This window comes from Streptomyces sp. A012304, assembly GCF_026008495.1.
Taxonomy (GTDB): Bacteria; Actinomycetota; Actinomycetes; order Streptomycetales; family Streptomycetaceae; genus Streptomyces.
Genome location: NZ_BQUN01000128.1, coordinates 3,474 through 59,184, shown reverse-complemented (window position 1 = coordinate 59,184; position 55,711 = coordinate 3,474). Strand labels below are relative to the sequence as shown.

Here is a 55,711-nt window from a genome sequence, read left to right as displayed (position 1 = left end):
GCCGGTACGGCGCGGAACGGACGGTGGCCCGCTATCGGGAGCGTTTCGCGGACGTCACCTCGCTGTCGGAACTCCTCGCGATGGGCCGGGAGATCCATGAGCAGGAGCTGGCCGGGGGCTATGTCACGCTCCTCGGCCAGCTCCTGGCGGGCGCGCAGACCCACGCCACCCTCGGCCCGGCCACGGCGGCGGGGCTGGAGCTGTGGATCGTGGAGATCGAGAAGGTGCTCCGCCGGGTGCTCGCGGACACGCCGTTCGGCGAGTTCACCGACCCGGCGGGGCTGGCCCGGGCGGTGGCGGCCTCGTTCGTGGGGATCGAGCTGTACGAGGGGGTCGACGGGGCGGGGGCAGCGGCGGCGCTGGACGCGCTGGAGCAGCTGGGTCTGCTGGTGAGCGCGCTGGAGGAGCTGGGGCCGGTGGCGCAGCGGGCGGTGCGGCAGTACCTGCGGCGGGCGTCCGGGCGGCGGTGAGGCACCCCGCCGGGCTTGGGCCCGCCGAGGTGCCTCACCGCGGCCGGGCCCAAGCCCGCCGGGCCGAGGCCCTGCCGACCGGGTCGGTCCCGGCCGGCTCCGTGCGGAACGGGACACTCCCGGCCGGGTCGCTCGCGGGCGCGGATGACCCCCGCGCGCGGGTCACCTCCCGCGCGGGCCGCTCCCGGGCGCGGCTCACTCCCCCGACGGCTGTGCCAGATACCTCTCGACGGTCTCCACCTTGGACGTCAGTCCGTCCGTCACTCCGGGCCGGATGTCCGCCTTGAGGACCAGGGACACGCGCGGCGCCCGGGCCTCGACGGCGGCGACGGCACGGCGGACGACGTCCATCACCTCGTCCCACTCGCCCTCGATGGACGTGAACATGGCGTCGGTGCGGTGGGGCAGTCCGGAGTCGCGGACCACCCGGACGGCGTCGGCGACGTACTCCCCGACCTCTTCGCCCACGCCGAGCGGGGTGACGGAGAAGGCGACGATCACGAGGCCTTCACCACGCCCTCGCGGCGGGCGCGGGAGGCGATGACCGCGTCCTCGGCCTCCCGGCGCAGCTTGCGGTCGGCGAAGAAGCCGCCGGCCGGCAGGACGGAGAGGACGAAGTAGAGGGCCGCGGTCTTCAGGGGCCACTTCGCGCGGTTCCAGGCGTCCGCCCAGAAGATCACATACAGGATGAACAGCACTCCGTGGACCATGCCCATCACGGGCACCGCGTTGAAGTCCGTGGTCCGCTTCAGCACCGAGCAGACGAGGAGCAGCAGGAAGGAGATGGCCTCGGGGGCGGAGACCAGGCGGAGGCGGCGGAGGGCGGAGGCTGTCTTGAGGTCCACGGGTCACCTTCGGGTGGGATCGGTCGAGGACCGGTCGGGGTTCCGGTCTTTGTGAACGCACGCACAAGCGTTTGTCCATTGTGACAAACGCCGGGCGGGGCCAGGGCAGGGGGTCCGGCTGCGGCCACAAGAGTGGGCCGACACCCCCTAGGGGCGCGATCAGGGGTGATCTCCACCCACGGGCTCTGTCCGTACGGCCTGCCGGAGGCTACCTTCGCAGCGTGGCGATGTTCCGACTGCAAGGCAGCAAGGTGCTCGCCGTCGACATGACCGGGGACGCCGTGAAGGCGAAGAACGGCTCGATGGTCGCGTACGACGGGCAGATGGCCTTCAAGAAGCTCAGTGGTGGTGGCGAGGGGCTGCGGGGGATGGTGACCCGGCGGCTCACCGGCGAGCAGATGACCGTGATGGAGGTGAAGGGCCAGGGCACGTGCTGGTTCGCCGACCGGGCCTCCGAGATCAGCCTCGTGCGGCTCCAGGGGGACAAGCTGTTCGTGGAGTCGAGCAATCTGCTGGCGGCGGACGCCGGCTTGCGGACGGGGACGAGTTTCACCGGGCTGCGCGGCGCCTCGCAGGGCAACGGTCTGTTCACCACGACCGTCGAGGGGACCGGTCAGGCGGCGATCACCTCGGACGGGCCGGCGGTGGTGCTCCGGGTCAGCCCGCAGTACCCGCTGACGGTCGACCCGGGCGCGTACATCGCGCACCAGGGCAACGTACGCCAGTCCTTCCAGTCCGGTGTGACGTTCCGCACGCTGCTCGGGGAGGGCGGCGGCGAGGCCTTCCAGATCCGCTTCGAGGGGGACGGCCTGGTGTACGTCCAGCCGAGTGAACGGAACACGATCGCGGGGGAGGTGTGACATGGCCTTCCGCGAGATCAACTCCCGGATCGTCGAGGCGACGGTGCTGCCCGGGCAGCGGCTGTTCAGTCAGCGCGGCGCGATGCTCGCCTACCGGGGCGAGGTGTCCTTCACCCCGAACATGCAGGGCGGCCAGGGCGGCGTCATGTCGATGATCGGCCGTCGGCTGGCCGACGAGGACACCCCGCTGATGACGGTCGAGGGCAGCGGCACGGTCCTCTTCGGGCACGGCGGCCACCATGTGCAGGTCATCCACCTCACCGGCGACACGCTGTACGTCGAGGCCGACCGCCTCCTGGCCTTCGAGGGCACCCTCCAGCAGGGGACGATGTTCATGGGCTCCCAGGGCGGTGTGATGGGCATGGTCCGCGGCCAGATCAGCGGCCAGGGCCTGTTCACCACGACCCTGAAGGGCCACGGCGCGGTGGCCGTGATGGCGCACGGCGGCGTCTTCGAGATCCCCGTCACCCCGCAGCGCCCGGTCCACGTCGACCCCCAGGCCTACGTCGCCCACCACGGTGACGTCCGCAACAAGCTGTCGACCGCTCTCGGCTGGCGGGACATGGTGGGCCGCGGCTCGGGCGAGGCCTTCCAGCTGGAGCTGAGCGGCAACGGCACGGTGTACGTCCAGGCGTCGGAGGAGAAGCTGTGACCACCTACCCGGGCGCGGGGCCCACGGTCTTCGACCCCATGACGCTCCCCGTCGACGACAACGTGAACGCGTACACCTTCTGCGTGGAGCTCAAGGGGAGCCAGTGGTTCCTGCAGAAGGGGAAGATGATCGCCTACTACGGCTCGATCGAGTTCAACGGCGTCGGGCACGGCCGGCTGGACCGTCTGGTGCGCACATCGTTCCATTCGCCTCTGCACGCGAGCGACTGGGTCGTGGCCGAGGGCCAGGGCAAGATGCTCCTCGCCGACCGGGCCTTCGATGTGAACTCGTACGACCTGGAGGACGGCAATCTGACCATTCGCTCCGGCAATCTGCTCGCTTTTCAGCCAAGTCTGTCGCTGAAGCAGTCGATCGTTCCGGGTTTTCTGACGCTGATCGGAACCGGGAAGTTCGTCGCGGCCTCCAACGGTCCGGTGGTGTTCATGGAGCCCCCGATCCGGGTGGACCCGCAGGCGCTCGTCGGCTGGGCCGACTGCCCGTCCCCGTGCCACCACTACGATCATGGGTACATGACGGGCCTGATGGGCGGTCTACGTGCGCTGACGGGCCTGGGCGGGGCCTCCGGGGAGGAGCACCAGTTCGAGTTCGTCGGCGCCGGTACGGTCCTGCTCCAGTCGTCCGAGACCCTCATGGCCGAGCACGCCACGGGGGCGGTCCCGCACGAGCCGGGGGTTCCCGGAGGCGGGCATCCGGGTGCTCACGGCGGGGCGGGCGGCACACCGCGCCTTCCCGGACAGCTCGGAGACCTCCAGCGGCGCTTCGGGCTGTGAGCGGTAGTCTGCGGAGTGTGACGTCGAACGCGTGCGCACCGTCACAGCACTCTCACTAGTTCACCTTTCAACATTTTAGGTAGACTTCATTCATGGAGACCGAAACGGCCACGCGCTGGCTGACCGATGCGGAGCAGTGCGCCTGGCGCACCCACCTGGAGGTCAACAGGCTGTTGACGTACCAGCTCGAAAAGGACCTGCAGCCGTTCGGCCTGACGATGAACGACTACGAGATCCTGGTGAATCTCTCCGAGTCGGACGGCGTCCGGATGCGGATGAGCGACCTGGCCTCCGCCACCCTCCAGTCCAAGAGCCGCCTCTCGCACCAGATCACCCGCATGGAGAACGCGGACCTGGTGCGCCGGGAGAACTGCGAGTCGGACCGCCGCGGCCTGTACGCGGTGCTGACCGAGCACGGCATGGAGACGATGAAGAAGGTGGCGCCCCATCATGTGGCGTCCGTGCGGCGGCACTTCATCGACCTGCTCTCCCCCGAGGCCCTGGCGGAACTCGACCAGGCCCTGAAGCCCGTCGCGGACCACCTCCGCGGGCAGCGGGGACGCCCGTAGCGCTCACCGTGCGACCGGCAGGCGGAGCTCGAACAGGGCTCCGCCCGCCGCCGTCCCGCGCGCCGGGCGGACCGTGAGCGTCCCACCGTGCCGCACGGCCACATCGCGGGCGATCGCCAGGCCGAGGCCCGCCCCGCCCTCGTCGCGACTGCGCGCGTCGTCGAGCCGGACGAACCGTTCGAAGATCCGCTCCCGGTCCGCCTCCGGCACCCCGTCCCCGTCGTCCGTGACCTCGACGACGGCCCACTCCCCCTCCCGCCGCACGGCCACGCCGACCGCCGAACGGGCGTGCCGCTCCGCGTTGTCCAGCAGGTTGGCGAGCACCCGCCGCAATTGCCCCCGCGATCCGGCCACTTCCACCGCCCCGGCGCCCACGGTGACCCCCGCCCTGTGCGCGCTCTCCTCCCGCGCCAGCGCCGCCAGCTCCACCCGCGCGTCCGCCGGCACCTCCCCCGCGTCCAGCCGCGCCAGCAACAGCAGGTCGGCGGCGAGATTCTGCAGCCGTACGGTGTCCTCGACCGCCCCCGCCACGTCCAGCAGCCCGGGATGCGCGGCCCCCACCTCCAGCTGGGTGCGCAGCGAGGCGATGGGGCTGCGCAGCTCGTGCGAGGCGTCGGCGACGAACCGGCGCTGCCGCTCCACGGCCGTCTCCAGCGCGGCCAGCGTCTCGTTCGTCGTCCGGGCGAGCCGGGCGATCTCGTCGTGGGTGTCGGGCTCCGGCACCCGGCGCGCCAGGTCCGCGGAGGCGGTGATCGCGGCCATCTCGCCGCGGATCCCCTCCACCGGGCGCAGCGCCCGCCGCGTGACCAGCCAGGTCGTGCCGGCGACGACGGCGAGCAGCAGCGGGAAGCCGATCAGCATGACGGTGAGGGCGCTGCGGACGGCCCCGCGCTCGGCGGCCAGGGGCGCGCCGGCGTACACGGTGAGGGTGCCGCGGTCCCGCGTCTCGACCGACACGGCGGCGAAGCGGTAGTCGGCGGTGTCGCCGTCGACGGTGGCGGAGCCGTCGCTGTAGGAGGTGTCCTCGCCGATCTCGCCGGGCTTGAGCGCGGCGCCGGAGTCCTCGTCGGTGTCGTCGGTGTCCGCGGCGGCGTCGTCGCCGTCCTCCTCGCCGTCCGTCACGGGTGACCCCGTCGGCGCCGTGGCCGGTGCCGTCGTCGGCCGGACCGCGTCCGTCCCGGTGCCGCTGATCCGCTGGAGGTCCTCGCTTGCGGCGACCAGCGTGCCGTCCTCGGTGACGACCTGGACGGGATGGTCGTCGTCGTCCAGGGACAGCCGGGCGTAGGGCTGCCCGGCGGCCAGCTGGACGGCGACCTCCCGGGCGGTGCGCTCCGCCTCCGCGTCGGCCTGGCCGCTCAGATTGGAGCGCAGCGACAGCAGGACGGCCGCCCCGGCGGCGACCAGGGCGACGGCGACGACGAGGGTGGCGCCGAGCGTGGCCCGGGCCCGGACGGAACCGAACAGCCGTCTCACCGCGCCGCCTCCAGCCGGTACCCGGCGCCGCGGACCGTCCGGATGAGCCCCGCGCCCAGCTTGCGGCGCAGCACGCTGACGTACACCTCGACGATGTTGGGGTCGCCGTCGTAGGCGAAGTCCCAGACGTGGTCGAGGATCTCGGCCTTGGAGACGACCTCGCCGGCCCGCACCACCAGCTGTTCCAGGACGGCGAACTCCTTGGCGGTGAGCGTCACCTCGTCGCCGTCCAGCAGCACCCGGCGGGCGGCGGTGTCGACGCTCAGTGCGCCGTGGACGTGCACGGGCGAGGCCCCGGCGCCCGCCCCGCGCCGCCGCAGCAGGGCCTTCACCCGGGCGACGAGGACGACGTACGAGAACGGCTTGGTGAGATAGTCGTCGGCGCCCGTGTCCAGGCCCTCCGCCTCGTCGTACTCGCCGTCCTTGGCGGTGAGCATGAGGATCGGGACGTCGTTCCCGGCGGCGCGCAGTGCGGCGCAGACCCGGTAGCCGTTCATGCCGGGCAGCATGATGTCGAGGACGACCAGGTCGTACGGCGCCTCGCTCGCGCGGTGCAGGCCCTCCAGGCCGTCGTGGACGACGTCCACGGCGTAGCCCTCGGCGGTCAGGCCCTTGGCCAGGGACAGGGCGAGTCGTTTCTCGTCCTCGACGATGAGCAGGCGCATGCGTTCAGGGTCGCAAACCGAAGCTGAAGCGATCTTCAGGTGGCTTCAGGTTCCCCTCAGCGTCGGTGGGTGAGGGTGGGTCATGTCGACAGCGAAACGACATGAAAGACACCAACGTCACGAACGTGACGGACGTCTTGAACAACGCACAGTGACCCACTCGGGAGGAACCTCATGAAGCGCAAGCTCGCCATCGCCGCCGTCGCCGCGTCCGTCGTGATCGGCGCGGGTGCCGCGGTGGCCTTCGCCGACGACGACGCCCGAGGCGGCTCGCCCGAGGCGCGGCCCGCGGCCGCGGCGGCGGGTACGGGCGGCGAGGCGCGGTCCGGGCAGCCGACCGCCGCCGAGGTCATCGCGGCCGCGCTGAAGCACACGCCGGGCACCGCCGTCGCCGCGGACCGGGACGACGACGGCGCGCGCGCCTGGCAGGTGGACATCGTCAAGGCCGACGGCACCGAGTACACCGTCGACGTCTCCGCGACCACCGGCGAGGCCCTCGGCGCGCACCGCGACGCCGACGACGCCGACGACGCCGACGACACCAACGAGGCCGACGACGACAACGGCACCGACGCCGATGGCCGTGCGGACCTCGCCGCGCTGAAGGGCACGAGCGTCGACGCCCGTGAGGCCGCGCTGGCCGCCGCCGCCAAGGGCACGGTCACCGATGTGGACCTGGACGACGACGCCCGCGCCACCGCCTGGAGCGTGGAGACGGCCAAGGGCGGCGAGTGGAAGGTCGACGCGCGGACGGGCAAGGTCACTCAGGACCATGACGACTGACGGACGGTCACCCGGCCGGGGGTACGGGATCACCCGTACCCCCGCGGCCGTGCTCCGACCGTCGGCTCAGCCCTCGGTGAGCCCCGCCACCAGCTCGTCCGCCGCCCGGTACGGATCGAGCTCCCCGGCGACGATCCGCTCGGCCAGCGCGCTCAGACGGCGGTCGCCGTGGAGGTCCCCGATGCGCTCGCGCAGGGCCGTGACCGCGATGGTCTCGACCTCGCGGGCGGCGCGGGCGCGGCGGCGCTCGGCGAGGACGTCGTGCTCCTCCATCCACGCCCGGTGCTTCTCCAGGGCCTCGACGACCTCGTCGACGCCCTCGCCGCGCGCGGCGACCGTCTTGACGATCGGCGGGCGCCAGTCGCCGGGGCCGCGGGCCTCGCCGAGGCCGAGCATGTGGTTGAGTTCGCGTGCCGTGGCGTCGGCGCCGTCGCGGTCGGCCTTGTTGACGACGTACACGTCGCCGATCTCCAGGATCCCGGCCTTGGCGGCCTGGATGCCGTCGCCCATGCCCGGGGCCAGCAGGACCACGCTGGTGTCGGCCTGGGAGGCGATCTCGACCTCCGACTGGCCGACGCCGACCGTCTCGACGAGGATCACCTCGCAGCCCGCCGCGTCGAGGACCCGGATGGCCTGCGGGGCCGCCCAGGCCAGGCCGCCGAGGTGGCCGCGCGTGGCCATGGAGCGGATGTAGACGCCGGGGTCGGAGGCGTGCTCGGACATCCGGACGCGGTCGCCGAGCAGCGCGCCGCCGGAGAACGGCGACGACGGGTCGACGGCGAGGACGCCGACCCGCTTGCCCTGCTTGCGGTAGGCGGTCACCAGCGCCGAGGTGGACGTGGACTTCCCCACGCCCGGGGAACCCGTCAGACCGACCACATACGCGTTTCCGGTGAGCGGAGCCAGGGCCGCCATGACCTCCCTGAGCTGCGGGGACGCCCCCTCCACCAGGGAGATCAGCCGGGCCACGGCCCGTGGCCGGCCTTCCCTGGCCTGGGCGACCAGCGAGGAGACGTCCTGCATCACAGCTCCGTTCGAGAGGGGTTCGGCTAAGAGGGACTCAGGCCTTCGGTACCCGGACGATCAGCGCGTCACCCTGACCGCCGCCACCGCACAGCGCGGCCGCGCCGACCCCGCCGCCGCGCCGCTTCAGCTCCAGCGCCAGGTGCAGCACGAGCCGGGCGCCGGACATGCCGATCGGGTGGCCCAGGGCGATGGCACCGCCGTTGACGTTCACCTTTTCCGTGGACACCCCGAGGTCCTTCATTGACTGGACCGCGACGGCGGCGAAGGCCTCGTTGATCTCGATGAGGTCGAGGTCGGAGACCTCCAGGCCCTCCTTCTTCAGGGCGTGCAGGATGGCGTTGGACGGCTGCGACTGGAGGCTGTTGTCCGGTCCGGCCACATTGCCGTGCGCGCCGATCTCCGCGATCCACTCCAGGCCCAGCTCCTGCGCCTTGGCCTTGCTCATCACGACGACGGCGGCGGCGCCGTCGGAGATCTGCGAGGCCGAGCCCGCGGTGATCGTGCCGTCCTTGGCGAAGGCCGGGCGCAGCTTGCCGAGCGACTCGGCGGTGGTCTCCGGGCGGATGCCCTCGTCCTTGCTGAAGACGACCGGCTCGCCCTTGCGCTGCGGGATCTCCACCGGGGTGATCTCGGCCTCGAACAGGCCGTTCTTCTGCGCGGCGGCGGCCCGCTGGTGGGACAGGGCGGCGATCTCGTCCTGCACCTCGCGCGCGATGCCGAGCCGGGTGTTGTGCTTCTCCGTGGACTCGCCCATGGCGACGCCCTCGAAGGAGTCGGTGAGACCGTCGTACGCCATCGCGTCGAGCATCTCGATCGCCCCGTACTTGAAGCCCTCGCGGGACTTCGGCAGCAGGTGGGGGGCGTTCGTCATGGACTCCTGGCCGCCGGCCACGACCACGTCGAACTCACCCGCGCGGATCAGCTGGTCGGCCAGCGCGATCGCGTCCAGGCCCGACAGGCACACCTTGTTGATGGTGAGCGCCGGGACGTTCATCGGGATGCCGGCCTTGACGGCGGCCTGACGGGCCGGGATCTGGCCCGCGCCGGCCTGGAGCACCTGGCCCATGATCACGTACTGCACCTGGTCGCCGCCGATCCCCGCACGGTCGAGGGCGGCCTTGATCGCGAAGCCGCCGAGGTCGGCTCCGGAGAAGGACTTCAGCGAGCCCAGCAGACGCCCCATGGGCGTGCGCGCGCCCGCGACGATCACCGAGGTCGTGCTGTTCGTTCCAGTCATGAGCTGCGATCCCCTTACCGGCCTGCACGGGCCGAGGAGTGAACGAGGGTTTACTTCGAATGTACTGAGCGGTACTCCGCCCCGTCACCTGGCTGTCGGTGTGATCGCTCGCACGTTGCGTAACCACCTCCGGAGCGCTGCACTGAATCCATGCTGACGCGAATCGACCACATCGGGATCGCCTGCCACGACCTCGACGCGACCGTCGAGTTCTACCGCTCCACGTACGGCTTCGAGGTGTTCCACTCCGAGGTCAACGAGGAACAGGGCGTGCGCGAGGCCATGCTCAAGATCAACGATACGTCCGACGGCGGCGCCTCGTACCTCCAGCTCCTGGAGCCGATCCGGGAGGACTCCACCGTCGCCAAGTGGCTGGCGAAGAACGGGGAGGGCGTGCACCACATCGCCTTCGGTACGGCGGACGTCGACGCGGACGCCGACGACATCCGCGGCAAGGGCGTACGCGTTCTGTACGAAGAGCCGCGACGCGGCTCCATGGGGTCACGGATCACGTTTCTGCACCCCAAGGATTGCCACGGAGTACTGACAGAACTGGTCACATCCGCGCCTGTTGAGTCACCTGAGCACTGACCCTCGTACATAGGGGCCGGTAGGGTTGGGGGCGGTCGCCGCTCAGCCAGGGCGACCGGTGTCCTGCCGCCCGTCGGCAGGACCCAGCCGGGGTCCGGGTTTCGGGGGACGAGCGTCGGGGCAGCAGCCCGTGCTCCGCCGTTGATCTGACACCATTCCCCGGGGGCCCCGTTCGGCGGATGGACGGAGCTCGTTTGGAGAAGCTTGCGACCAGGGGACGGATGGGACCGCGCAGTGCGGGGCTACGAGAGCCAGGAGCGGGAGCCGGCGGCTGACGTCGACCACCTCACTCGGTTCGAAGCCGAGATGAAGCGGCTGAAGACCGAGCGGGAAAAGGCGATCCAGCACGCCGAGGACCTCGGCTACCAGGTCGAGGTGCTGCGCGCCAAGTTGCACGAGGCGCGGCGCACCATCATGTCCCGGCCCGCGTTCGACGGCGGCGACATCGGCTACCAGGCCGAGCAGCTGCTGCGCAACGCGCAGATGCAGGCCGACCAGATCCGCGCCGACGCCGAGCGCGAGCTGAGCCAGGCGCGGGCGCAGACCCAGCGCATCCTCCAGGAGCACGCCGAGCAGGCCGCCCGCCTCCAGGCGGAGCTGCACCAGGAGGCGGTGGCCCGGCGTCAGCAGCTCGACCAGGAACTGGCCGAGCGCCGCCAGACCGTCGAGTCGCACGTCAACGAGAACGTGGCGTGGGCGGAGCAACTGCGCGCCCGCACCGAGGCCCAGGCGCGGCGGCTGCTCGACGAGTCCCGCGCCGAGGCCGAGCAGGCCCTGGCCGCCGCCCGTGCCGAGGCCGAGCGGCTGGCCGCACAGGCCCAGCAGCGGCTCCAGGGCGAGGCCGAGGCGGCCCGCGCGGAGGCCGAACAGCTGCTGCGCCGGGCCCGCGCGGACGCCGAGCGGCTGCTGAACGCCGCCTCCACGCAGGCCCAGGAGGCCACCGACCACGCCGAGGCGCTGCGCACCTCCACGGCCACCGAGTCCGACGCTGCCCGCCGCCAGGCGAGCGAGCTGAGCCGCGCCGCCGAACAGCGCATGGCCGAGGCCGACACCGCGCTGCGCGAGGCCCGCGCGCAGGCCGAGAAGCTCGTCGCCGAGGCCAAGACGGCCGCCGAGAAGGCGCTCGCGAGCGCCGAGTCCGCCAACGAGCAGCGCACCCGTACGGCGAAGGAACAGGTCGCCCGGCTGGTCAGCGAGGCCACCAAGGAGGCCGAGACCACCAAGGCGGACGCCGAGCAGCTCGTCGCCGACGCCCGCGCCGAGGCCGAGAAGATCGTCGCGGAGGCCGCCGAGAAGGCCCGTACGATCACCGCCGAGGAGAGCGCGACCCAGCTGTCGAAGGCGGCCAAGACCGCCGAGGACGTCCTCAACAAGGCGCAGGAGGACGCGCGGCGCACCACCAAGGCCGCCGCCGAGGAGGCCGAGCGCATCCGCCGGGAGGCCGAGGCCGAGGCGGACCGGCTGCGCGGCGAGGCGCACGACATCGCCGAGCAGCTCAAGGGCGCGGCGAAGGACGACACCAAGGAGTACCGCGCCAAGACGGTCGAGCTCCAGGAGGAGGCGCGCCGGCTGCGCGGCGAGGCCGAGCAGCTGCGCTCGGACGCGGTCGCCGAGGGCGAGAAGATCCGCGCGGAGGCCCGCAAGGAGGCCGTCCAGCAGATCGAGGAGGCGGCCAAGACCGCCGAGGAGCTGCTGTCCAAGGCGAAGGCCGACGCCGACGAGCTGCGCCAGAAGGCGACGGCGGACAGCGAGAAGGTCCGCACCGAGGCCATCGAGCGGGCCACCACGCTGCGCCGGCAGGCCGAGGAGACCCTGGAGCGCACCCGCCAGGAGGCCGAGCAGCAGCGCGACGAGGCGATCGGCCTCGCGGAGACCATCACCTCCAACGCCGAGCAGGCCGCGCGCGAGCTGCGCGAGGAGGCCGAGCGGGCCATCGAGGCCCGGCAGGCCGAGGCCGCCGAGGAGCTGACCCGGCTGCACTCGGAGGCGGAGTCGCGGCTCACCGCCGCCGAGCAGGCGCTGACCGACGCCCGGGAGGAGGCCGCGCGGATCCGCCGCGAGGCCGCCGAGGAGACCGAGCGGCTGCGCGCGGAGTCCGCCGAGCGGATCCGTTCGCTCCAGCAGCAGGCCGACGAGGAGGCGGACCGGCTGCGCACCGAGGCCGCCGCCGACGCGTCCGCCTCGCGCGCCGAGGGCGAGGCCGTCGCCGTACGGCTGCGGTCGGAGGCCGCCGCCGAGGCGGAGCGGCTGAAAACCGAGGCGCAGGACACCGCCGACCGGGTGCGGGCGGAGGCGCAGGCCGCCGCCGAGCGACTGGCCGCCGAGGCGTCCGAGACGCTCGCCGCCGCGCAGGAGGAGGCCGCCCGGCGCCGCCGCGAGGCCGAGGAGCTCCTCGGCGCGGCCCGCCAGGAGGCCGACCAGGAGCGGCAGCGGGCCCGCGAGCAGAGCGAGGAGCTGCTGGCGTCGGCGCGCAAGCGCGTGGAGGACGCGCAGGCCGAGGCCGTACGGCTGGTGGAGGAGGCCGACCGGCGCGCCACCGAGATGGTGTCGGCGGCCGAGCAGCACGCGCAGCAGGTGCGGGACTCCGTGGCCGGACTGCACGAGCAGGCGCAGGAGGAGATCACCGGCCTGCGCTCCGCCGCCGAGCACGCGGCGGACCGTACCCGGCGGGAGGCCGAGGAGGAGGCGGACCGGGTCCGCGCCGACGCCTACGCCGAGCGGGAGCGGGCCAGCGAGGACGCGAGCCGGGTCCGGCGCGAGGCGAACGAGGAGGCGGAGGCCGCCCGCGCGCTGGCCGAGCGGACCGTCGGCGACGCGATCGCGGAGGCGGAGCGGCTGCGCTCGGAGGCGTCCGCGTACTCCCAGCGGGTGCGCACGGAGGCCTCGGACACCCTGGCGGAGGCCGACCAGGCGGCGGCGCGCACCCGGGCCGACGCCCGGGAGGACGCCAACCGCATCCGTTCGGACGCGGCGACCCAGGCCGACACGCTCATCACCGAGGCGCGCGCCGAGGCGGAGCGCCTCCAGACGGAGACGGTCGCCGAGGCCGAGCGGCTGCGGACCGAGACGGCCGCCGAGGCGGAGCGGGTGCGCGTCGAGGCGCTGGAGGAGGCCGAGCGGCTGCGGACCGAGTCGGTCGCCAAGGCGGAGAAGCTGATCGGGGACGCCTCCGGCGACGCCGAGCGGCTGCGGGCCGAGGCCGCCGAGACGGTCGGTTCCGCGCAGCAGCACGCCGAGCGGATCCGTGCCGAGGCCGAACGGGTCAAGGCGGAGGCGGCGGCGGAGGCCGACCGGATGATGAGCGTCGCCCGCGACGAGGCCGACCGCACGCTGGACGAGGCCCGCAACGACGCCAACAAGCGGCGTTCGGAGGCCGCCGAGCAGGTCGACAAGCTCATCACGGAGACCACGGCCGAGGCCGACAAGCTGCTCACCGAGGCGCAGCAGCAGGCGCTGAAGACCACCGCGGAGGCGGAGGCGCAGGCCGACACGATGGTCGGCGCGGCCCGCAACGAGGCCGACCGGCTGGTCTCCGAGGCGACGGTCGAGGGCAACGCGCGGGTCGAGAAGGCCCGCACGGACGCGGACGAGCTGCTCGTCGGCGCCCGTCGGGACGCCACCGCCATAAGGGAGCGGGCGGAGGAGCTGCGCGACCGCATCACCACCGAGATCGAGGAGCTGCACGAGCGGGCCCGCCGCGAGGCCGCCGAGACGATGAAGTCGACCGGCGACCGCTGCGACGCTCTGATCAAGGCCGCCGAGGAACAGCTCGCCAAGGCTCAGGCCAAGGCCAAGGAGCTGGTGTCGGAGGCCAACTCGGAGGCGGGCAAGGTCCGCATCGCCGCGGTGAAGAAGGCCGAGGGGCTGCTCAAGGAGGCCGAGCTGAAGAAGTCCGCGCTGATCAAGGAGGCCGAGGAGCTGAAGGCCGAGGCGATCCGCGAGGCGCGGCGCACGGTCGAGGAGGGCAAGCGCGAGCTGGAGGTGCTGGTACGCCGGCGCGAGGACATCAACGCCGAGATCTCCCGGGTCCAGGACGTGCTGGAGGCGCTGGAGTCCTTCGAGGCGCCGTCGTCGAACAAGGACGGTGGCGTCAAGGCCGGCGCGACGGTCGGATCCCCTCGTTCGGGTGGCAAGTCGCCGGAGGGCTAGCGGAATGTGTGGATTCCGTTAAAGTGTTGGCCCTTTGACCAAGTTTTTGGCAAGGACTCGGCCGATCAGCCACCCAAAAGGGGTGTCATTCCTCAGATCAAACACGCATCCGCTCGATGACAGAGCGCTTCGGCCCCTAGGATTCCACCTATCACCTCACCGGTCTCATTCGACAGGAACCCCATGAGCGACACTTCCCCCTACGGCTTCGAGCTTGTGCGGCGTGGATACGACCGCGCTCAGGTGGACGAACGGATCTCCAAGCTCGTCTCCGACCGTGACAGCGCTCTCGCCCGCATCACCGCTCTGGAAAAGCGCATCGAGGAACTCCACCTCGAGACGCAGAACGCCCAGGCCCAGGTAAGCGACGCCGAGCCGTCGTACGCCGGTCTCGGCGCGCGTGTCGAGAAGATCCTCCGCCTCGCCGAGGAAGAGGCCAAGGATCTGCGCGAGGAGGCCCGCCGCGCGGCCGAGCAGCACCGCGAGCTCGCCGAGTCGGCCGCCCAGCAGGTCCGCAACGACGCAGAATCGTTCGCTGCGGAGCGCAAGGCCAAGGCCGAGGACGAGGGCGTCCGGATCGTCGAGAAGGCCAAGAGTGACGCCTCGCAGCTGCGCGCCGAGGCCCAGAAGGACGCGCAGTCCAAGCGCGAGGAGGCCGACGCCCTCTTCGAGGAGACCCGCGCCAAGGCCGCGCAGGCCGCCGCCGACTTCGAGACGAACCTCGCCAAGCGCCGCGAGCAGTCCGAGCGGGACCTGGCGTCCCGTCAGCAGAAGGCGGAGAAGCGCCTCGCGGAGATCGAGCACCGCGCGGAGCAGCTGCGCCTGGAGGCGGAGAAGCTGCGCACGGACGCCGAGCGCCGCGCCCGCCAGACCGTCGAGACGGCGCAGCGCCAGGCCGAGGACATCGTGGCCGACGCCAACGCCAAGGCCGACCGCATCCGTTCGGAATCGGAGCGCGAGCTGGCGGCTCTCACCAACCGCCGCGACTCGATCAACGCTCAGCTGACGAACGTCCGCGAGATGCTCGCCACCCTCACCGGTGCCGCGGTCGCCGCGGCCAGCACGCCGGCGGACGACGAGCCGATCTCCCGTGGGGTGCCGGCTCAGCAGACCCGGTAACGTCCGGTCGTACAAGGGCTGAAAAACTGTGGAGCCCTCCGTCACTGAGGTGGCGGAGGGCTTTTCCCCGTTCTAGCGTGGCCGCATGATTGAGCTCGAGGGGCTGACCAAGCGGTACGGCGAGAAGGTGGCGGTCAACAACCTCACCTTCACCGTCAGGCCGGGCATCGTCACTGGCTTCCTCGGTCCCAACGGTGCCGGCAAGTCCACCACCATGCGGATGATCCTCGGCCTGGACCGGCCCACCGCCGGCGACGTGCGGATCGACGGCAAGCACTACGACCAGCTGCGGGATCCGCTGACGTACATCGGCGCCCTGCTGGAGGCCAAGGGCGTGCACCCGGGGCGCAGTGCCCACAACCACCTGCTGTGTCTGGCGCAGAGCAACGGCATCCCCCGGCAGCGGGTGCGCGAGGTGCTGGACACGGTGGGGCTGACGGCCGTCGCGAAGAAGAAGGCCAAGGGGTTCTCGCTGGGCATGGGGCAGCGGCTGGGCATCGCCGCCGCGCTGCTGGGCGACCCTCGGATCCTGATGTTCGACGAGCCGGTCAACGGCCTCGACCCCGAGGGCATCCACTGGATCCGCAATCTGATGAAGTCGCTCGCGGCGCAGGGGCGCACGGTGTTCGTCTCGAGTCATCTGATGAGCGAGATGGCGCTGACCGCCGACCACCTCGTCGTCATCGGCCAGGGCCGGCTGCTCGCCGACACCTCCATGGCCGACTTCATCGCCCAGAACTCCCGGGCGTATGTGCGGGTGCGCACCCCGCAGCGGGAACGGCTGCTGGACGTGCTGCGCGGGGCGGGCATCACCGTCGTGGAGAACGGCAACGGCACGCTGGAGGTCGACGGGGGCAAGCCCGAGCGCATCGGGGAGCTGGCCGCTCAGCACCAGATCGTGCTGCATGAGCTGAGCCCGCAGCAGGCCTCGCTGGAGGAGGCGTTCATGCAGCTGACCGCGGAGTCGGTCGAGTACCACGCGCACACCGGGCCGGCGCCCGCCGCGCAGTGGGGCGAGGGCTGGAGGAGGGGCTGACATGGCGGCGACGCAGGTGATCCGGTCGGAGTGGACGAAGATCCGTTCCGTCGCGTCCACGGTCTGGACGCTCTCCCTCGCGGTGGTCGTCACCATCGCCCTCGGCATGCTGATCTCGGCGCTGTCGAGGAACGAGTTCGACAGCATGAGCCGTGACGACCGGCTCTCGTTCGACCCGACGTTCATCAGCTTCGCCGGGATGAGCCTCGGTCAGCTCGCGATGATCGTGTTCGGGGTGCTGGTGGTGTCCAACGAGTACAGCACCGGCATGATCCGCACCTCACTGGCCGCCGTGCCGCAGCGCGGGACCTTCCTGTTCAGCAAGATCGCGGTGGCCACCGCCCTCGCCCTCGTCGTGGGGCTCGCCACCAGCTTCGTGACGTTCTTCCTCGGGCAGGCGATGCTCGGCTCGCACCGGGCGGAGATCGGTGACCCGGGCGTGCTGCGGGCGGTCGTCGGCGGCGGTGTCTACATGACGCTGATCGCGGTGTTCTCCATGGGCGTGGCGGTGATGCTGCGCTCGCCGATGCTGTCGCTGGGCATCCTGATGCCGTTCTTCTTCCTGATCTCCAACATCCTCGGCAACGTCGACGCGACGAAGAAGGTCGGCCGCTACCTGCCCGACCAGGCCGGCAGCAAGATCATGCAGGTGGTCACGCCGGTCGACGACGACACCCCGTACGGGCCCTGGGGCGGCCTGGCGATCATGGCGGCGTGGGTGGTGGCGGCGCTCGTCGGCGGGTATGTCCTGCTGAAGAAACGCGACGCGTGACGCTCTGGTCTTTGCTTCGATTTCGGCGGAACCGTCAGCGCCTGGATATCCTCCTAACCCTTACGGGGGGCGTGCGCCCCGCTGTCCAGAACCTGTCGATGGGTGCGGAGCATGATCGAGGCAGTCGGCCTGACCAAGCGCTACGGCGACAAGACCGCTGTGTACAACCTTTCCTTCCAGGTGCGGCCGGGTGCCGTCACGGGCTTCCTCGGGCCGAACGGCTCGGGCAAGTCGACCACCATGCGGATGATCCTCGGCCTGGACAACCCGACCTCGGGGTCGGTGACGATCGGCGGCTACCCGTACCGCAAACTGCCGAACGCGCCCCGCCAGGTCGGTGCCCTGCTGGACGCCAAGGCCGTGCACGGCGGCCGGCACGCCCGCAACCACCTGCTGAGCCTCGCCCAGCTCTCCGGCATCCCGGCCCGCCGCGTGGACGAGGTGCTGGGCGTGGTCGGGCTCCAGGGCGTGGCGAAGAAGCGGTCCAAGGGCTTCTCCCTCGGTATGGGCCAGCGGCTCGGCATCGCCGCCGCGCTGCTCGGCGACCCCCAGGTGCTGCTGTTCGACGAGCCGGTCAACGGCCTCGACCCGGAGGGCATCCTCTGGGTGCGCAACCTGATGAAGTCGCTCGCGGCGGAGGGGCGCACCGTGTTCGTCTCCTCGCACCTGATGAGCGAGATGGCACTGACCGCCGACCATCTGATCGTCATCGGACGCGGGCAGCTCCTCGCCGACATGAGTGTGAAGGACTTCATTTCGGCCAATTCCGCGGACTTCGCGCGGGTGCGCACCCCGCACACCGAGCCGCAGCTGCGCGAGAAGCTGGCCTCCGCGCTCACCGAGGCGGGCGGGCATGTGCTGCCCGAGCAGGACGGCGCGCTGCGCGTCACGGGCCTCGCCCTGCCCCGGATCAGCGACATCGCCCATGAGGCCGACGTCCGGCTGTGGGAGCTGTCGCCGCACCAGGCCTCGCTGGAGGAGGCGTACATGCGGATGACGCAGGGGGCCGTCGACTACCGGTCGACCATCGACCAGAAGGCCGGGCTCCAGCAGGCGCCGCCGCCCGGCGCGCAGCCGCCGATGCCGGTACCGGGCCAGGGCCAGCCGGGCTGGTACGCCCCGCCGCCGCCCCAGCAGGGCTACGCGCCGCCGCAGCCGGCCGCCGCGGGCCCCTACGGCGCGCCGCCGGCCGCCCCGGCCGACGCCAACCCGTACGCGCAGTCCGCCCCGGCGCAGCCGACGGCCCAGCCCGCACCCACGCAGCCGACGGCCCAGCCCGCCGCCGCACCGGCCCCGGCGGCCGCCGTACCCGCGAGCCCGGCAGCGGCCGCCCCGGCCGTCGAGGCGCCCGCCGCGCCCGCCACCGAGGCCCCCGCCGCACCCTCCGCTCCCGCCGCCGACGCCCCGACCCAGACCGAGGACGCCCGATGAGCACCGCCCAGCCCCCGACCCCGCAGGCCGCGCCCGCCTGGCAGGCGGCGCCCGGGTCCGCGTACCCCGGCTACAACTCGCCGATCCCCGTCGTGCGCACGCACCTCGGACACGCCGTCGCCTCGGAGTGGACCAAGATTCGGTCGGTGCGCTCCACGATGTGGACGCTGGGCGTGTTCGTCCTGCTCGTGGTCGGCATCGGCCTGCTGACCGCCGTGGTGGTCTCCGAGAGCTCCAGCGACGACGGCCTGAGCGGTGAGAACCCGCTGTCGTTCGGCTTCTTCGGACTGCTCCTGGGCAGTATGTGCGTCATCACGCTCGGTGTGCTGACCACCGCCTCCGAGTACGGCACCGGCATGATCCGCACCACGATGACGGCCTGCCCCTCCCGCGGCCGGGTGCTCGCGGCCAAGGCGATCGTGTTCTTCCTCGTCGCCTTCGTGGTGACGCTGGTGTCGGCGGTCGTCGTCGCCATGCTGGACGTGGCCCTGCTGACCGGCGCGGCCGAGCCCAGCGGCGGCGAGTGGCTGAAGGGCACGGTCGGCGTGTCCCTCTACGTCGCGCTGCTCGGGTTGCTGTCGCTGGCCGTCGGCTCGATCATCCGGCACTCGGCGGGCGCCATCACCATCATGATCGGCCTGGTGCTGGCGCCGCTGGTGATCGCGCTGTTCATGTTCTCGGAGTCGCTGGAGGACCTGCGCCAGGCCCTGTTCGAGTACTCCATCCCGAACCAGCTCAGCGTCTTCTACTCCGCGTCCCTGACGGACAGCGGCCCCTCCGGCTGGGACCCGCTGTGGATCGCGCTCGGCGTGACGGCCGCCGCGTTCGCCGCCGCGTTCGCGCTGCTGGAGAAGCGCGACGTGTGAGTGGATGAGGAGGGCCGGAGGGTCCTTCAGAATCTCGGCGCGTTACGGGACCGCCGCACCCCCGGGGTGCGGCGGTCCCGCGCGTTCCAGCAGGCCTTGTGCCAGTGACGGCGGTCGTCGACACCCGCGTGCTCGGGCCAGGCCACGACGTGCGGGACGCCGTCGGGGATCATCTGGTCGCAGCCGGGGCAGCGGTAGCTCTTGCCCTGCGCGCTCGCGCCCGCCACATGCCGTACGCTCCACTCCTCACCCTGCCAGCGGGCGCTGGACTGCCAGCCGCCGTAACGGCTCGCGCGATCGTCCTCGGCGCTCCGGCCGGACGAGCCGTCACCCTTGGGTCGGTTGCGACGCGGGGACACGGGACACCTCACGGGGCTATACAGGGTGCAGGGTTCCTGTCCAGCCTACGCGGCGCGACCGGGGGTATCCGTAGGGCACCGACCGCCACAAGTGCCCCGTACGCGCATGGAGATTCTGCAGACAATCCGCAAATCTCCCCGCCAGGCCGTGTCCTCGGCACATGTCGGACAGTTATGCCGGGTGGGGGAGCTCCGCGTCGGAGCCGAGGAAGCAGGAAAGTCCCATGCGCGTTGGAAGTTTCGTGTTGGCGGCCCAGTTCCCGGGGCAGGGCCAGGGGGAGGCGCTGCACCGAGCGGTCCGCTCCGCCGAGGTCGCCGAGGAGGCGGGCCTGGACTCGGTCTGGCTGGCCGAGCACCACTTCGTGCCTTACGGCACCTGCCCGTCGGCGGTCACGCTCGCCGCCTTACTGCTGGGCCGCACCCGGCGCATCCGGGTCGGTACGGCGGTCAGTGTGCTGCCCACCTCGCACCCCGTCACCCTCGGCGAACAGGCCGCGCTGCTGCACCTGACGAGCGGCGGCCGTTTCTCGCTCGGCGTGGGACGCGGCGGGCCGTGGGTCGACCTGGAGGTGTTCGGCTCGGGCCTGGAGGCGTACGAGAAGGGGTTCCCCGAATCACTCGATCTGCTGGTGCGCTGGCTGCGCGAACCGTCGGTGGGCGCGGACGGCGAGCGCTACCGCTTCCGTGAAGTCCCCGTCGTACCGCGCCCGTCGGAGGAGCTGACGGAGACCGAGGGGCCGGAGGTGGTCGTCGCCTGCACCTCGCCGGCGAGCGTCCGGCTGGCGGCCGAGCGGGGGCTCGCGATGCTACTGGGGATGCACATCGGGGACGAGGAGAAGGCCGAGATGGTCGGCCTGTGGCGGCAGCACGCGCGGGCGGCCGGGCGGTCCGAGGACGAGATCCGGGCGGCGGGGCATGTCTCGGCGGGTGTCTGCCAGATCGCGGACCGGCGCGCCGACGCCGCGGAGACGCTGCTGAAGGCGATGCCGGGCTGGCTGAAGCAGGGGCTTGACGCACATGTGACGGTGGACGGCCGGGTCCGCTCCATGCGGGACCCGGTGGCGTACACCGAACTGCTCTGCGGGCTGCACCCGGTGGGCACCCCGCGGCTGTGCGTCGACCGGCTGGCGGCGACCAGCGAGCGGACCGGCATCGCGCGGTTCGCTCTCCTGGTGGAGGGCTCGGGCGACCTGGCGGCCACGGAGGAGAACGTCCGGCGGCTGGGCGCGGAGGTCCTCCCCCACCTCCCGTGAAGGGCCCAGCCGGCCGGGGAGCTTGCCGCTCCGTAGTCCTGTGTCAACTCCCGCGCCGGGAGCGGCAAGCGACAGCCTCACTGCCTCAGCAGTCCCGGAATTCCGGGGACTGGTTCAGTACCTGACTGCGGACCGAGGTGAAACGGGCCAGCGTTGCGTCGACCGAGGTGTCCAACGGGAACACGGCCACCCGATGGCAGTTCTGGAACGCCAGCCGCACTCCGAAATGCCGTTGCAGGGCGCCGCGTATCGCGTCACTCGCCAGCGCTCGCAGCAGCTGCCCGCGTGCCTGCTCGTCCGGCGGGGGCGTCTGGTTGTCGGCGAACTGGCCGCCGTCCACCTTCAGCTGGGCCACCAGGGAGCTGATCATCTCCCATGCGTAGGGCAGGGAGGTCCGGACGCAGTCGACGAATTCTGCTTCGTCGACCTCGCCTCGCTCGGCCTGTTCGAGTAGGGCCGGTGAGACGTCGAGCGACATGGGTACTCCTCTCGCACCCCCGAAAGCGCAGGGGTTGCCGGACATGGATGGGGAGTTCGCCCAGCACGAACACCGAGCACGCTGAGTACACGGATCGCGACCTCCCGTTCTCTACGGTAGGCAACAGACCGTGACCGCACCAGGAGAATGGCCACATAGCGCAGGACGGTTGGGGGCACAATCGGCCAGTGTCGAACGCATGTTTTCCCGATCAAAAGGTGCGGCCCACGGGGCCTCGCCGGAGGGTGGCGGCGGCCGACAGGTGGGCGAATCGCGCGGGCGGCGGGCCGTCGAGTAGCGTTGCCGACCATGCGTCTCGTCATCGCCCGGTGCTCCGTGGACTACGCGGGCCGGCTCACCGCCCACCTCCCCTCCGCCCCCCGTCTCATCCTGGTGAAGGCGGACGGCAGCGTCTCCATCCACGCGGACGACCGCGCCTACAAGCCCCTCAACTGGATGTCGCCGCCCTGCACGCTCAAGGAGGGCACGGGCGAGGAGGAAGGCGTCTGGACCGTCGTCAACAAGGCGGGGGAAAAGCTGATCATCACAATGGAGGAGATCCTCCACGACTCCTCGCACGAACTGGGCGTCGACCCCGGCCTGATCAAGGACGGCGTGGAAGCGCACCTCCAGGAACTGCTCGCCGACCGCATCGAGACGCTCGGTGAGGGCTACACGCTGATCCGCCGCGAGTACATGACGGCCATCGGGCCGGTCGACATCCTCTGCCGGGACGCGGAGGGGCAGACCGTCGCCGTCGAGATCAAGCGGCGCGGCGAGATCGACGGCGTCGAGCAGCTCACCCGCTACCTGGAGCTGTTGAACCGCGACCCGCATCTGGCGCCGGTGCGGGGCATCTTCGCCGCCCAGGAGATCAAGCCCCAGGCCCGTGTGCTCGCCACGGACCGCGGCATCGGCTGCGCGGTCCTGGACTACGACGCGCTGCGGGGCATCGAGGACGACAAGCTGCGGCTGTTCTGAGCGGTGTACGACGGTGAGGGCCGGGTTCTGGGAACCCGGCCCTCACCGTCGTCAGGGGTCAGATGACCGGGGGCGAGGCGTCCGGTGACTCCGACGTGCTCGAGGAGCTGATCGACGTGGCCGGGGTGCTGGCCGAGGCGGCGTCGCTGGCGGAGTTCGACGAGGAGGGGGACTCGCTGGGAGGCGTGGTCGACGGCTCCGCCGACGCCGACGGCGAGGGGGACTGGGAGCCGGTGCCGCCGCTGGGGGAGGCCGACGGGCTCGGCGACGGCGAGGATCCGCCGCTCGAGGACGGCTTCCCGGTGGGTGAGTCCGAGGGCGAGTTGTCCCCCGGCTCCTGCGAGCTGCTCGGCGAGTCCGAAGGGCGCGCCTCGTCCGTCGACGTCGGGTCGTCCGACGTCCCCATCGTCCCGTCCGGGCCCGGATCCGTCGGCCTGCTGGTCGCCTCCCCGGTGTCCCCGCCGCCGGTGTCCTCGCCCGGGGTCTCCGAGCCCGAGGCGCCGTCGTCGAGGCCGGTGCTGGCGGAGGGGTTGACGCCGACCCGGTCGGCGGGGTCGTTGGCGTCGTTGTTGGAGGTCGCGCCGAGGGTCACCACCGTGCCGAGGACGGCCACCAGCAGGGCGCCCGCGCCCACCGCCACCAGGTTGTACCTGGTCAGGCGGCGGATGCCGGTGCGGCCGCGGTGGGGCGTCACGGCGGAGGGCGGGCCGGTGACGAGGGTGGGGCCGGTGGTCGGGGCCGACGGCAGCGCCGCGGGGACCCCACGCGGCGGTGAGGCCGGTGCCTCGTTGCGGGTGACGGGCGCCTCCTCGGCGGCGGTGATCACCGCGAGGCCGGGGACGTCGCCCGAGCGGTCGGCGACCAGGGCGAGTGCGCGGCGGCCGGCGACGGTGCCGCGCTTGTCGGCGAGGGCGGAGCGCAGACCGAGGGAGGCCTCCAGCTCGGAGCGGGCCCGGTCGAGCTGTCCGGCGCACAGCGCGAGGACGCCCAGTTCGTGGTGGAAGTAGGCGCGGTCGGCGGGCTGCGCGGCGAGGCGGGCGGCCTCGGCGCCCTCGTGCAGCGACTGCTCCCAGGCGGACCAGTGCAGTCCGGCGGCGAACGCGGGCGCCGCGGTGCGGGCCAGCTCGACGGCGACGGCCTGCTCGCCGTCCTCGGGGCGGGTGGTCGCCGGGACGGTCACGGCCAGGGCGGCGAGCACGGCGTCGGCCTCGGCGCAGACCCGCTCGGGGGTGACCGAGGGGTGCCCGGCCCACCAGGCGTAGTGCTGGGCGGCGGTACGGGCCTGGGCGTCGGCGTCGTCGCCGTATCCGGCGGCCTCCAGCTGGGCCTGGACTCCGGCGGCGAGCCGGTAGCGGGGGCCGACCGGGGAGACGAGCCCGCAGGCGGCGAGTTCGCCGAGGGCGGCGTCGGCGTGGGTGTCGCCGACCAGGGCGGGCAGATGGGCCTGGTGGGGGACCTCGCCACCGAGGGCGACGGCGAGGCGCAGGGTGGCGCGGGCCGAGGCGCTGAGGCGGGCGGCGAGCAGCGGGGCGGGCGCGGCGGCCTCGCCCAGCGAGGGCAGGGGTATCTCCTCGGCCTCGCCGGCTCCGGCGCCGACGGGCGCGGTGAGCGGGCGGGCGTCCTCGAAGACACCGAACTCGTCGACGGCGTCGGCGCCGGCGCGCAGCCGGTCGCGCTGGCGCAGCAGGGCGCCGGCCTGGACGAAGCGCAGCGGCAGGCCCTCGGACTCGAACCAGAGGTCACCGGCCCAGTTGGACTCCTCCTCGGTGAGGAGGCGGCCGACGGCCCGCTCGATCACCTCGACGCCGCCCGCGCGGTCGAGGCCGCTGAGGGTGACCTCCTCGACGGTGGAGTCGGCGGAGGGTGCCGGGGTGTCGGGGGTGGCGCCGAGCAGGAAGGCGCACTCGGGGGTGGCGTCGAGCAGCTCGTCGAGGGCGGCGCCGCCGAACTCCAGGTCGTCGACGACGACGACCGCGCCGATCTCGCGGACCAGGGCGCGCAGTTCGTCGTCCTCGGGGCGGTGGAGCGGGGCGTCGTAGACGGCGTGGAAGAGGTCGTGCAGGACGTCGGCCGGGGTGCGGCGGTGGCCGGTGAGACGGACGACACCGTCGGGGGCGAGGTCCGCGCAGTCCTCGGCGACGAGGTCGAGGAGGCTGGTGCGGCCGGAGCCGGCCGGGCCGGTGAGACGGACGGTGCGGCCGCGGGCGAGCAGGCGGACCAGCTGTTCGCGCTCTTCCTGGCGGCCCAGGAGCGGCTGCGCGGGCTGGGCGGATCCGGCCGGGACGGGGGGCCGGGCGGCGCGGTCGGCCTCGGCGCGCTCCTCGGGGCCGCGCTTCGCGGGCCGCCCGGGGCGCTCGGTGGGCGGGCACAGCTCGATCTCGCTGCCGTCGATGGGGTTGACGGTGAGGAGGTGGTCCCCGCTGAAGAGCCGTACGGTGCGGGCGGGAGCCGGGGTGTGCGGCGTGAAGTCGGGTGTCAGGGCGTCCCTGGGCGGGCGCGGGCGCGGCGTGTGGCCGTCGCCGTCGTGGCCGTACTCCTCGGGGCCCCGGGTGTTCGGGTCCATAGCTCCAAGCCCCCCAAAAGCGTCGTGTGGCGGTAGCCCCTCCCGGCCTTGCTGCACACTGCGCTGTCGCTTCTGGTCCGGTGCCCGCCAGAGGGATGCGGGCGGCGGGCAGACGAACCGTAAACCTTCGCACAGTATCTACGACAGCCCGGGGTGCCGTGCCGTCCGAGACGTCACAGTCCGGTGAGGATTGCGCCCGTCGCGCTGTTGCGCCGCAGGCCACCCCCCGTCCACCCCGTCGTCAGACCCGGGGCAGGGACTCCGCCGCGATGCCGCCCTCGATGGCGAGGATCCGGTGCAGGCGGGTGGCCACCAGCAGGCGCTGCATCTGGGGCGGTACGCCGCGCAGGACGAGGCGGCGGCCGCAGCGGCCGGCCCTGCGGTGGACTCCCATGATGACGCCGAGGCCGGTGGCGTCCCAGGAGTCGAGTTCGGACAGGTCGAGCACCAGGTCGCCGACGCCGTCGTCGACGGCCGTGTGCAGGACCGTACGGGCGTCCGCCGCGCTGCGGACGTCGAGGCGGCCCCCGACGACCAGCTCGACGTGGTCGCCCCTGATGTACATAGCGCTCCCCTAAGCGTGCGTCTCGTGCTCCGCGGTGTGCTGTCCGGTGTTGCATCCTCTGACTGCGTGAAGCGGTCGGAGGTTGCCGTCTGTGAGCGAACCGATACCGAATTCACTCGCAGGGGTGAGGCCTGTGGGGCCTGTGCGGATCCGGTGCCTGTAGAGCCCTGCCCGCTCCCGCGTCCGATGTCACCGGTGTCAGCCGTCCGGAGCATCGGTGGCCCTGTCGCCCTCCCGTGCCTCTCGGCCGGACACTAGCGGGCGTGAGGCGCTGTGCGACCGGTTAGTAACGCGTTTCACGTCTCAGCGCGTGAGACACCGGTCACGTCGTCAATTCCTGCCGGATTCGCCCCGATCCGCGCCTCCTGGCCGACCGGTCCGCGCCTCCTGACCGGCCGTGACGAAGGGAACGGAACGGATCCGGGGGAACGGTCTAGATTGGCCGCATGGTCAATCTGACGCGCATCTACACCAGGACCGGCGACCAGGGCACCACGGCCCTCGGCGACATGAGCCGGGTCCCCAAGACCGACCTGCGCATCGCGGCGTACGCCGACGTCAACGAGGCGAACGCGGTGATCGGCACGGCCATCGCGCTGGGCGGGCTCGACGAGGAGATCGTCAAGGTCCTCACCCGCGTGCAGAACGATCTGTTCGACGTGGGCGCCGACCTGTCGACGCCGGTGGAGGAGGAGCCGGAGTTCCCGCCCCTGCGGGTCGAGCAGTTCTACATCGACAAACTGGAGGCCGACTGCGACCGCTTCAACGCGGAGCTGGAGAAGCTCCGGTCGTTCATCCTGCCCGGCGGCACCCCGGGCGCGGCCCTGCTGCACCAGGCCTGCACGGTCGTCCGGCGGGCCGAGCGCTCCACGTGGGCCGCGCTGGAGCCGCTCGGCGAGATGATGAACCCGCTGACCGCGACCTACCTCAACCGGCTGTCGGACCTGCTGTTCATCCTGGCCCGCACCGCCAACAAGGAAGTCGGGGACGTGCTGTGGGTGCCGGGCGGGGAGCGCTGAGCGCTCCCCGGTGGGTGCCGCGACGGGCCGTCGTCCGTCCACCCGCCCGTCGCGGCCGGGCTCAGCGCCGGGCTGCCTCTTTCCCCGCCTCGGCGGCCGGCTGCTCGGCGGTCTCGGGGGCCTTGCGGGGCCAGATCGTGTACGACAGGGCGATCAGGCCGTAGATGCCGACCGTGCGCAGGGCCACCCACTGGAACGAGCGCAGCGAGCTGACGTCGCCGGAGTCGCCGACGTACCAGACGGCGAGCTGGAGCAGGGCCAGGGCGACGGCCGCGCCGTACACGGCCCGCAGCCACAGCTTCGCCTCGTGGCGGGCGCGGGCGCGGCCGTAGCGGGGTGGCTTGGGCGGGGGCGGGGCACCGCCGAGACGGTGCGCGGCGTGGCCGTCGAGCCAGCGGATGGTGTAGTGGCCGAAGGCGACGGTGTAGCCGATGTACAGGGCCGCCAGGCCGTGCTCCCAGCCGGGCTCGGCGCCGTTCCTCAGGTCGACGGCCGTCGCGACGAACAGCACCAGCTCCAGCACCGGCTCGCACAACAGCAGGACCACGCTCGTACGGCGCCACTTCAGCAGGTACCGGACGGCCAGGCCCAGTGCCAGCAGGACCCAGAAGCCGATCTCACAGGCGGCGATCAACCAGACGATCACGGTTCGCTCCTCTCGCTCACCCTTTCAGCCTCCGGTGCCGGGCGCCCGGAATCGTCGTCGCCGGTGACGAACCTCCGGTACATCGAAAGATGCAGTCCGGGACCCTCCCGCGGCATCAGGCGGGTGCGGCGCGGGCCGTGTTGGATGGGGCCATGGCCGTACCGCTCCCCCGTCCGCACCGCTTCGACGTGTACGCCGCCGTCGCCGGGCTGCTCGGCGGGCTGGTCCTGTGGGGCACAGGTCTGGCAACCCGCCCGCGCGGCGAGCCGATCGTGCTCTTCGAGGGCCGCTGGGCGGTTCTGCCGCCACTGCTGGTGATGGCCGGCTGCGAGCTGCTGCGCCGGTCCGCCCCGCGGCTGGCCCTGCTGGCCGGCACGGCCGCGCTGACCATGGACACCGTCACCCAGGGCGATGTGGCCACGCTCCTGATGTACACCGACCTGATGTACGCGGCCGTCCTGTACGGCCCGCTCCCCTCGGCCCGTCGCATCCCGGTGACCACGGGACTGCTGACGCTCGTCTCCACGATCGTGCCGTTCGCGGTGTGGCGGGTGCCCGAGGCGCTGCTGATCGGGGTGGCGGTGGGCGTGGTGACGTTCGCGCCCGCGTCCACGGGGCTGATCGTCCGCAACCACCGGGACGCCGCCGAGGCCGCCCGGCTGCGCGCCGAACAGACCGCGCTGCTCGCCGAGATGGACCGCGTCCAGGCGGTGACCGCCGAGCGGGCGAGGATGGCGCGGGAGTTGCACGACATGGTCGCCAACCATCTGTCGGCGATCGCGATCCACTCCACGGCCGCGCTGTCCATCGACGATCCGGGCACGTCCAAGGAGGCGCTGGTGGTGATCCGGGAGAACAGCGTGGAGGGACTCGCGGAGATGCGGCGGCTCATCCAGATCCTGCGGGACTCCGGCGACGACTCGGAGCCGGCCGCCGCCCCGACGCTCGACGGCATCGGGGCGCTGGTGGCGGGGGCCCGCGTCAACGGGCTCGACGTCACCCTGGACGCCCCGCCCCTCTCGGTGCCCGCCCCGGTGGAGCTCGCCGCCTACCGGATCGTGCAGGAGTCCCTGACCAACGCCCTCAAGCACGCCTGCCCCGGCCGGGTCACCGTCGAGCTGGCCCACCGGGACGGGGTGCTCGACGTGCGGGTGACCAGCCCGTACGGTCACCGGGACGGCCCGCGCGCGCCCGGTTCGGGGGCCGGACTGGTCGGGATGCGGGAGCGGGCCGCCCTGTTGGGGGGCACGTTCACGGCCGGACCGGAGGGCGCCATGTGGGCCGTACGCGCCGCACTCCCCGTCAGTGAAGGAGACTTTGCATGATCCGCGTCCTGGTCGCCGAGGACCAGTCCGCCGTCCGCGCGGGGCTGGTGCTGATCCTGCGCAGCGCGCCCGACATCGAGGTGGTCGCGGAGGCGGCGGACGGGGAGCAGGCGGTGGCGCTGGCCCGGGAGCGGCGGCCGGACCTGGTGCTGATGGACATTCAGATGCCACGCCTGGACGGGGTGTCGGCGACCCGTCAGGTGGTCGAGGAAGGGCTCGCGGACGTTCTCGTCCTGACCACCTTCGACCTCGACGCGTATGTGTTCGGGGCGTTGCGGGCCGGGGCGGCGGGGTTCCTGCTGAAGAACACCGAGGCGAAGGACCTCATCGAGGCGGTCCGCACGGTCGCGCGGGGCGAGGGCGTCGTCGCGCCGGCCGTGACCCGGCGGCTCATCGCCGAGTTCGCGGCCCGTCCGGCGCGGGGGCCGAAGGCCGACCCGGCGGTCCTGGAGACGCTGACCCGGCGGGAGCGCGAGGTGCTGTCCTGCCTGGGTGAGGGACTGTCCAACGCGGGGATCGCGGAGCGCCTGGACATGGCGGAGGCGACGGTGAAGACGCACGTCAGCAGGGTGCTGGCCAAGCTGGAGCTGCGCAGCCGGGTGCAAGCGGCCGTGCTGGCGCAGGAGTTGGGGATCTAGCTCCGCTTCCGGGCGAGTGGTCCAGACCTATTGACCCATGGTCCAGACCTTTCTATTCTCGCGGCACCGTGGGCGTGAAGGCTCAGTTACGCCCCCAACCCCCGAGGAGGCGCAGCATGCGCTTCAGACACCGAGCGGCGGCCGGGTTCGCCACCCTGCTGCTCCCCCTGGCCGGCCTGGTCGGTCTCGCGAGCCCCGCACAGGCCGCGCCATCCGCGACCGCCACCTACAGCAAGCCCCAGGACTGGGGCACCGGCTTCGAGGGCAAGTGGACGGTGAAGAACACCGGCACCACCACCCTCACCTCCTGGACCGTCGAGTGGGACTTCCCCTCCGGCACGTCCGTCACCTCCGCCTGGGACGCGGACGTCACCTCCTCCGGCACCCACTGGACCGCGAAGAACAAGTCCTGGAACGGCACCCTCGCCCCCGGCGCCTCCGTCTCCTTCGGCTTCAACGGCTCCGGCTCCGGCTCGCCCTCGAACTGCAAGCTCAACGGCGGCGGCTGCGACGGCACCTCGGTCCCCGGTGACGCGGCGCCCTCCGCGCCGGGCACCCCCACCACCTCCGCCGTCACCGACCACTCGGTGAAGCTCACCTGGAGCGCCGCCACCGACGACAAGAGCGTCAAGAACTACGACGTGCTGCGCGACGGTGCCAGGGTCGCCACCGTGACGACCACCTCGTACACGGACACCGGGCTGACCGCCGGCACCGACTACTCCTACACCGTCCAGGCCCGCGACACCGCCGACCAGACCGGCCCGGTCAGCGGCTCCGTCGCCGTGCGCACCACCGGCGGCACCACCGAGCCCCCGCCCACCGGCAAGAAGATCAAGCTCGGCTACTTCACCGAGTGGGGCGTCTACGGCCGCAACTACCACGTCAAGAACCTGGTGACCTCCGGCTCCGCGGCGAAGATCACCCACATCAACTACGCGTTCGGCAACGTCAAGAACGGCCAGTGCGTCGTCGACGACACCTACGCCGCCTACGACAAGGCCTACACCGCCGACCAGTCCGTCAGCGGCGTCGCCGACACCTGGGACCAGCCGCTGCGCGGCAACTTCAACCAGCTGCGCCAGCTGAAGGCCAAGTACCCGCACATCAAGGTGCTGTACTCGTTCGGCGGCTGGACCTACTCCGGCGGCTTCGCGCAGGCCGCCGCCAACCCGGCCGCCTTCGCCGCGTCCTGCAAGGCCGTGGTGGAGGACCCGCGCTGGGCGGACGTCTTCGACGGCATCGACATCGACTGGGAGTACCCGAACGCCTGCGGCCTGACCTGCGACACCTCCGGCCCCGCGGCCTTCAGGAACCTGATGCAGGGGCTGCGCTCGGCCTTCGGTCCGAACTACCTCGTCACCGCCGCCATCACCGCCGACGGCTCCTCCGGCGGCAAGATCGACGCGGCCGACTACGGCGGCGCCTCCGCGTACGCCGACTGGTACAACGTGATGACGTACGACTACTTCGGCGCCTGGGCGAACACCGGCCCGACCGCCCCGCACTCGCCGCTCACCTCCTACGCCGGCATCCCGACCGCCGGCTTCAACTCCGCCGACGCGATCGCCAAGCTCAAGGCGAAGGGCGTCCCCTCCGCCAAACTGCTGCTCGGCATCGGCTTCTACGGCCGCGGCTGGACCGGCGTCACCCAGTCCGCCCCCGGTGGCACGGCGACCGGCGCCGCACCCGGCACCTACGAGGCCGGCATCGAGGACTACAAGGTCCTGAAGAACTCCTGCCCGGCCACCGGCACCGTCGCCGGCACGGCATACGCCCACTGCGGCGGCAACTGGTGGTCCTACGACACTCCGTCGACCATCACCGGGAAGATGACCTGGGCCAGGAACCAGGGCCTGGGCGGCGCGTTCTTCTGGGAGTTCAGCGGTGACACCGCGAACGGGGAGCTGGTGAGCGCCATCAACAGCGGGCTGTCGTAACCCTTTTCGAAGGCTCAGGCGACATTGACGCGCTGACCGGGCGGGGCTGCTTCCAGCCACGCGAGGAATCCGGTCAGCGCGTCCTCGCTCATGGCGAGTTCCACCCGCGTACCCCGGTGCAGACAGGCCAGGATCACCGCGTCGGAGAGCAGCGCCAGCTCCTCCTCGCCCTCGGGCAGGCGACGCCCGGCCACCTCGATCGAGGCGCGCTCCAGGATGCGGCGCGGGCGGTAGGCGTAGGAGAAGACGCGGTACCACTCGATGCGGTCGCCGTTGTAGCGGGCGACGCCATAGCTCCAGCCCTTGCCGGAGGTGTCCGGTTTATCCGGGACGTCCCAGCGCAGGGAACAGTCGAAGGTACCGCCGGAGCGCTGGATGAGTCTCCGGCGCAGCCCGAACACGAACAGCCCCAGCACCACCAGGGCCACGACGATTCCGCACACAGTCAGAGCGAGGACCATCGACACCGACCTCCTCGTCTCCTAGGTACCTTCAATTCAGGTAACGGAACGGAAAAAACATCCAAATCTGCCTCAGCCGCGGCCGGCTCCGGATCGCTCCGGTGCCGGCCGCGGCTGAGTGACGTCATCACACGGCGAGCTGGGTCAGCTCGCCGCCGCCGCACGCAGTCGTACGTCCGCACGGCGCTCGGCGGTGGCGTCGCCCTCCGCCTTCGCGCGCTCCAGCTCGCGCTCCGCGCGCTGGACGTCGATCTCGTCCGACAGCTCGGCGACCTCGGCGAGCAACGACAGCTTGTTGTCCGCGAACGAGATGAAACCGCCGTGCACCGCGGCGACGACCGTCCCACCGTCACTCGTACGGATGGTCACCGGGCCCGACTCCAGCACACCGAGCAGCGGCTGGTGACCGGGCATGACGCCGATGTCGCCGGACGTGGTGCGCGCGACGACCAGGGTGGCCTCGCCGGACCAGACCTCTCGGTCGGCCGCGACCAGCGCGACGTGCAGCTCAGCAGCCAAGGTGGCTCCTCGGGTCACCACCCGGCGGGTATGCCGGGTGTTGGTTACAAGTCTAGTAGGCGTGAGAGAGGGGGCGGGACGAACCCCGCCCCCTCACCAAGAGCACAAGGCTCACGAGCAACCGCGTCAGGAGACGCCGAGCTCCTTCGCGTTCTTCTTCAGGTCCTCGAGACCACCGCACATGAAGAACGCCTGCTCCGGGAAGTGGTCGTACTCGCCGTCGCAGATCGCGTTGAAGGCCGCGATCGACTCGTCCAGCGGGACGTCCGACCCGTCGACGCCGGTGAACTGCTTGGCGACGTGGGTGTTCTGGGACAGGAAGCGCTCCACGCGACGGGCACGGTGGACGACGAGCTTGTCCTCCTCGCCCAGCTCGTCGATACCGAGGATCGCGATGATGTCCTGGAGGTCCTTGTACTTCTGCAGGATCGTCTTGACGCGCATGGCGGCGTCGTAGTGGTCCTGCGCGATGTAGCGCGGGTCCAGGATGCGGGACGTGGAGTCCAGCGGGTCCACGGCCGGGTAGATGCCCTTCTCGGAGATCGGACGGGAGAGAACCGTCGTCGCGTCGAGGTGGGCGAAGGTGGTGGCCGGGGCCGGGTCGGTCAGGTCGTCCGCGGGGACGTAGATCGCCTGCATCGAGGTGATCGAGTGACCACGGGTCGAGGTGATGCGCTCCTGGAGGAGACCCATCTCGTCGGCCAGGTTCGGCTGGTAACCCACCGCGGAGGGCATACGGCCGAGCAGGGTCGACACCTCGGAGCCCGCCTGGGTGAAGCGGAAGATGTTGTCGATGAAGAACAGCACGTCCTGCTTCTGGACGTCACGGAAGTACTCGGCCATGGTCAGGCCGGCCAGCGCGACGCGCAGACGGGTGCCCGGGGGCTCGTCCATCTGACCGAAGACCAGGGCGGTCTTGTCGATGACGCCCGAGTCCGACATCTCCTCGATGAGGTCGTTGCCCTCACGGGTGCGCTCACCGACACCGGCGAACACGGAGACACCGTCGTGGTTGTTGGCGACGCGGTAGATCATCTCCTGGATGAGCACCGTCTTGCCGACGCCGGCACCACCGAACAGACCGATCTTGCCGCCCTTGACGTACGGGGTCAGCAGGTCGATGACCTTGACGCCGGTCTCGAACATCTCGGTCTTCGACTCGAGCTCGTCGAAGTTCGGGGCCTTGCGGTGGATGGACCAGCGCTCGCCCTCGTACTGCTCGTCGACGTTCAGCACCTCACCGAGGGTGTTGAACACCTTGCCCTTGGTGAAGTCGCCGACCGGGACGGTGATGCCCGTGCCCGTGTCGGTGACCGCGGCCTGGCGGACCAGACCGTCGGTGGGCTGCATGGAGATGGTGCGGACCAGGCCGTCACCCAGGTGCTGGGCGACCTCCAGGGTCAGGATCTTCTTCTCGCCCGCGTTCGCCGGGTCGGCGACCTCGACGTGGAGGGCGTTGTAGATCTCCGGCATCGCGTCGACGGGGAACTCCACGTCGACGACCGGGCCGATGACCCGGGCGACGCGGCCCGTAGCCGTCGCGGTCTCAACAGTGGTGGTCATTAGCGGTCACTCCCCGCGGTCGCGTCGGCCAGGGCGCTCGCGCCACCGACGATCTCGCTGATTTCCTGGGTGATTTCGGCCTGGCGGGCCGCGTTGGCAAGCCGGGACAGCGTCTCGATGAGCTCTCCGGCGTTGTCGGTGGCCGACTTCATCGCGCGCCGCGTGGCGGCGTGCTTGGAGGCGGCCGACTGGAGGAGCGCGTTGTAGACGCGGCTCTCCACATAGCGGGGCAGCAGGGCGTCGAGGACGTCCTCCGCCGACGGCTCGAAGTCGTACAGCGGAAGGATCTCGCCCTTCGGCGCCGCTTCCTTCGCCACCTCGTCGAGGCTGAGCGGCAGCAGGCGGTCGTCGAGCGCCGTCTGCGTCATCATCGAGACGAACTCGGTGAAGACGATGTGGATCTCGTCCACGCCGCCGTCGGCCGTGTCCTTCTCGATGGCCTCGATCAGCGGGGCCGCGACCTTCTTGGCGTCCGCGTACGACGGCTCGTCGGTGAAGCCGGTCCACGACTCCGCGACCTTGCGCTCACGGAAGTTGTAGTGGGCGACACCGCGCCGGCCGACGATGTACGTGTCGACCTGCTTGCCCTCGCGCTCCAGCCGCTCGGTGAGCTGCTCCGCGGCCTTGATGGCGTTGGAGTTGAAGGCACCGGCGAGACCACGGTCGCTGGTCAGGAGCAGCACCGCGGACCGCGTGACCTGCTCGGCCTGCGTGGTCAGCGGGTGCTTGGTGTTCGACCCGGTACCGACCGCCGTGACCGCGCGGGTCAGTTCCTGCGCGTACGGCGTGGAGGCCGCCACCTTGCGCTGCGCCTTGACGACGCGCGAGGCGGCGATCATTTCCATCGCCTTCGTGATCTTCTTGGTCGCGGTGACGGTTCGGATGCGACGCTTGTAGACCCGGAGCTGAGCTCCCATGAGTCAGGTCCCTTCCTTACGTCACTTGGCGGTGGACGGAGCGTCTTCGCCAAGCAGCTTGCCGTCCGAGGTCTCGAACTGCTTCTTGAACTCCGCGACGGCGTCGTCGATCGCCTGGATGGTGTCGTCCGACATCTTGGCGCCCTCCTTGATGGAGGTCATGAGGCCCTGCTCCTTGCGGTGCAGGTACTCCAGGAGCTCCTTCTCGAAGCGGCGGATGTCGACGACCGGGACCTCGTCCATCTTGCCGTTGGTGCCGGCCCAGATGGAGACGACCTGGTCCTCGGTGGCCATCGGCTGGTACTGGGCCTGCTTCAGCAGCTCGACCATGCGCTGACCGCGCTCCAGCTGCGCCTTCGACGCGGCGTCCAGGTCGGAACCGAAGGCGGCGAAGGCCTCCAGCTCACGGAACTGGGCGAGGTCGACGCGGAGACGGCCGGAGACCTGGCGCATCGCCTTGTGCTGCGCGGAACCACCGACTCGGGAGACGGAGATACCGACGTTCAGCGCGGGACGCTGACCGGCGTTGAACAGGTCCGACTCCAGGAAGCACTGGCCGTCGGTGATGGAGATGACGTTGGTCGGGATGAACGCCGAGACGTCGTTGGCCTTGGTCTCGACGATCGGCAGACCGGTCATCGAGCCGGCGCCCATGTCGTCGGAGAGCTTCGCGCAGCGCTCCAGCAGACGGGAGTGCAGGTAGAAGACGTCGCCCGGGTAGGCCTCGCGGCCCGGCGGGCGGCGCAGCAGCAGCGACACGGCGCGGTAGGCGTCGGCCTGCTTCGACAGGTCGTCGAAGATGATCAGGACGTGCTTGCCCTCGTACATCCACTGCTGGCCGATGGCCGAACCGGTGTACGGGGCGAGGTACTTGAAGCCGGCCGGGTCGGACGCCGGGGCGGCGACGATGGTCGTGTACTCCAGCGCGCCGTTCTCCTCCAGCGCGCGGCGGACCGACGCGATGGTCGAGCCCTTCTGGCCGATGGCGACGTAGATGCAGCGGACCTGCTTCTTCGGGTCGCCCGAGCGCCAGTTGTCGCGCTGGTTGATGATCGTGTCGACGGCCAGGGCGGTCTTGCCGGTCTGGCGGTCACCGATGATCAGCTGACGCTGACCACGGCCGATCGGGGTCATCGCGTCGACGGCCTTGTAGCCGGTCTCCATCGGCTCGTGCACCGACTTGCGCTGCATGACCGTGGGGGCCTGCAGCTCGAGGGCGCGGCGGCCGGACGTCTCGATCTCGCCGAGGCCGTCGATCGGGTTGCCGAGCGGGTCGACGACGCGGCCGAGGTAGCCCTCGCCCACCGCGACGGAGAGGACCTCACCGGTACGGGTGACCGGCTGACCCTCCTCGATGCCGCTGAACTCACCGAGGACGATGGCGCCGATCTCGCGCTCTTCCAGGTTGAGCGCGAGGCCGAGGGTGCCGTCCTCGAACTTCAGCAGTTCGTTGGCCATGGCCGAGGGCAGACCCTCGACCTTCGCGATGCCGTCGCCGGCAAGGGTGACCGTACCGACCTCCTCGCGCGAGGCCGCGTCCGGCTTGTACGACTGGACGAAGGTCTCCAGTGCGTCCCGGATCTCCTCCGGCCGGATCGTGAGCTCCGCCATCTGGGTTCCCTGCTCTCCTTGTTGGGCCCGAAGTTTCTTTGGGGGATCTGGGGGCTCCCCCCAGAAACTTTGCATCCTCTGCACGGCCCAACCAGGGCCGTAGGTACTACTACGTGTTGAGTTGCTGCTAGCTCGCCATGCGGCGGGCGGCGTCCTCGATGCGGTCCGCGAGGGAGCCGTTGATCACCTCGTCACCGACCTGCACCCGGATCCCGCCGAGGACCTCGGGGTCCACGTCGAGGTTGAGGTGCATCTGACGGCCGTAGAGCTTCGCCAGGGCGGCGCCCAGGCGCTGCTTCTGTCCGTCGCTCAGCGGCACCGCGGACGTGACCACGGCCACGACACGGTCCCGGCGCTCGGCGGCGAGCTTGGACAGGGACTCGAGTCCCGTCTCCAGGCTACGTCCCCGCGGCGCGGTCACGAGGCGCGTCACCAGACGTCCGGTGGCCGCGTCGGCGCGGCCACCGAGCAGGCTGCGCAGCAGCTCACTCTTGGCCGAGGCGGTGGCCTTCCGGTCGGTCAGCGCGGCGCGCAGCTCGGTGTTCGAGGAGATGATCCGGCCGAAGCGGAACAGCTCGTCCTCGACGTCGTCGAGCGTGCCGGCCTGCTGCGCGGCGGTGAGGTCAGCGGTGTTCGCCAGCTCCTCCAGCGCGTCCACCAGGTCGCGCGACTGCGACCAGCGGGAGCGCACCAGACCGGCCACCAGGTCGGCGGTCGTGCCGCTGATCTGGCTGCCGAGCAGACGCTGGGCCAGCTCGGCCTTGGCCTCACCGGCCTGCGCCGGGTCGGTGAGGACCCGACGCAGCGACACCTCGCGGTCGAGCAGCGCGGTGACGGCCGCCAGCTCGGCGGCGAGCTGCGCCGCGTCCACGGACGTGGAGTCCGTCAGCGCGTCAAGACGCTCGCGTGCGGCGCCGGCAGCCTCGCGGCTCGCTCCGTGCGCTGTCATCGAGCCGCCTCGGCCTTCTCCTCGAGCTCGTCGAGGAAGCGGTCGATGACGCGGCTCTGCCGGGCGTGGTCCTCGAGGGACTCACCGACGAGCTTGCCGGCCAGTTCGGTGGCGAGCTTGCCGACGTCCTGGCGCAGCGCGGACGCGGCGGCCTTGCGGTCGGCCTCGATCTGGGTGTGGCCCGCGGCGACGATCTCCTCGCGCTGCCGCTGGCCTTCCGCGCGCATCTCGGCGATGAGCGCGGCGCCCTGCTCCTGCGCCTCCTGGCGCAGACGCGCGGCTTCGTGCCGGGCCTCGGCGAGCTGAGCCTTGTACTGCTCAAGGACGCTCTGGGCCTCCACCTTCATGGCGTCGGCCTCTTCGATACCGCCTTCGATCGCCGCGCGGCGCTCCTCCAGAACCTTGTTGATGTTCGGAAGCAGCTTCTTCCAGAAGAAGAAGAACACGATGGCGAAGGCGATGGTGCCGACGAGCAGCTCGGGGCCGGGGGGCAGAAGGGGGTTCTGCTCCTCCGTAGCCGCCAGCTGTACCAGGTTGGCGATCACATCAGTGCCTTTCGTCGAAACGTGTCGGTGAGTAGGGAATTACTGACCGAACACGAACGGCATGACGATGCCGATGAGGGCGAGCGCCTCGCAGAAGGCGAAGCCCAGGATCTGGTTGGCGCGGATCAGGCCGGCGGCCTCGGGCTGACGGGCCAGGGCCTGGGTGCCGTTGCCGAAGATGATGCCGACGCCGATGCCGGGGCCGATGGCGGAGAGGCCGTAGCCGATGGAGCCGAGCGAACCGGAGACAGCGGCGAGGGTCTCAGTGGCAGCCATGCTGATTCTTCCTTCTCTTTCACGGACCGGCGGGGGTTGGCCACCGGACGTTCTTGGGACTTGTGGGGCAGGGTGGCTCAGTGGTGCTCGGCGAGAGCGCCCTGGATGTACGTGCAGGCGAGGAGCACGAAGACGTAGGCCTGGACGGCCTGCACGAAAAGCTCGAAGCCGATCATGGCGATCGTCATGATGAAGGAGATGCCGGCCGCCGGGACCATCCAGCTGTTCAGCAGGTACCAGGAGGCGACGGTGAACATGACCAGCATCAGGTGGCCGGCGAACATGTTGGCGAAGAGTCGCACCGCGTGCGTGAACGGCCGGACGAGCAGGTTCGAGAAGAACTCGATGACCATCACGAGCGGCAGCACCGGGCCGAGCGACTTGTCGTAGCCGGTGATGTTCTTGAAGAACCCGACGAACCCGTGCCGCTTGAAGGTCAGCGAGACCCAGACGACGTAGACGATGGCCGCCAGCACCGCCGGGAAGGCGATGATCGAGGAGACCGGGAACTGCGCCAGCGGGATCACGGACCAGATGTTCATGATCCAGATGAAGAAGAACAGCGAGACCATGAGCGGGACGTACTTCTCGCCCTCACGCTTGCCGAGGGTCTCGTAGACGATGCCGCGGCGTACGAAGTCGTAGCCGGCCTCGCCGATCATCTGGAGCTTGCCCGGGACGACCTTGGCCTTGCCGAAGGCCGCCCAGAAGAAGCTGACGACCAGCAGGGTGGTGATGATGGCGAGCAGCATCACCTTGTTGAACTCGAACCCGCCGACGTGGCCGATCGGCTTGAAGAGGAACGAGTGCAGGCCGGGAGCCGGGAAGCCACAGCCGTTGTCGGACATGATCCGACAGCTCCAGTCAAAGGCGAGCTGGGTCTGGTCAGCACTCACCACGGGCTCCTTCGGCGTGACGCATGGGTACGGCAACCTCGTTGTGTCGGCGCGGCGCGCAGCCGCGGATCGGCACCGGACTGGTGTTTCGGATGTGGGGGCGGCTGGGGGGCATCGAGCCTCGCGATTGAGCAGGCGTCAGCTCAGATGCCCGCGCCCGCGATGCCGCAGTTGGCACCGGACGATAGCAGGAGTTCTCCCCCGTCTTTATCCCGGCCCTACCTCTCACGACGAGGACCCCGACTTCTCGGACTTGTCGCTCTTCTCGGAGGCCGGGTCGACATAGAAGATCTTCGCCTTCATATGTGCGCGGGCCTGCGCGGCCATCCACACGACGGTCGCGACGACGAGAGAGATCGCGAACGCCTTGGGGTTGAAAAGAGACGTGTCCTTGAAGAGGGCCACGAAGATCATGAGCAGCAGGAGCTGGGCGACATAGAGCATCAGGCCCATGGCCTGGAACAACTGCGGGAGCGTTTTTGCCGTCCACTGGAGTACATACAGACCGATCCCCATGAAGAGGATGGCGACCAGGGTGCCGACGGCCCCGCCGATCGCGCCCTTGCCCCCGGCGACCACACCGCTCACGGCGACCGCGACCACGCCGACAGCCGCTGTGGGCACAGCGATCTGCACAAGGTTCCGGACGTCATTGGACGGCATGGCGGCAACTCCGCTTTCACAGGGGGCAGGGGTGTCGTCATGGACGAGCGTAGTCCCGGTCCGAGGGGGTGAAGACCTCACACCAATGGACCGTCGCACTACGGTCCTTCGGTTCCATCCGGGGTTCTCGTGAACGGTATCACAAACTATTTGATGAGGTCTTTACCTGGTGGGTGTGCCAGCTGTCACACATGAGAGTGACAGTGCGCGTCTGTGCAGAAACAGCGCCCGGTTGTCTGGTATTGGGCCGCTTTGCCCCTCGGGCGTTTCCCCACGACTTGGCAATGCTCTCGTCAGATTCTTACCTTGCCGCACGCGAACGGGGGCCGACCGCGGTCGCCCCGTTGACCCCGGAGACACCGACCGCCACAGGGGTACGGGCCTCGGTCTGTTCGCCGGTCTGCGCTTCGGGGTGCTCCCCCGACCGTTCCCCGGCCGCGGCGGACGCCGGCTCCGGCGCGACCCTGCGGCGGCGGTAGCGCGGCGGCACGAAGGCCTCGGCCCAGCGCGGGGCGCGCGGCGTGAAACGCGGCAGCAGGAGCAGCACCAGGCCGATCGCGCTGAGGACCACGAAAGCCAGGACGATCCACATGGAGGCGTTGTTGACGGAGTAGGCCAGCGCACCGAAGCCGATCAGCGCCGACCAGAAGTACATGATCATCACCGAGCGGCTGTGCGAGTGGCCGATCTCCAGCAGCCGGTGGTGCAGGTGCCCGCGGTCCGCGGCGAACGGCGACTGGCCGCGCCAGGTGCGGCGCACGATCGCCAGGATCAGGTCGGCGGCCGGCACCGCGATGATCGTCAACGGCAGCAGCAGCGGGATGTAGGCGGGCACCATCTGGTGGACGGTGCTCCGCTCCGAACCGGAGAACAGGTTCAGCCTGTCCGGGTCGACCTGGCCGGTGATCGAGATCGCGCCCGCGGCCAGCACCAGCCCGATCAGCATCGAGCCGGAGTCGCCCATGAAGATCCGCGCGGGGTGCATGTTGTGCGGCAGGAAGCCCAGGCACATGCCCATCAGGATCGCCGCGAACAGCGTCGCCGGGGCGGCGGCCTCGATGCCGTACGAATACCAGATGCGGTAGCCGTACATGAAGAACGCCGCCGAGGCGATGCACACCATGCCGGCGGCCAGGCCGTCGAGGCCGTCGACGAAGTTGACCGCGTTGATGGTGATGACGACCAGCGCCACCGTCAGCAGCGTGCCCTGCCACTGGGTCAGCGCGACCGTGCCGACGCTCGGGATGGGCAGCCACAGGATCGTCAGACCCTGCATGACCATCACACCGGCGGCGATCATCTGGCCGCCCAGCTTGATCAGGGCGTCGATCTCGAACTTGTCGTCCAGGACGCCGATCAGCCAGATCAGCGCCGCCCCGGAGAGCAGCGCACGCGGCTCGTTCGACTTCTCGAAGACCTGGTTGAGGTTGGTGAGATGGTCGGCGACCAGCAGGCCCGCGCACAGGCCGAAGAACATCGCGATCCCGCCGAGCCGTGGAGTGGGTTCCCGGTGCACGTCACGTGCCCGGATCTCCGGCATCGCCCCGGCCACGATCGCGAACTTCCGTACCGGCCCTGTCAGCAGATACGTCACCGCGGCCGTGATGCAGAGCGTCAGCAGGTATTCACGCACAGGCTTCCCCACAGTTCTCGCTGGCCATCTCAGCCCCACACCCTAGCGATGGCCGCATATGGATGGGGACATCCGGGTAGCCATGATGGTTGCACGCGTGGCTGTGTACGGGTGCGCGCCTACCCCGGTTCAGCGGGGATAGGGCGGAAACGCGCCGACCAGTTCGCGCACGTCCTCCCGGGTCAGCCTGGTGTCGGACTCCTCCCGCAGCGCCCCCGCCAGCAGCTTGGCGATGCGGGGCATCTCCGCCTCCCCCATCCCCTGCGTGGTCACCGCGGCCGTGCCCAGTCGCAGCCCGCGGACGTCGGTGTGCGGCAGCGGGCAGCAGTCCAGCACCATGCCCGCCGCCGCCAGCCGGCCGCGCGCGGTGCGTCCGTCGACGCCGAGCGGCGCCGGGTCGGCGGTGATGAGGTGGGTGTCGGTGCCGCCGGTGGTGACGACCAGCCCCTCCGCCTCCAGGGCGGCGGCGAGAACCCTGGCATTGGCGACCACCTGATGGGCGTACGCGGAGAACGCCGGTGTTGCCGCCTCGCCGAACGCGACCGCCTTCGCGGCGATGGTGTGCATCTGCGCGCCGCCCTGCGTGAACGGGAAGACTGCCCGGTCCACCCGCTCGGCCAGCTCACCGCCGCACAGGATCATCCCGCCGCGCGGCCCGCGCAGCACCTTGTGCGTGGTGGCGCACACGATGTCGGCGTACGGCACCGGGGAGGGCGCCGCCTTTCCGGCGACCAGTCCGATGGGGTGGGCGGCGTCCGCGATCAGATAGGCGCCGACCTCGTCGGCCACCTCCCGGAAGAACGCGTGGTCCAGATGGCGCGGGTAGGCGGTGGACCCGCACACGATCGCCTTGGGCCGGTGGGCGCGGGCCAGCGTGCGCACCTGCGTGTGGTCGATGAGCCCGGTCTCGGCGTCCACGCCGTAGGGCACGAAGTCGAACCAGCGGCCGGAGAAGTTCGCGGGCGAGCCGTGCGTGAGATGGCCGCCGTAGGGCAGACCGAGCGCGAGGACGGTGTCGCCGGGGCGCAGCAGCGCCGCGTACGCCGCGAGGACCGCCGACGAGCCGGAGTGCGCCTGCACATTGGCGTGCTCCGCGCCGAACAGGGCCTTCGCCCGGTCCACCGCCAGCCGCTCGGCGACATCGACGATCTCGCAGCCGCCGTGGTGGCGGGCGCCCGGATAGCCTTCCGCGTACTTGTTGGCGAGCGGCGAGCCGAGCGCCGCGAGCACGGCCGGCGAGGTGAAGTTCTCCGCGGCGATCAGCTGCAACGTCGACGCCTGCCGCTCCCGCTCCCCGAGCAGGATCTCGGCGAGCTGCGGATCCTGCCGGCGCAGGACGTCGGCCTCCAGGGCATGGGCGAGCGACATGACGGGCTCCGGGCCTCGACGGTGACGTACGTCCAATGTAGGCCGGGGACGGCCCCCGCGCCCGCGACCGCCGTGCCTACATCCGCGCCGGCACGCCCGTCAGCGCCGTGACCACGGGATCCAGCGCCTCGTGTATCTCGTCCCCGATGGACCGGAAGAACGTCAGCGGCGCGCCGTAGGGGTCGTAGACCTCGTCCGCCTCCGCCGTGGGCGCCAGGAGCCACCCGCGTAGAGCCGCCGCCGCGCGCACCAGGGCGCGGGCGCGCATGACCACGCCGTCCTCCAGCGGGGGCAGGGTGGCCGGATCTATCGCGTTGACCAGGCGGGTGAACTCCTTCAGCGTGAAGGTGCGCAGGCCCGCCGAATGGCCCATGGAGATGACCTGGGCGCGGTGGTCGCGGGTGGCGGTCAGCACCAGGTCGGCCCGGATGACGTGCTCGTCGAGGAGTTCACGCCCGGTGAAGCCGGAGGCGTCCGCGCCGAAGTCGGCCAGCACGGTCTCCGCGTTGGCCTCCATGGGCGCGCCCTCGTGGCCCCAGGTGCCCGCGCTCTCCACGATCAGCCCGCCGCCCAGCACCCCGAGCCGCTGCGACACGAAATGCCGGGTCAGCCGCTCGGTGATGGGCGAGCGGCAGACGTTGCCGGTGCTGACGTGCAGGATGCGGAAGGAGTCGCGCGGAAACCCGAATGTCGTGGTCTCCTCCGCGGCACGTACCCCGTTGCCTATGCCGCGCCCCGCGTCAGGGGCTGTCAATTCGCCACCTCGAGGTCGGGTACGACCTTCCGCAGCTCGTCCGCGGAGATCGCGCCCTCACGCAGCAGCAGCGGCACCTCACGGCTGACGTCGACGATCGAGGAGGGGACGTTGCCGGGGGTGGGACCGCCGTCGAGGTAGACGGAGACGGAGTCGCCGAGCATCTCCTGGGCGTAGTCGCAGTTCTCCGGCGCGGGGTGGCCGGTGAGGTTGGCGGAGGAGACGGCCATGGGGCCGACCTCCGTCAGCAGCTCGATGGCGACCGGGTGCAGGGGCATGCGGACGGCGACCGTGCCGCGGGTGTCGCCCAGGTCCCACTGGAGGGACGGCTGGTGCTTGGCGACCAGGGTGAGCGCGCCCGGCCAGAAGGCGTCGACCAGCTCCCAGGCCAGCTCGGAGAAGTCCGTGACCAGGCCGTGCAGGGTGTTCGGCGAGCCGATGAGGACGGGCGTGGGCATGTTGCGGCCCCGGCCCTTGGCCTCCAGCAGGTCGCCCACGGCCTCCTTGGAGAACGCGTCGGCGCCGATGCCGTACACCGTGTCCGTCGGCAGGACCACGAGTTCCCCGCGGCGGACGGCGGACGCGGCCTCGCGCAGACCGGTCACGCGGTCGGTGGCGTCATTGGTGTCGTATCGCCGTGCCATGTCTAGCGGGCCTCCTCGTGCACGTACTGCTCGGATGAAGAAGTCGGGCCGGCGCTCACGGCATCGCCCTGCGGGCGGTCGCGAAGCGCGGGCGGTTGTTGAGGTCGGGGTGGTCGGCCGCGTCGGCCCAGCCCCGCTCCTCGGTGAAGATCCACGGCACCTGGCCGCCCTGGGTGTCGGCGTGCTCGACGACGACGACACCGCCCGGGCGCAGGAGCCGGTGCGCGGTCCGTTCCAGGCCGCGGATGAGGTCGAGGCCGTCCTCGCCGGAGAACAGCGCCATGTTCGGGTCGTAGTCCCGTGCCTCGGGCGCGACGTACTCCCACTCGGTGAGCGGGATGTACGGCGGGTTGGAGATGACGAGGTCGACCTGGCCGTCGAGGTCGGGGAAGGCGTCCAGGGCGTTGCCCTGGCGCAGGTCGACCCTGGACCCCTGCATGTTCTTACGGGTCCACACCAGGGCGTCCTCGGACAGCTCGACGGCGTGCACGCGGGAGCGCGGGACCTCCTGGGCGAGGGCGAGCGCGATCGCGCCGGAGCCGGTGCACAGGTCGACGATGCAGGGTTCGACGACGTCCATCGCGCGTACGGCGTCTATGGCCCACCCGACCACCGACTCGGTCTCCGGGCGGGGGACGAAGACGCCGGGGCCGACCTGGAGCTCCAGGTAGCGGAAGTAGGCCCGCCCGGTGATGTGCTGGAGCGGCTCGCGCTGCTCGCGCCGGGCGATGACCTCCCAGTACCGGGCGTCGAAGTCGGAGTCCCGCACGGAGTGGAGTTCGCCGCGCTTGACGCCGTGCACGAACGCGGCGAGTTCCTCCGCGTCGGTGCGCGGCGAGGGCACGCCGGCGTCGGCCAGCCGCTGGGTGGCCTGAGCTACCTCAGCGAGCAGCAGGCTGCGGGGGCTCGGGGGTCGCCCTCCAAATGATCGCTGCACGCAAGTCCTCCGTGTCGTACTGGGTCGTACGCGTTCCGTGGGTACGCCTCTTACGCGGCTGCGAGCTTGGCGGCCGAGTCCGCGTCGACGCAGGCCTGGATCACCGCGTCGAGGTCGCCGTCCAGGACCTGGTCCAGGTTGTAGGCCTTGAAGCCGACGCGGTGGTCCGAGATGCGGTTCTCCGGGAAGTTGTAGGTGCGGATCTTCTCGGAGCGGTCGACGGTGCGGACCTGGCTACGGCGGGCGTCGGCGGCCTCCCTCTCCGCCTCCTCCTGCGCCATGGCGAGCAGCCTGGAGCGCAGGATACGCAGTGCCTGCTCCTTGTTCTGCAGCTGGCTCTTCTCGTTCTGGCAGGAGGCGACGACTCCGGTGGGCAGGTGCGTGATGCGCACGGCGGAGTCGGTGGTGTTCACGGACTGGCCGCCGGGCCCGGAGGAGCGGTAGACGTCGATGCGCAGATCGTTGGGGTTGATCTCGACGTCGACCTCCTCGGCCTCGGGGGTGACGAGGACACCGGCCGCCGAGGTGTGGATGCGGCCCTGGGACTCGGTCGCCGGCACCCGCTGCACGCGGTGCACGCCGCCCTCGTACTTCAGGCGCGCCCAGACGCCCTGGCCGGGCTCCGGGCTCTGGCCGCCCTTGGTCTTCACGGCGACCTGGACGTCCTTGTAGCCGCCCAGCTCGGACTCGGTGGCGTCGATGATCTCGGTCTTCCAGCCGACCCGCTCGGCGTAGCGCAGGTACATCCGCAGCAGGTCGCCGGCGAACAGGGCGGACTCGTCGCCGCCCGCGCCCGCCTTGATCTCGAGGATGACGTCCTTGTCGTCGCTGGGGTCGCGCGGGATCAGCAGCAGGCGCAGCTTCTCCGTCAGCTCCTCGCGCTGCCGCTCCAGGTCCTTGACCTCGGCGGCGAAGTCCGGGTCGTCGGCGGCGAGTTCCCGCGCGGTGTCCATGTCGTCGCCGGTCTGCTTCCAGGAGCGGAACGTGGCGACGATCGGGGTGAGCTCGGCGTACCGCTTGTTCAGCTTGCGCGCGTTGGCCTGGTCGGCGTGGACCGACGGGTCGGCGAGCTTCTTCTCCAGGTCGGCGTGCTCACCGACGAGTTCCTCGACGGCCTCGAACATCTCTGGCTCCTGTACTGCAAACGAAAAAGGGAAGGGCGGGCGACCAAAAACGCCGGTCCCGGCGCGCCCGGGAAGGGGCGCGGCCGTGGACCGGCGAAGTGGGGCTCGCTACTTCTTGGAGCCGGCGGCCTTGCCGAAGCGGGCCTCGAAGCGGGCCACACGGCCACCGGTGTCGAGGATCTTCTGCTTGCCCGTGTAGAACGGGTGGCACTCGGAGCAGACGTCGGCGCGGATGGTGCCGGCCTCGATCGTGCTACGGGTGGTGAACGACGCGCCGCAGGTGCAGCTGACCTGCGTCTCGACGTACGTGGGGTGGATGTCGCGCTTCAAGGTGTCTCCTAGGTTCGGGAGGGCGCCGGGTCGCAGCCGCGGGATGCGGAAGCGTGAACCGGAGCCGACGTACCAGTCTGCCAGGACTGGCGCCATCCCCCAAAACCGGGGGTTGCCGTGATCTATTCCCCGCGGGCCGCTCGGCCCTCAGGACGTCACCACACCGTCGGCCTCACCGGTGGCCGTGCCGGTCGTCGCCGCCTTGGGGATGGGCTTGTCGTTCTTGAGGGCGTTCCAGACCAGCTGGGCCTTGGCCCGCTCCACCAAGACCCGGTTGGGGTCGGCCGGGTCGTAGCGGACCGGCATGGTGACCATGGTCATGTCGGACGCGGAGATGCCCTTGAGGCCGCTCGCGAAGGACATGAGGGCGTTCAGGGAGCCGAGGTCGGAGTCGGTGGTGACGGCCTTGGTGGCGGTGTCGGCCAGGTCGTACAGCGCGGTGCCGCCGCCGGTGAGGACGCCGACCTGCTTGACCTGCTCGACCAGGGCCTTGACGAAGGCCTGCTGGAGCTGGATGCGGCCGAGGTCGGAGCCGTCGCCGACGCCGTGCCGGGTGCGGACCAGGCCGAGGGCCTGCTCGCCGCTCAGCCAGTGGGTGCCGGCCTTGAGCCGGAGGTGGCTGTCGGGGTCGTCGATGTCCTTGGTGGTGGTGACCTCGACGCCGCCGAGTTCGTCGATCAGCTTCTGGAAGCCGGCGAAGTCGACCTCCAGGTAGTGGTCCATGCGGACGCCGGTCATCGACTCCACGGTCTTGACCGCGCAGGCCGCGCCGCCCGTGGTGTACGCGGAGTTGAACATCACGTCGCGGGCCGCGTCGTGGGTGGTGCCCCGGCTGTCGGTGCACTCGGGGCGGTCGATGAGGGTGTCGCGCGGGATGGAGACCACACCGGCCTTCTGGTGGCCCTCGTAGACGTGGACGATCATCGCCGTGTCGGAGCGGGCGGTGCCGTCGTCCGTGCCGCCGCCGAGCTTCTTGTTGGTGCCGGAGCGGGTGTCGGAGCCGAGGACGAGGATGTTCTCGGAGCCGTTGTCGACCTTGGTGGGCCGCTCGGTGCCGAGGGCCTGGTCGATGTCGACGCTCTTGATGTTGCCGTTGAGCTTGAAGTAGAGGTAGCCGGCTCCGGTGCCGCCCAGGGCGACGACGCCCGCCGCGGTCCAGGCCGCGATCAGCAGGCCCTTGCCGCGGGCGCGCGACTTGCGGCGCCGGCCCTCGGCGCGGTGGCGGCCGCTGCCGTCGTGCTCGTCCCGTGTGCCGGCCTCTCCCGGTATGCCGGGCTCCGGCGTGCTCTCGGCGGACATGTGCTCCTCGGTTCTCGTCTCCGGTCGGTTACCCCCTGCGGTCAGGGACAGGCCGGCCCGGTACATCCGGGTCGGCCCCTTACCGCACCAATCGTCACTCCGTCCTGTCAGACGGGGAAACTCGAGCCAGGGTTGCACAACGCTCCGTGCCCGGCCTGAGCCAGACCGGGCACGGAGCGTGTTCGAGTGAGCGGGCGCTTACCCCGCTCACCTGTGGGTTCAGCCGAAGATGTCGTACTGCTTGAAGGTGGTGCCGAGCGAGACCCGTGTGGCGAAGATCGCAGTGCTGGCCTTGCCGGTGCCCTTGTACAGGTAGAGCGTGCCGCCGGGCGTGCGGGCCAGGAAGTCGGCCCGGCCGTCGCCGCTGACGTCACCGACGGCGGCGAAGGCGTTGTACGTCGTGGAGCTCCACGTCGCCACCTTGATCCGGGCGGAGAACGCGGTCGTGCCGGCCGTGCCGGTGCCCGGGTACAGGTACACCGCGCCGGTGCTGGAGTTGCGGGCCAGCAGGTCGGCCTTGCCGTCGCCGGTGAAGTCGCCGTGACCGCGCACGAAGTTGTACTGGTTCCAGCCGGAGCCGACCTTCACGGGCGCGGAGAAGGTGCCGTTGCCCTTGCCCGGGTAGGTCCACAGGACGCCGGTGGAGTCGACGGCGAGCAGGTCGGGCAGGTAGTCGCCGGTGACGTCACCGGGGGTGACGATCGCCCGGCGGGTCTTCCAGTTGTCGCCGATGAGCTGGGTGGCCCAGGTCCCGCTGGCGGGGACGAAGTGCTTCCAGAAGACGTCGCCGTCCGAGGACCGGCGCAGCAGCAGGTCCTGGTAGCCGTCCCGGTCCAGGTCGGTCTGGAGGACGATGTTGAAGCCGCTCCAGGTGCCCCAGGAGACGCGCGCGGCGAGCGAGGAGCCCTTGGAGTCCAGCTCGTAGCCGGTCTGGGTGGAGGAGCTGCGCACCCACAGGTCGGCCAGGTGGTCACCGCTGAGGTTGGTGTCGTCCACCCGCGGGTAGGACGGGCCGACGTACGTGGACATCTTCGCGAAGACGCTGTACGCGCCGCTCTCGACGCAGTCCTTCACGCCCCAGGAGACGACACCGACGATCCGGTTGTCGACGACCAGCGGGCCGCCGGAGTCGCCGTTGCAGGCGCTGGTGGTGCCGGTGTCGCTGCCGGTGGCGGGCGTGCCCGCGCACACCATGTGGCCCTTGATGTAGTCGGCGCCGTAGTAGTTCGAGCAGGTGGCGTCGGCCTGGATCGGCAGCGTGGCCGCCTTCAGGTTGTCCGAGATGTCTTCCGAGGTGGAGCTGGTGCGGCCCCATCCGTAGACGGTGGCCTGGGTGCCGACCTTGTACGACGTGGAGTCCAGGTTCGTCGTCATCCGGATCGGCGTGGCCTTCACCGGGTTCGGCAGCGTCAGGACGGCGACGTCGTTGTCGATGGTCGCGGCGTTGTACGACGGGTGGTACCACTGGCGCCAGACGCCGGAGGCCGTGCCGCCGTGCAGGTCGGTGCCGGTCGGCAGCTGCGAGGTGCCGGTGACGACGGAGCCGTGGGCCTTCCAGTCGTAGCCCTTGATGCAGTGCGCGGCGGTGAGGATCTTCGTCGGTGCCACCACCGCGCCGCCGCAGAAGAAGCCGATGTCGTCGCTGGTGGACGAGGTGCCGCGGTTGTCGCTGTACCAGAGCTGGGCCATCCACGGGGCCGTGGTGATGGTCGTCGTGGTACCGCCGATGATCTTCGGGTCGACGGTGGTGGCGCCGGTGCTCGCGCTCAGGGAGGCCTTGGAGGCGGTCTGTCCGGGCAGGTCGTCACCGGCGAGGGCGCCCGCGATGCGCTTCTGGAGCTCCGCGAGCGACGGGCCGCTGCGGACGGGCGTCGGCGGGGCCTCGGAGGCCTGCGCGGACGAGGTCAGCAGCGCTCCGGCGACGGCGGCGGCGACCGCGGCGGCGGTGACGGGCAGTGCGATCCGCAGCCGGCGTCTGTGCCGTCCGCCCCCGGACGTGGGTGTACCCACTCAAGTCCCCCCTCGGGATCTGAAGTTCACCAGGTGCACGGTCGAATAGGCGACCGAAGGCGTGATCGTACCTTGCCCGTGAACAGCGAAAAGGGCCGCCCCCCGGATCGGGGAGCGGCCCTTTTGACGGAAGCCGGGACGTCAGTCGCCGTTGCCCGGAGAGGGCGTCGTCTTCTGGATCTGCATCAGGAATTCGACGTTCGACTTGGTCTGCTTCATCTTGTCGAGGAGCAGCTCGATCGCCTGCTGCTGGTCGAGCGCGTGCAGCACCCGGCGCAGCTTCCAGACGACGGCCAGCTCCTCGTTGCCGAGCAGGATCTCCTCCTTGCGGGTACCGGACGCGTCGACGTCCACCGCCGGGAAGATGCGCTTGTCGGCGAGCTTCCGGTCGAGCTTGAGCTCCATGTTGCCGGTGCCCTTGAACTCCTCGAAGATCACCTCGTCCATGCGGGAGCCGGTGTCGACGAGAGCCGTCGCCAGGATGGTGAGCGAGCCACCGTCCTCGATGTTGCGCGCGGCGCCGAAGAAGCGCTTCGGCGGGTACAGGGCGGTCGAGTCGACACCACCGGACAGGATGCGGCCGGAGGCCGGGGCGGCCAGGTTGTAGGCACGGCCCAGACGGGTGATCGAGTCGAGCAGCACGACGACGTCGTGGCCCAGCTCCACCAGGCGCTTGGCGCGCTCGATGGCGAGCTCGGCGACCGTGGTGTGGTCCTCGGCCGGGCGGTCGAAGGTCGAGGAGATGACCTCGCCCTTGACCGACCGCTGCATGTCGGTGACCTCTTCCGGACGCTCGTCGACGAGGACGACCATCAGGTGGCACTCGGGGTTGTTGTGGGTGATCGCGTTGGCGATCGCCTGCATGATCATGGTCTTGCCGGTCTTCGGCGGGGCCACGATCAGACCACGCTGGCCCTTGCCGATCGGCGACACCAGGTCGATGATCCGGGTGGTCAGCACGCCCGGGTCCGTCTCCAGGCGGAGGCGGTCCTGCGGGTAGAGCGGGGTGAGCTTGTTGAACTCGGGGCGGCCACGGCCGTGTTCGGGCGCCATGCCGTTGACCGAGTCCAGCCGCACGAGCGCGTTGAACTTCTCCCGCCGCTCGCCTTCCTTGGGCTGGCGCACGGCACCGGTGAGGTGGTCGCCCTTGCGCAGGCCGTTCTTGCGGACCTGGGCGAGGGAGACGTACACGTCGTTCGGGCCGGGCAGGTAACCGGACGTGCGGATGAAGGCGTAGTTGTCGAGGATGTCCAGGATGCCCGCGACGGGGATCAGGACGTCGTCCTCGGCGATCTGCGGCTCCACGGCCACGTCGTCGCGGCCGCGACGGCCACGGCGGTCGCGGTAGCGGCCGCGACGGCCCCGGCGGCCGCCGTCGAAGTCGTCCTCGTCCTGCGGACCGGCGCCGCGGTCCTGGCGGCCGCCGCCCTGCTGCTGGCTCTGCTGCTGACGCTGGCCGCCCTGACCCTGCTGGTCGTCGCCCTTGCCGCGGCGGTCGCGGTCGCGGCCGCGCTCACGGCGGTCACGGCGACGGCCCTCGGCGGAGTCGGCGTCGGCCTTGGCCTCGCCCTGCTCCGGCTGGGCCGGCGCGGGGGTCTCCGCCTTGGGGGCGGCCTTCGCCTCGGCGGTGACGGTCTCGGGGGTGCCCGCCTCGGCGGTGGCGCGGCGACGGCGGCGCTCGGTGGGGGCGTCCTGGCTGGCCGGCTGGCCGGGGATCTCGATCTGCTGCTGGGCCACGGCCTTCTCGGCGGGGGCCTCGGCCGGGGCGGCGTCCGCCTTCTTCTCGGCGGCGGCCTCACCCGTGCGCGCCTTGGAGGTGGCGCGGCGCTTCGGCTTGGTCTCGGCGGGGGCTTCGGCCTTCGCGGCCGGGGCGCCGCCGGCGGCCTGCGCCTCCTTGATGACCTCGATCAGCTGGCTCTTGCGCATCCGCGCGGTGCCCCTGATACCGAGGCCGGATGCGACCTGCTGCAGCTCGGCCAGCACCATGCCCTCGAGGCCGGTACCGCGGCGCCGCCGGGAGCCGGCACCGGTGGCAGGCGCGGAGGCGTCCGTGGCGGGCGCGGCAGCGGTCTCCTCGACACGTGCGCCCATCAGATCGGTGGTGTCGCTCACGAAGGGTCCTTCCCTGGAGCGGACGTCGGCCTGTCTGGCTCGGCGACCGGTTGTGCTGTCCGACTTCGGTCCTTGATGTGGCGAAGCCGGGGCGGTGGTCCGCCCTATGCGGCGGAAGAGATATCTGGTGATTGGCGCTTCCTCGACGAGCCGTGACACCCGGTGTCACGTGGCGCGGTCGCACCGATTCCGGAGCGTGCCCGTCGGACCGCTCAGCGTCGCTGTACGGCGTACTGCCCAGGTACGACGTACGGAACGCAGTGCGGCTCGGGGAGCTCCCGGAAGAATGTCTGTCCCGGACGGGGACACGAAGCACCTCGCCATGGTGGGGTCGGGTGCAGACTTGAGATTAACACTACCGGATCCAACAAACATTCCCCCTCTCGAAATCCGGCAACCGTGCGCTAAATGTCACCGGAGGGCGCGAGCGGCAGCACGCTCGCGCCGTGCAGGTCCAGTCCGAGCCGGTTGGCGGCCCAGTCCGCGCCCGCGAGCGCCTCGACCTTGTCGGCGGTGCCGGCGTCGGCCAGCGCCATGACGGTGGGCCCGGCGCCGGAGATGACGGCCGGGATGCCGTCGGCGCGCAGCCGTTCCACCAGGGCGGCGCTCGCCGGCATGGCGGGCGCGCGGTACTCCTGGTGGAGACGGTCCTCGGTGGCGGGCAGCAGCAGCTCGGGGCGCCTGGTCAGGGCCTCGACGAGCAGTGCGGCACGGCCCGCGTTGGTCGCGGCGTCGACGTGCGGCACGGTGCGCGGGAGCAGACCGCGCGCGGTCTCGGTCAGCACCGGCTTCCCGGGTACGAAAACCACCGGAACGATGGAATCGGAGGGCTCCATCCTGATCGCCCGCGCGGCGCCCGCCTCCATCCAGGACAGGGTGAACCCGCCGAGCAGACAGGCCGCGACGTTGTCCGGGTGGCCCTCGATCTCGGTGGCGAGCTCCAGCAGGGCCGTGTCGTCGAGCCTGGCCTCCCCGCCTATGGTCACGGCGCGGGCGGCGACGATGCCGGCGCAGATGGCGGCCGAGGAGGAGCCGAGGCCGCGGCCGTGCGGGATGCGGTTGGCGCAGACGATCTCCAGGCCGCGCGGCTGGCCGCCCAGGACGTCGAAGGCGGTGCGCAGGGAGCGGACGAGGAGGTGCTTCTCGTCACGCGGCAGCGTCTCGCTGCCCTCCCCCGCGATGTCGATGTGCAGCCCGGAGTCGGCCACCCGGACGACCACGTCGTCGTAGAGCCCCAGCGCCAGGCCGAGGGCGTCGAAGCCCGGGCCGAGGTTGGCGCTGGTGGCGGGGACGCGCACCCGGACGGCGGCGGCGCGGAACGCTGGACCGGCCATCGCTCGTTGACTCTCCTTGAGCTGCGGAACTGTCGAATGACATTCGATACGAACGGGAAGGACCCTGGGCCGCCGGTGCGGCACTGCACTCGGCACATGCGAGCGAGGCATATGCGGCGGGCGGGTTCGCTACAGCCTATCGAAGGAAGGTTCTGTGGCGACATAGGGCGCACAGGAGGCGCACGATGCGTGTCGTAAGCCCCCTGTGCACCCCCGCGAGGGGAAACCCCGGGTGTACCTCGTTACGCGAGGCCGAGGCGGGCGGCCGCGGTGGCCGCGTCGACGGGCACGGTGACCGGCTGCGGGGCGCCGGCGACGGCCCAGTCGGGGTCCTTCAGACCGTTGCCGGTGACGGTGCACACGATCGTCTGGCCCGGGTCGACCTTGCCCTGCTCTGCGGCCTTGAGCAGACCGGCCACGGACGCGGCGGACGCGGGCTCCACGAAGACGCCCTCCTGCGCGGCCAACAGCCGGTAGGCGCGCAGGATCTCACGGTCCGTCACCTCGTCGATGAGACCGCCGGACTCGTCCCGCGCGGCCAGCGCGTACTGCCAGGAGGCCGGGTTGCCGATCCGGATCGCGGTGGCGATGGTCGACGGGTCCTTGACGACCTCGCCGCGCACGATCGGGGCGCTGCCGGAGGCCTGGAAGCCCCACATGCGCGGCGTCCCGGCGGCGACGCCGTCGGCGGCGTACTCCTTGTAGCCCTTCCAGTAGGCGGTGATGTTGCCCGCGTTGCCGACCGGCAGGACGTGGATGTCGGGGGCGGCGCCGAGCATGTCCACGATTTCGAACGCGGCCGTCTTCTGACCCTCGATACGCACCGGATTGACCGAATTGACCAGCGCCACCGGGTAGTTGTCGCTCAGCGAGCGGGCCAGCGTGAGGCAGTCGTCGAAGTTGCCGTCGACCTGGAGGATCTTCGCGCCGTGCACGAGGGCCTGGCCCATCTTGCCGAGCGCGATCTTGCCCTGCGGGACGAGCACGGCGGACACCATGCCCGCGCGCACCGCGTACGCGGCGGCGGAGGCGGAGGTGTTGCCGGTGGAGGCGCAGATGACCGCCTTGGCGCCCTCCTCCTTGGCCCGGGTGATGGCCATGGTCATGCCGCGGTCCTTGAAGGACCCGGTGGGGTTCGCGCCCTCGACCTTGAGGTGGACCTCGCAGCCGGTGCGCTCGGAGAGCACCTGCGCGGGCACGAGGGGCGTGCCGCCCTCGCGGAGCGTCACGACCGGCGTGCTGTCGGATACCGGCAGCCGGTCCCGGTACTCCTCGATGATTCCGCGCCACTGGTGGGTCATTGCTGGTTACTCTCCTTCAACCCGCATGATGCTGGCGACACCCCGCACGGTGTCGAGCTTGCGCAACGCCTCGACGGTCCCGGCCAGGGACGCGTCGGACGCGCGGTGGGTGACGACGACGAGGGAGGCCTCGCCGTCCTTGCCCTGCTGACGAACCGTATCGATGGATACGTCGTGCTCGGCGAACACGGTCGCGACCTGGGCGAGAACGCCCGGTTTGTCCGCGACGTCGAGGCTGATGTGGTAGCGGGTGACGACGTCACCCATCGGCGACACGGGCAGCGCGGCGTAGGCCGACTCGCCGGGCCCGGTGGATCCGGTGAGCCGGTTGCGGCAGACGGCGACGAGGTCGCCGAGGACGGCGGAGGCGGTGGGGGAACCGCCGGCGCCGGGCCCGTAGAACATGAGCTGCCCGGCGGCGTCGGACTCCACGAAGACGGCGTTGTACGCGCCGCGCACGGAGGCGAGCGGGTGGGTCAGCGGAATCATCGCGGGGTGCACGCGCGCGGTGACGGACGCGCCGTCCGCGGCCCGCTCGCAGATGGCGAGCAGCTTGATGGTGCACCCCATCTCCTTGGCGGAGGCGAAGTCGGCGGCCGTGACCTCGGTCATGCCCTCGCGGTAGACGTCGTCGAGGCGCACGCGCGTGTGGAAGGAGATCCCGGCGAGGATGGCGGCCTTCGCGGCGGCGTCGAACCCTTCGACGTCGGCGGTCGGGTCGGCTTCCGCGTACCCGAGCGCGGTCGCCTCGTCGAGCGCCTCCTGGTAGCCGGCCCCCGTCGAGTCCATCTTGTCGAGGATGAAGTTGGTCGTGCCGTTGACGATGCCCATCACCCGGTTGATCTTGTCGCCGGCGAGGGACTCGCGCAGCGGGCGGATCAGCGGGATGGCGCCGGCGACGGCGGCCTCGTAGTAGAGGTCCTCGCCGTGCTCCTCGGCGACGGCGTGCAGGGCGGCGCCGTCCTGGGCGAGCAGCGCCTTGTTCGCGGAGACCACGGAGGCGCCGTACTCGAAGGCGGTGGTGATGAGGGTGCGGGCGGGCTCGATGCCGCCGATGACCTCGACGACGACGTCGATGTCGCCGCGTTTGACCAGCGCGGTGGCGTCGGTGGTGACCAGGGCGGGATCGATGCCCTCGCGGACCTTGGAGGGCCGCCGCACGGCGACCCCGGCCAGCTCCACCGGGGCGCCGATCCTCGCGGCGAGGTCGTCGGCGTGCGTCGTCATGATGCGCGCCACCTCTGAGCCGACCACTCCACAGCCCAGCAGCGCCACCTTCAGCGGACGCGTACGCATCATCCGACCTCGTTTCCTCATACCGTCTACGGTTGCACCAGTCTCACTCACCGGACGGGAGTTTCTG

General features: G+C 71.1%; 53 protein-coding genes (1 of these 53 running past the window's edge). 19 read left to right on the top strand and 34 right to left on the bottom strand.

Features of this window, described 5'->3' with window-relative positions; genetic code table 11:
- Positions 1-470: the 3' portion of a TetR/AcrR family transcriptional regulator gene (locus ALMP_RS32790; RefSeq protein ID WP_264935073.1), read on the top strand. Its footprint begins 184 nt before the window's first position; 470 of the gene's 654 nt are visible here — the last part of the coding sequence; its start codon lies off the left edge, out of view; the stop codon is at positions 468-470.
- Between the two features lie 195 nt (positions 471-665).
- On the opposite strand, the gene ALMP_RS32785 is transcribed toward ALMP_RS32790, so the two are convergent.
- Positions 666-971 carry an MTH1187 family thiamine-binding protein gene (locus ALMP_RS32785; RefSeq protein ID WP_264935071.1) on the bottom strand — a complete coding sequence of 102 codons (306 nt, stop codon included), beginning with the start codon at positions 969-971 and terminating at the stop codon, positions 666-668.
- Complete coding sequence (locus tag ALMP_RS32780) at positions 968-1,315, bottom strand: DUF3817 domain-containing protein (RefSeq protein WP_264935070.1); 348 nt, start codon at positions 1,313-1,315, stop codon at positions 968-970. The genes ALMP_RS32785 and ALMP_RS32780 overlap by 4 nt, the downstream gene beginning before the upstream one ends.
- A 227-nt stretch (positions 1,316-1,542) precedes the next feature.
- On the opposite strand from ALMP_RS32780, the gene ALMP_RS32775 reads away from it, so the two are divergent.
- The 4 genes from ALMP_RS32775 to ALMP_RS32760 all read left to right on the top strand — a co-directional run bounded on the left by ALMP_RS32775 (position 1,543) and on the right by ALMP_RS32760 (position 4,187).
- A complete protein-coding gene (locus ALMP_RS32775; protein ID WP_264935115.1) occupies positions 1,543-2,175 on the top strand; it encodes an AIM24 family protein in 633 nt (210 codons plus the stop codon).
- Position 2,176: 1 nt separating this feature from the next.
- Positions 2,177-2,827: an AIM24 family protein gene (locus tag ALMP_RS32770; RefSeq protein ID WP_264935068.1), complete on the top strand. Its 651-nt coding sequence runs from the start codon at positions 2,177-2,179 to the stop codon at positions 2,825-2,827.
- A 38-nt stretch (positions 2,828-2,865) separates the two neighbouring features.
- Complete coding sequence (locus tag ALMP_RS32765) at positions 2,866-3,618, top strand: AIM24 family protein (RefSeq protein ID WP_375803560.1); 753 nt, start codon at positions 2,866-2,868, stop codon at positions 3,616-3,618.
- Positions 3,619-3,710: 92 nt separating this feature from the next.
- Positions 3,711-4,187 carry a MarR family winged helix-turn-helix transcriptional regulator gene (locus ALMP_RS32760; RefSeq protein WP_264935065.1) on the top strand — a complete coding sequence of 159 codons (477 nt, stop codon included), beginning with the start codon at positions 3,711-3,713 and terminating at the stop codon, positions 4,185-4,187.
- A gap of 3 nt (positions 4,188-4,190) precedes the next feature.
- On the opposite strand, the gene ALMP_RS32755 is transcribed toward ALMP_RS32760, so the two are convergent.
- Positions 4,191-5,660: a cell wall metabolism sensor histidine kinase WalK gene (locus ALMP_RS32755; RefSeq protein ID WP_264935064.1), complete on the bottom strand. Its 1,470-nt coding sequence runs from the start codon at positions 5,658-5,660 to the stop codon at positions 4,191-4,193.
- Positions 5,657-6,325 carry a response regulator transcription factor gene (locus ALMP_RS32750; protein WP_264935062.1) on the bottom strand — a complete coding sequence of 223 codons (669 nt, stop codon included), beginning with the start codon at positions 6,323-6,325 and terminating at the stop codon, positions 5,657-5,659. Before ALMP_RS32750 ends, ALMP_RS32755 begins: the two co-directional genes overlap by 4 nt.
- 174 nt (positions 6,326-6,499) lie before the next feature.
- Between ALMP_RS32750 and ALMP_RS32745 the strand changes: the two genes are divergently transcribed.
- Entirely contained in the window at positions 6,500-7,108 is a 609-nt protein-coding gene (locus tag ALMP_RS32745; protein WP_264935059.1) for a PepSY domain-containing protein, read from the top strand.
- A gap of 66 nt (positions 7,109-7,174) precedes the next feature.
- On the opposite strand, the gene meaB is transcribed toward ALMP_RS32745, so the two are convergent.
- Both meaB and ALMP_RS32735 read right to left on the bottom strand, forming a co-directional pair.
- On the bottom strand, positions 7,175-8,131 hold the full coding sequence (gene meaB, locus ALMP_RS32740; protein ID WP_264935057.1) for a methylmalonyl Co-A mutase-associated GTPase MeaB: 957 nt from the start codon (positions 8,129-8,131) through the stop codon (positions 7,175-7,177).
- 37 nt (positions 8,132-8,168) lie between these two features.
- A complete protein-coding gene (locus ALMP_RS32735) occupies positions 8,169-9,371 on the bottom strand; it encodes an acetyl-CoA C-acetyltransferase (RefSeq protein WP_264935056.1) in 1,203 nt (400 codons plus the stop codon).
- Positions 9,372-9,521: 150 nt separating this feature from the next.
- Here ALMP_RS32735 and mce point away from each other — a divergent pair, with 150 nt between their 5' ends.
- The 7 genes from mce to ALMP_RS32700 all read left to right on the top strand — a co-directional run bounded on the left by mce (position 9,522) and on the right by ALMP_RS32700 (position 19,335).
- Positions 9,522-9,962: a methylmalonyl-CoA epimerase gene (gene mce, locus ALMP_RS32730; RefSeq protein ID WP_264935054.1), complete on the top strand. Its 441-nt coding sequence runs from the start codon at positions 9,522-9,524 to the stop codon at positions 9,960-9,962.
- A gap of 234 nt (positions 9,963-10,196) precedes the next feature.
- Positions 10,197-14,111: a polarized growth protein Scy gene (scy, locus tag ALMP_RS32725; protein WP_264935052.1), complete on the top strand. Its 3,915-nt coding sequence runs from the start codon at positions 10,197-10,199 to the stop codon at positions 14,109-14,111.
- 183 nt (positions 14,112-14,294) lie between these two features.
- On the top strand, positions 14,295-15,230 hold the full coding sequence (locus tag ALMP_RS32720; RefSeq protein ID WP_264935050.1) for a cellulose-binding protein: 936 nt from the start codon (positions 14,295-14,297) through the stop codon (positions 15,228-15,230).
- Positions 15,231-15,315: 85 nt separating this feature from the next.
- A complete protein-coding gene (locus ALMP_RS32715) occupies positions 15,316-16,266 on the top strand; it encodes an ABC transporter ATP-binding protein (protein WP_264935048.1) in 951 nt (316 codons plus the stop codon).
- 1 nt (position 16,267) lies between these two features.
- Positions 16,268-17,038, top strand: coding sequence for an ABC transporter permease (locus tag ALMP_RS32710; RefSeq protein WP_264935047.1), 771 nt, complete (start codon positions 16,268-16,270; stop codon positions 17,036-17,038).
- 111 nt (positions 17,039-17,149) lie between these two features.
- Positions 17,150-18,469, top strand: a complete 1,320-nt coding sequence (locus ALMP_RS32705; RefSeq protein ID WP_264935046.1) for an ABC transporter ATP-binding protein — start codon at positions 17,150-17,152, stop codon at positions 18,467-18,469.
- Entirely contained in the window at positions 18,466-19,335 is an 870-nt protein-coding gene (locus ALMP_RS32700; RefSeq protein WP_264935044.1) for an ABC transporter permease, read from the top strand. Before ALMP_RS32705 ends, ALMP_RS32700 begins: the two co-directional genes overlap by 4 nt.
- Before the next feature lie 26 nt (positions 19,336-19,361).
- Here ALMP_RS32700 and ALMP_RS32695 read toward each other — a convergent pair whose 3' ends face one another.
- The gene (locus ALMP_RS32695; protein WP_264935043.1) at positions 19,362-19,694 is read right to left on the bottom strand and encodes an ATP/GTP-binding protein; all 333 of its coding nucleotides are present in this window, start codon (positions 19,692-19,694) and stop codon (positions 19,362-19,364) included.
- 224 nt (positions 19,695-19,918) lie between these two features.
- Between ALMP_RS32695 and ALMP_RS32690 the strand changes: the two genes are divergently transcribed.
- Positions 19,919-20,947, top strand: a complete 1,029-nt coding sequence (locus ALMP_RS32690) for an LLM class flavin-dependent oxidoreductase (protein WP_264935041.1) — start codon at positions 19,919-19,921, stop codon at positions 20,945-20,947.
- Between the two features lie 85 nt (positions 20,948-21,032).
- Here the strand turns inward: ALMP_RS32690 and ALMP_RS32685 are convergent, their stop codons facing one another.
- A complete protein-coding gene (locus tag ALMP_RS32685) occupies positions 21,033-21,425 on the bottom strand; it encodes an SCO5389 family protein (protein ID WP_264935039.1) in 393 nt (130 codons plus the stop codon).
- A 309-nt stretch (positions 21,426-21,734) separates the two neighbouring features.
- On the opposite strand from ALMP_RS32685, the gene nucS reads away from it, so the two are divergent.
- Positions 21,735-22,406 (top strand): endonuclease NucS, encoded by a 672-nt coding sequence (nucS, locus tag ALMP_RS32680; protein WP_264935037.1) that lies wholly within the window; start codon positions 21,735-21,737, stop codon positions 22,404-22,406.
- A gap of 58 nt (positions 22,407-22,464) precedes the next feature.
- Here nucS and ALMP_RS32675 read toward each other — a convergent pair whose 3' ends face one another.
- Both ALMP_RS32675 and ALMP_RS32670 read right to left on the bottom strand, forming a co-directional pair.
- Positions 22,465-24,969, bottom strand: coding sequence for an ATP-binding protein (locus tag ALMP_RS32675; RefSeq protein WP_264935036.1), 2,505 nt, complete (start codon positions 24,967-24,969; stop codon positions 22,465-22,467).
- Positions 24,970-25,210: 241 nt separating this feature from the next.
- The gene (locus ALMP_RS32670; protein ID WP_264935034.1) at positions 25,211-25,534 is read right to left on the bottom strand and encodes an STAS domain-containing protein; all 324 of its coding nucleotides are present in this window, start codon (positions 25,532-25,534) and stop codon (positions 25,211-25,213) included.
- A gap of 446 nt (positions 25,535-25,980) precedes the next feature.
- Here ALMP_RS32670 and ALMP_RS32665 point away from each other — a divergent pair, with 446 nt between their 5' ends.
- Complete coding sequence (locus ALMP_RS32665) at positions 25,981-26,553, top strand: cob(I)yrinic acid a,c-diamide adenosyltransferase (protein WP_264935032.1); 573 nt, start codon at positions 25,981-25,983, stop codon at positions 26,551-26,553.
- A gap of 61 nt (positions 26,554-26,614) precedes the next feature.
- On the opposite strand, the gene ALMP_RS32660 is transcribed toward ALMP_RS32665, so the two are convergent.
- Positions 26,615-27,199 (bottom strand): hypothetical protein, encoded by a 585-nt coding sequence (locus ALMP_RS32660; protein ID WP_264935030.1) that lies wholly within the window; start codon positions 27,197-27,199, stop codon positions 26,615-26,617.
- A gap of 152 nt (positions 27,200-27,351) precedes the next feature.
- Between ALMP_RS32660 and ALMP_RS32655 the strand changes: the two genes are divergently transcribed.
- The 3 genes from ALMP_RS32655 to ALMP_RS32645 all read left to right on the top strand — a co-directional run bounded on the left by ALMP_RS32655 (position 27,352) and on the right by ALMP_RS32645 (position 31,102).
- Positions 27,352-28,524 (top strand): sensor histidine kinase, encoded by a 1,173-nt coding sequence (locus ALMP_RS32655; protein WP_264935029.1) that lies wholly within the window; start codon positions 27,352-27,354, stop codon positions 28,522-28,524.
- Positions 28,521-29,162, top strand: a complete 642-nt coding sequence (locus ALMP_RS32650; RefSeq protein ID WP_264935027.1) for a response regulator transcription factor — start codon at positions 28,521-28,523, stop codon at positions 29,160-29,162. Before ALMP_RS32655 ends, ALMP_RS32650 begins: the two co-directional genes overlap by 4 nt.
- A gap of 116 nt (positions 29,163-29,278) precedes the next feature.
- Positions 29,279-31,102: a glycoside hydrolase family 18 chitinase gene (locus ALMP_RS32645; protein ID WP_264935026.1), complete on the top strand. Its 1,824-nt coding sequence runs from the start codon at positions 29,279-29,281 to the stop codon at positions 31,100-31,102.
- Positions 31,103-31,116: 14 nt separating this feature from the next.
- Here the strand turns inward: ALMP_RS32645 and ALMP_RS32640 are convergent, their stop codons facing one another.
- The 23 genes from ALMP_RS32640 to ALMP_RS32530 form a co-directional block, all read right to left on the bottom strand.
- Complete coding sequence (locus tag ALMP_RS32640; protein ID WP_264935024.1) at positions 31,117-31,563, bottom strand: DUF2550 domain-containing protein; 447 nt, start codon at positions 31,561-31,563, stop codon at positions 31,117-31,119.
- 144 nt (positions 31,564-31,707) lie between these two features.
- Complete coding sequence (locus tag ALMP_RS32635) at positions 31,708-32,082, bottom strand: F0F1 ATP synthase subunit epsilon (RefSeq protein WP_264935022.1); 375 nt, start codon at positions 32,080-32,082, stop codon at positions 31,708-31,710.
- A gap of 126 nt (positions 32,083-32,208) precedes the next feature.
- Positions 32,209-33,645, bottom strand: a complete 1,437-nt coding sequence (atpD, locus tag ALMP_RS32630) for a F0F1 ATP synthase subunit beta (protein ID WP_264935021.1) — start codon at positions 33,643-33,645, stop codon at positions 32,209-32,211.
- The gene (locus ALMP_RS32625) at positions 33,645-34,562 is read right to left on the bottom strand and encodes a F0F1 ATP synthase subunit gamma (RefSeq protein WP_264935020.1); all 918 of its coding nucleotides are present in this window, start codon (positions 34,560-34,562) and stop codon (positions 33,645-33,647) included. The genes atpD and ALMP_RS32625 overlap by 1 nt, the downstream gene beginning before the upstream one ends.
- Positions 34,563-34,583: 21 nt before the next feature.
- Complete coding sequence (atpA, locus tag ALMP_RS32620) at positions 34,584-36,173, bottom strand: F0F1 ATP synthase subunit alpha (protein ID WP_264935019.1); 1,590 nt, start codon at positions 36,171-36,173, stop codon at positions 34,584-34,586.
- 127 nt (positions 36,174-36,300) lie between these two features.
- Positions 36,301-37,122: a F0F1 ATP synthase subunit delta gene (locus ALMP_RS32615; protein ID WP_264935017.1), complete on the bottom strand. Its 822-nt coding sequence runs from the start codon at positions 37,120-37,122 to the stop codon at positions 36,301-36,303.
- Positions 37,119-37,667 (bottom strand): F0F1 ATP synthase subunit B, encoded by a 549-nt coding sequence (locus tag ALMP_RS32610; RefSeq protein WP_264935016.1) that lies wholly within the window; start codon positions 37,665-37,667, stop codon positions 37,119-37,121. The genes ALMP_RS32615 and ALMP_RS32610 overlap by 4 nt, the downstream gene beginning before the upstream one ends.
- A 39-nt stretch (positions 37,668-37,706) precedes the next feature.
- Entirely contained in the window at positions 37,707-37,943 is a 237-nt protein-coding gene (locus ALMP_RS32605) for an ATP synthase subunit C (protein ID WP_010040161.1), read from the bottom strand.
- 77 nt (positions 37,944-38,020) lie between these two features.
- Positions 38,021-38,791 (bottom strand): F0F1 ATP synthase subunit A, encoded by a 771-nt coding sequence (gene atpB / locus ALMP_RS32600; RefSeq protein ID WP_264935114.1) that lies wholly within the window; start codon positions 38,789-38,791, stop codon positions 38,021-38,023.
- Positions 38,792-39,064: 273 nt separating this feature from the next.
- On the bottom strand, positions 39,065-39,502 hold the full coding sequence (locus tag ALMP_RS32595; RefSeq protein ID WP_264935009.1) for a hypothetical protein: 438 nt from the start codon (positions 39,500-39,502) through the stop codon (positions 39,065-39,067).
- A gap of 301 nt (positions 39,503-39,803) precedes the next feature.
- Positions 39,804-41,135: an MraY family glycosyltransferase gene (locus ALMP_RS32590; RefSeq protein WP_264935007.1), complete on the bottom strand. Its 1,332-nt coding sequence runs from the start codon at positions 41,133-41,135 to the stop codon at positions 39,804-39,806.
- Between the two features lie 129 nt (positions 41,136-41,264).
- On the bottom strand, positions 41,265-42,503 hold the full coding sequence (gene glyA / locus ALMP_RS32585; protein ID WP_264935005.1) for a serine hydroxymethyltransferase: 1,239 nt from the start codon (positions 42,501-42,503) through the stop codon (positions 41,265-41,267).
- Between the two features lie 76 nt (positions 42,504-42,579).
- The gene (locus ALMP_RS32580; protein WP_264935004.1) at positions 42,580-43,257 is read right to left on the bottom strand and encodes a protein-tyrosine-phosphatase; all 678 of its coding nucleotides are present in this window, start codon (positions 43,255-43,257) and stop codon (positions 42,580-42,582) included.
- The gene (locus ALMP_RS32575) at positions 43,254-43,901 is read right to left on the bottom strand and encodes an L-threonylcarbamoyladenylate synthase (RefSeq protein WP_264935002.1); all 648 of its coding nucleotides are present in this window, start codon (positions 43,899-43,901) and stop codon (positions 43,254-43,256) included. The genes ALMP_RS32580 and ALMP_RS32575 overlap by 4 nt, the downstream gene beginning before the upstream one ends.
- A gap of 55 nt (positions 43,902-43,956) precedes the next feature.
- Positions 43,957-44,796, bottom strand: a complete 840-nt coding sequence (prmC, locus tag ALMP_RS32570; RefSeq protein WP_264935112.1) for a peptide chain release factor N(5)-glutamine methyltransferase — start codon at positions 44,794-44,796, stop codon at positions 43,957-43,959.
- Positions 44,797-44,888: 92 nt separating this feature from the next.
- The gene (prfA, locus tag ALMP_RS32565; RefSeq protein ID WP_264935000.1) at positions 44,889-45,962 is read right to left on the bottom strand and encodes a peptide chain release factor 1; all 1,074 of its coding nucleotides are present in this window, start codon (positions 45,960-45,962) and stop codon (positions 44,889-44,891) included.
- Between the two features lie 108 nt (positions 45,963-46,070).
- A complete protein-coding gene (gene rpmE / locus ALMP_RS32560) occupies positions 46,071-46,292 on the bottom strand; it encodes a 50S ribosomal protein L31 (RefSeq protein ID WP_264934998.1) in 222 nt (73 codons plus the stop codon).
- A 147-nt stretch (positions 46,293-46,439) separates the two neighbouring features.
- Positions 46,440-47,591 (bottom strand): LCP family protein, encoded by a 1,152-nt coding sequence (locus ALMP_RS32555; protein WP_264934995.1) that lies wholly within the window; start codon positions 47,589-47,591, stop codon positions 46,440-46,442.
- 219 nt (positions 47,592-47,810) lie between these two features.
- Positions 47,811-49,601: a trypsin-like serine protease gene (locus ALMP_RS32550; protein ID WP_264934993.1), complete on the bottom strand. Its 1,791-nt coding sequence runs from the start codon at positions 49,599-49,601 to the stop codon at positions 47,811-47,813.
- A 141-nt stretch (positions 49,602-49,742) separates the two neighbouring features.
- Positions 49,743-51,713 carry a transcription termination factor Rho gene (gene rho, locus ALMP_RS32545; protein ID WP_264934992.1) on the bottom strand — a complete coding sequence of 657 codons (1,971 nt, stop codon included), beginning with the start codon at positions 51,711-51,713 and terminating at the stop codon, positions 49,743-49,745.
- Between the two features lie 404 nt (positions 51,714-52,117).
- Complete coding sequence (gene thrB / locus ALMP_RS32540) at positions 52,118-53,047, bottom strand: homoserine kinase (protein WP_264934991.1); 930 nt, start codon at positions 53,045-53,047, stop codon at positions 52,118-52,120.
- Positions 53,048-53,289: 242 nt separating this feature from the next.
- On the bottom strand, positions 53,290-54,348 hold the full coding sequence (gene thrC, locus ALMP_RS32535; protein ID WP_264934990.1) for a threonine synthase: 1,059 nt from the start codon (positions 54,346-54,348) through the stop codon (positions 53,290-53,292).
- A 6-nt stretch (positions 54,349-54,354) separates the two neighbouring features.
- Positions 54,355-55,644, bottom strand: coding sequence for a homoserine dehydrogenase (locus ALMP_RS32530; protein ID WP_264935110.1), 1,290 nt, complete (start codon positions 55,642-55,644; stop codon positions 54,355-54,357).
- Between the last annotated feature and the right edge of the window lie 67 nt (positions 55,645-55,711).

Bases quoted from the DNA above. Each gene is read 5' to 3' on its own strand.
- ALMP_RS32775 (WP_264935115.1), top strand. From the start codon at position 1,543: ATGTTCCGACTGCAAGGCAGCAAGGTGCTCGCCGTCGACATGACCGGG.
- ALMP_RS32770 (WP_264935068.1), top strand. From the start codon at position 2,177: ATGGCCTTCCGCGAGATCAACTCCCGGATCGTCGAGGCGACGGTGCTG.
- ALMP_RS32765 (WP_375803560.1), top strand. From the start codon at position 2,866: ATGACGCTCCCCGTCGACGACAACGTGAACGCGTACACCTTCTGCGTG.
- ALMP_RS32760 (WP_264935065.1), top strand. From the start codon at position 3,711: ATGGAGACCGAAACGGCCACGCGCTGGCTGACCGATGCGGAGCAGTGC.
- ALMP_RS32750 (WP_264935062.1), bottom strand. From the start codon at position 6,325: ATGCGCCTGCTCATCGTCGAGGACGAGAAACGACTCGCCCTGTCCCTG.
- ALMP_RS32745 (WP_264935059.1), top strand. From the start codon at position 6,500: ATGAAGCGCAAGCTCGCCATCGCCGCCGTCGCCGCGTCCGTCGTGATC.
- meaB (WP_264935057.1), bottom strand. From the start codon at position 8,131: ATGCAGGACGTCTCCTCGCTGGTCGCCCAGGCCAGGGAAGGCCGGCCA.
- ALMP_RS32735 (WP_264935056.1), bottom strand. From the start codon at position 9,371: ATGACTGGAACGAACAGCACGACCTCGGTGATCGTCGCGGGCGCGCGC.
- mce (WP_264935054.1), top strand. From the start codon at position 9,522: ATGCTGACGCGAATCGACCACATCGGGATCGCCTGCCACGACCTCGAC.
- ALMP_RS32720 (WP_264935050.1), top strand. From the start codon at position 14,295: ATGAGCGACACTTCCCCCTACGGCTTCGAGCTTGTGCGGCGTGGATAC.
- ALMP_RS32715 (WP_264935048.1), top strand. From the start codon at position 15,316: ATGATTGAGCTCGAGGGGCTGACCAAGCGGTACGGCGAGAAGGTGGCG.
- ALMP_RS32710 (WP_264935047.1), top strand. From the start codon at position 16,268: ATGGCGGCGACGCAGGTGATCCGGTCGGAGTGGACGAAGATCCGTTCC.
- ALMP_RS32705 (WP_264935046.1), top strand. From the start codon at position 17,150: ATGATCGAGGCAGTCGGCCTGACCAAGCGCTACGGCGACAAGACCGCT.
- ALMP_RS32700 (WP_264935044.1), top strand. From the start codon at position 18,466: ATGAGCACCGCCCAGCCCCCGACCCCGCAGGCCGCGCCCGCCTGGCAG.
- ALMP_RS32690 (WP_264935041.1), top strand. From the start codon at position 19,919: ATGCGCGTTGGAAGTTTCGTGTTGGCGGCCCAGTTCCCGGGGCAGGGC.
- ALMP_RS32685 (WP_264935039.1), bottom strand. From the start codon at position 21,425: ATGTCGCTCGACGTCTCACCGGCCCTACTCGAACAGGCCGAGCGAGGC.
- nucS (WP_264935037.1), top strand. From the start codon at position 21,735: ATGCGTCTCGTCATCGCCCGGTGCTCCGTGGACTACGCGGGCCGGCTC.
- ALMP_RS32675 (WP_264935036.1), bottom strand. From the start codon at position 24,969: ATGGACCCGAACACCCGGGGCCCCGAGGAGTACGGCCACGACGGCGAC.
- ALMP_RS32670 (WP_264935034.1), bottom strand. From the start codon at position 25,534: ATGTACATCAGGGGCGACCACGTCGAGCTGGTCGTCGGGGGCCGCCTC.
- ALMP_RS32665 (WP_264935032.1), top strand. From the start codon at position 25,981: ATGGTCAATCTGACGCGCATCTACACCAGGACCGGCGACCAGGGCACC.
- ALMP_RS32655 (WP_264935029.1), top strand. From the start codon at position 27,352: ATGGCCGTACCGCTCCCCCGTCCGCACCGCTTCGACGTGTACGCCGCC.
- ALMP_RS32650 (WP_264935027.1), top strand. From the start codon at position 28,521: ATGATCCGCGTCCTGGTCGCCGAGGACCAGTCCGCCGTCCGCGCGGGG.
- ALMP_RS32645 (WP_264935026.1), top strand. From the start codon at position 29,279: ATGCGCTTCAGACACCGAGCGGCGGCCGGGTTCGCCACCCTGCTGCTC.
- ALMP_RS32640 (WP_264935024.1), bottom strand. From the start codon at position 31,563: ATGGTCCTCGCTCTGACTGTGTGCGGAATCGTCGTGGCCCTGGTGGTG.
- atpD (WP_264935021.1), bottom strand. From the start codon at position 33,645: ATGACCACCACTGTTGAGACCGCGACGGCTACGGGCCGCGTCGCCCGG.
- ALMP_RS32625 (WP_264935020.1), bottom strand. From the start codon at position 34,562: ATGGGAGCTCAGCTCCGGGTCTACAAGCGTCGCATCCGAACCGTCACC.
- atpA (WP_264935019.1), bottom strand. From the start codon at position 36,173: ATGGCGGAGCTCACGATCCGGCCGGAGGAGATCCGGGACGCACTGGAG.
- ALMP_RS32615 (WP_264935017.1), bottom strand. From the start codon at position 37,122: ATGACAGCGCACGGAGCGAGCCGCGAGGCTGCCGGCGCCGCACGCGAG.
- ALMP_RS32605 (WP_010040161.1), bottom strand. From the start codon at position 37,943: ATGGCTGCCACTGAGACCCTCGCCGCTGTCTCCGGTTCGCTCGGCTCC.
- atpB (WP_264935114.1), bottom strand. From the start codon at position 38,791: ATGTCCGACAACGGCTGTGGCTTCCCGGCTCCCGGCCTGCACTCGTTC.
- ALMP_RS32595 (WP_264935009.1), bottom strand. From the start codon at position 39,502: ATGCCGTCCAATGACGTCCGGAACCTTGTGCAGATCGCTGTGCCCACA.
- glyA (WP_264935005.1), bottom strand. From the start codon at position 42,503: ATGTCGCTCGCCCATGCCCTGGAGGCCGACGTCCTGCGCCGGCAGGAT.
- ALMP_RS32575 (WP_264935002.1), bottom strand. From the start codon at position 43,901: ATGGCACGGCGATACGACACCAATGACGCCACCGACCGCGTGACCGGT.
- prfA (WP_264935000.1), bottom strand. From the start codon at position 45,962: ATGTTCGAGGCCGTCGAGGAACTCGTCGGTGAGCACGCCGACCTGGAG.
- ALMP_RS32555 (WP_264934995.1), bottom strand. From the start codon at position 47,591: ATGTCCGCCGAGAGCACGCCGGAGCCCGGCATACCGGGAGAGGCCGGC.
- thrB (WP_264934991.1), bottom strand. From the start codon at position 53,047: ATGGCCGGTCCAGCGTTCCGCGCCGCCGCCGTCCGGGTGCGCGTCCCC.
- thrC (WP_264934990.1), bottom strand. From the start codon at position 54,348: ATGACCCACCAGTGGCGCGGAATCATCGAGGAGTACCGGGACCGGCTG.
- ALMP_RS32530 (WP_264935110.1), bottom strand. From the start codon at position 55,644: ATGCGTACGCGTCCGCTGAAGGTGGCGCTGCTGGGCTGTGGAGTGGTC.